We start from the raw sequence: 57,671 nt of genomic DNA, 5'->3' as shown, positions 1-57,671 counted from the left end.
GACGCTGCCGGCGACGCCGTCGGGCGTGAGCACCAGCAGCAGGGCTCCGCCGGTGAGGCTGGCGATGCCGCCGAGGTCGAGCGACACGTCGGATGCCGCGATGCGCACATCCTCGCCGCTCGTCGTCGTGCCGTCGACGGTCGACGTGACGGGAACTTCGTCGAAGGCGAAGTCACCGCTGAGCGTCTGGCCGAGCACGGTCAGTGCGAAGTCGTCGGCCTCGAAGCGCACGTACGGGCCGCCGGGAACATCGACCGTGACATCCTGCCCGCCCACGCTGACCGTTTCGCTGACGGCGGCGGTGCCGGTGTTGATCGCGAGGGTGAGCGCGCTGCTGGCCGTGACACTGGCGGGAAGCGCGACCGTCACGGTGCCGGAGAGGGTTCCGGCGACGCCCGAAGACCCGATCACGAGGACGCCGTGCCCGCCGGAGAGGCCGACGCCGATCGCGCCCGATGTCGGGTCGGTGACGTCGCCGCTGCCGACGCTGACCTTCGCGTTCGACAGGCCGATCGTGGTGACGGCGTTGCCCGCGGCATCCGTCGCCCGTTGAATCGCGACGTCGGCCGTGATCGACTGGCCCAGAACGGTGACGCTCAGCCCGACGGCGTCGACGCGCACGAACGGTCCGGCCGGTACGACGGTGCCACTCGGCAGCGTCACGGTGGCCGCTGTGGTGTTGACCTCGACGGCGAGCTTGCTGGCGTCGAACTGGATGCTCGGGGAGATGCTCACGGCGAAGGTGCCGGTGAGGTGGGCGGCGACGCCTGCCGAGGTGATCGAGATCTCGCCGGATCCGTCGCTCAGCGACGCGACGCCACCGAGTGCGACGCTCGCGTTCTTCACCGAGACGGTCAGCCCGTCGCTCGACGACGTGATCGTGAGGTCGCCGGAGAGCGTCTGGCCCAGCACCGCGATGGTGGCACCGGTTATGGAGACCTGGGTGAGCATCGATCCGTCGGCGAAGGTCACCTGAACCGGATCGGCGGTGCTGCCAGGGATCGTGATGGCCTGGTCGATCGGCAGACCCGTCGTGTTGACGCTCGCCGTCGCCGTGCCCGTGATCGTGACGCCGCTCACGCCGATCAGCGAGATCGTGCCGGTCGCCGAGACCGCGAAGACCTTGGTGCCCTGTGCGTTCTGCCCCTCGACGATGCCGATGGTGGCACCGGTGACGAGCACGCCGACCGCGTTCGGGCTGATCGACCCGTCGTCGAGGAACGCGGGGCCTCGGCCGACGAAGATCTGCAGGCCCTGCCCCGCGACGACCTCAGCGCTCGTGAGGCCAACGACCGTGGCAGTGCCGAACTCGAAGCTGCCCTTGACGGTGACGTCGTCGCTGATCTGCAGCGTCAGGTTGGAGATCGCGAAGTCGAAGACGACCGCACCGGCGGGGTCCGGGAAGCTGATCGGAACGGTGGTGCCGCCGACGACGATGGAGGTGTCTACGGTCTGGAGCGTGGTGTTGACGCGCACGTCGACGGTGCCGCCCGCCGAGACACCGGGTTCCGCGGCCGTCAGTGTGCCGGTGAAGTCGCCGGCGATGCCGCCGCTCGTCGGCGTCGCGCCCGTCGTGGCGGGGATCACGGCGAGCGCGCCGGTGCCGCCCGTGATGATCGTCGTGCCACCCGAGAGCACGGTGAGCCCGCTGAACCCGACCACCACGGTGCCGGTGCTGCTCCGGGTGATCGCGAAGTCCGACTGCAGCTCGAACGATCCGACGGTGAGTTCGCCGCCTGTGACCGAGAGCGAGAACTGACCGTCTGAGAAACCGATCGCGAAGGTGCCGGTGCTGAAGTCGAGCGGTCCCGCGGTGAACTGCACACCGGTGAGCACGAGCGAGCCCGAGTCGCCTGCCGCACCGAGGGTGAGGGTGCCGGTGGCGCCCGCGATCGTGACGATGCCGGCGATGTCGAGCAGCGGGGGCGCCATGCCGCCTGCGGGGGCCGAGGGGTCGGAGACGGTGACGGTCAGCGATCCCGAGGCGTCGGTGATGGAGACATCCGCGGTCAGCTGGAGGCCACCCGCCGTCAGCGTCGCATCGGACACCGAGACGGTGAGGGCAGTGCTGCCGCTCGTGCCCGTCAGGCCGACGGATGCCGCGCCGGAGAGCGTCACCCCTGGCACGTCGAGCGCGACCTGACCGGAGGCCGTGACGCTCTCGACTGATCCGGCGGAGAGCACGACGGTGGCCGACCCGTCGACGACGGTCAGTGCGCCGCCGCCGAGTGCGAGGTCGAGCTTCGAAACGGCGATGGTGGTGGTCGCCGCTCCGCCGGCTCCGGCCGTGCTCTGCGTGATCGAGACGTCGCCGCTGAGCGTTTCGCCGAGAATATCGAGCTGGATACCGGTCCCCGTGATCGCGAGTTTCGTCGTCGCCGCCGAGGTCGTGTTCACGCTGAGGCTGAGCGTGCCGGAGACCGACACCTGCGGAACACCGACGAGAAGCGCGCCCGACAGGGAGCCCGTGATGCCGTCGGATGCCACGACGAGAGTTCCCGCGATGCCCGTGAGCGTGACGGCGGCGGTCGCGAACCCGGCGTTCGCCACCGTGATGGTGAGCTGGCCGTTGCCGGCAGCGTCGAGGCTGTGCTCGACCGAGACGTCGGCCGCGATCGTCTGGCCGGCGATGGTGAGCATCGCTCCGGTGGCGGTGACGGCCAGCTGCTGCTTCGCCGTGTCGACGGTGACGCCGACGGCCCCGGTGAGCCCGAACGATCCGGATGCCGCGGTCGCGCTGATCGTCGCAGCGAAGCTGCCTGAGACCCCGTCCGGTGCAATCGTGAGCCGGCCCGTGCCGCCCGTGAGGCTGAGTCCGCCATCGCTGTCGGCACCGCCGAGGGAGACCTTCGCGCCGCTGATGCCGAGTTCGGTGACGGTGCCGCTCGCCTCGGTTGTGCGCGTGACCGCGATCGTGCCGCTCGCCGTCGCCCCGTCGACGGTCAGCACCGCATCCGTCGCCGTGAACGCGAACGACGGGCTCGTGCCGGTGTCGAAGGCGAGCGAGAAGCCGCCCTGAGCGGTGAGTGTCGCGCCGGGCAGAGTGGCGGTGACGCTACCGGTCAGCGGTGCCGTCGTCGCCGCCCCGGCCGCGGTGAAGGTGACCGACCCGGTGAGCCCGCTCGCCGCGAGCAACGGCGTGCCGCCGACGGCTATCGATCCGGCGAGATTGCTGACGGCGACGGTGAGGGTGCCAGGAGCGCTTGTGACGGTGATGTCGCCGGTGAACGTTGTGCCGAGCAGCGAGAACGTGACCCCGGTGGCGGTCACCGTCGCGCCTGCCGCTCCAGTGAAGTCGAGTGCCTGCGTGCCCGAGCCGAGCGGGAGCTGAAGATGGAGAGCCGAGGAGAACGTGTTGTACCGCACTTCGGCGGTGCCCGACAGCGCTACATCCGGAATGCCGAGCAGGCTGACGGTTCCGCTCGCGTCGATCGCGACCTCGGCGCCGGTCGTGTCGGTCGCGAAGGCGATCGTCGCATTCGTGAGCAGGATGCCGTTCGCCGCGGGGTTGCGGTCGCCGCTGGGCAGGTCGAGCGGTCCGTCGCCGACGAACACGGTGAGACCAGTGCCGGCGAAGACATCCATGCCGTTCTGCACGGTGGTGCTGATCGTGCCCTCGATCGACACCGGGCCGAAGTCGAGCTTGCCCGTGACGACGAGCTGGAACACCGGCGCCGCGAACTCGACCTCGATCGTCTGCCCGCCCACCTGGATGGCTTGGTCGATCCCCGCCGCGATGGTGCTGAACTGCGCGGTCACAGAGGTCGCCGTGCCCGAGACCGTGACCGTACCGGTGAACGTGCCGGCGACGCCGCCTGCGGCGACGACGAGTGCACCGGAGCCGTTCGTGATGCCGTCACCGCCCACGGTGGCGGTGACCTTGGCGAGGCCGAGCACGACGGTGGAGCCCTGCACGTCGACGGCGATGTCGGCGGTGATGCTGTCAGCCGCGGACGTGATGGTCACACCCTCGGCCGTGAAGCCGCTCGCACCGTCGGGCAGGCTGAGCACCACGGGTGTTCCCGTGCCGTCGGTCGTGGTCGGCACCGTGATCGGGGTCGTTTCGAGACCGGTCAGCTCGTTGCGTGTGAAGGTCGCTGTGGCGGGGCCGAACGTCACGTCCTGCACCCCGTTGACCTTGAGGCTCCCGGTGACCTGTACGGCAACGAGCGGGGCGGAAGCGGCATCCGCCTGCCTCACGACGAGCGCCAGCGTGCCACCGGTGATCTCGACGTTCACCCCGGCCGCATCGCCTGCCGTCAGCGTCACGCCCTGTGCGGACACCGTGACCTGGCTGCTGCCGTCGGCGCCGTGCGAGGCGGTGACGGCGACGGCGCCGGTCGTGATGCTCGCCACGCCGGTGAGTTGCAGCGCGAGGCCGGTCGCCCCGATGGTGAAGGTGCCGGCCGTCGCCGCCTGACCCGTCAGGGTGTACGAGAGGGTGGGTCCGGTGATCGTCTCGTTGCTGTCGCCGCCGAACGTGACGCTGTGCGCCGAGATCGTGATGCTGCCGGTGAAGAGCGGCACGCCGGTGGCCATGCTGACGCTCAGGCCGCTGGCCGCGAGGGTCGCATCCGTGAGCTCTATGAGACCCCCGACGCCGAGTTCGGGGTAGCTTTCGGAGAAGTTCGGGACGCTGCCGAAGTTCGCAAGGGCACCCGCGATCGCGGTGAACAGGTCGGTGGCCTTGAGCCCAGCGATGAACTCGCTGAAGTGCGGCAGGGCCGCGGAGACGGTGCCCGGCGCGGTGGTCGACGCGATGCTGACGGGACCGGCGGTCGGGTCGAGGTACCAGATCGTGGCATCCTGCGCGCTTCCACCGGATCCCGGGTCACCGACCCCGATGCTGAGCTGCGGCGCGATGCGGAACTGGGTGATTGGTGCGCCGGTCGCCGCGTCGAAGGCCTGGAACTGGTAGATGTCGCTGAGCGCGAGCACTCCGGCAGAGGTCGCGGGGCGGATCGTGATCAAGATCCACGCGTCCGCGGGCAGTGAGCCGGGTGCGAAGGTGAGGGTGGCGGAGCCGGCCGTCACGGTGCCGCCGGTGGCGGCGGAGATGAGCACCGATCCCGCAGGAGGCTGGAACGCCTGCGACTGGGGAGCGGGGCTGGCCGTCGTCGACGAGGTGACGAGGTTGAGTGCGGTGCTGTCGGGGTTGCTGGATGCCGTGGCTGAGGTCGCGTCAGTACCTGGGGGGCCGCGTCCGGCGTTCACGATGAGCCGGGTGCCGCTCGCGACGCCCGAGCCCGCATAGGCCTGTGTGCCGACGTGCACGATGTTGACGGCGTCGCCCGCATCGCCGGCGGTGTGGCCACCGGCGCTGGACGATCCGGCGGCCGCCGAGGCCGTGAGCGTCGTGGTCGCCGGAACCCCGATCGGCCCGCCGGCGTAGACGAGGATGCCGTCGGGCAACGTGCTGCTCGTCGTGACCGCCGCGACGTCGAGCGCCACCGAACGCACGGGCACCGTGCTGAGCTCGGGCAGCGCGGTGTCGCTACCGCCGCGCGCGGAGGATGCCGCGGCGAGCGAGTCTCCCAGGGCGCGCAGGGCCGCGAGCTCGACCGTTGCCGACACCTCGGGGCTCGTCGCCCATGGCGTCGTCAGCGCGCTGGTGTTCGAGCCACCGGTCGCCGCGACCGTCGCCTGCCCGGCAACGTCGAGACTGCGGTCCGCCGTTGCTGTGGTGGTGTGCGTCGCATCGGTCACCGCGACACGGGAGGCTGTCGTCGCGGCATCCGCCTGCTGAGTCGCCGTCACGTCGAGGCTCGCTGCTCCCGTGGTCGGACCGGTGCCGAGGCGCGCGTTCGTCGAGACCGTCGAGAGGGTGATGGCGCCGCCGGATGCCGAGTCCGTGGCATCCGTGCCCGAGGTCTCGTCCGTCGTCGACGTCACGCCGAGTCCGCCGACCCCCGCGAGCCGGGTGCCGTCGCCGACCGTGCTGCTCGTGGAGTCGTCGACGACGAGGGCGGCGACGGCGGGAGCGGCGCTGCCGGTGGCCGCGGTCACCCCGTTGGTACCGCTCGCTGTAGAAACGACATCCACACGGCCGGACTCGGCGCCGGTCGCTGGGACGAGCACGACGACTCCGTCGAGTTCGCTGCTCGTGGTCGAACGGGTGACCCCTGTCGCGCGTGCTCCGGGTTGCTGCCCCGTTGCGCCGTCGGCTGCGGATGTCGTCGCCGCTGCCGACAGCCCGCCGGTGACAGCGGTGGAGACATCGACTCCTGCCGCCGTGACGGAAGCTCCGCCCAGCGTCGCGAGAGTCTGGCGGTCCAGGCCCGCGCTGGCGTTCACTCCCCCGCCGGCGGAACCCGCCGCATCGGCGCGAGCGGCGGCGTCGTTCGTCGCCTGCACCGTCACTGTGCCGGAGGCATCGACGGTGCTGTTGCCGATGAGCTGGGCGATCGCCGTGCTCACCAGGTCGGCTTCGGCGTTGGCCGGGCCTGCCGAAGATGCGGAGTCCGCCTCGGCGTTCGCCGTCGACGCAGAGAGCAGGCTGATGGCTCCGAGCGCGCGCAGCGCGGAGTCGATGACGTCGACGAGGGCGTGCGACGAGCCCTGCGCCTGGGCTTGTGCCGCGGCGGCGACGATGAGATTCAGCCACGAGTCCGCGGAGAGCACGATGTTGTGCCCGCGCAGGGTCGCTCCCGTCACGCCGACGGACGCGTCCACGTCTGTCGCGCCCGGAGCGCCATGATCGGATGCCGCGAGTTCGAGGTCGCCGTCGCCGAGGTCGATCGTGCTGCCGTCCGCGACGGAGATCGTACGGCCGCGCAGAGTGAGCCCGGTCGAGCCCGACCAGCTCACATCGCCCGAGACCGATACCGAACCCGAGCCGGCGTCGATGACCGCTTCACCCGACGGCGCCGCAATGGTCACCGTGCCGTCGCCGTCGAGCCCGTGCACCGTCACCTCGTCGGTACCCGAGGAATCGAGCGAGACATCCGTACCGCCCGTCGTCACCTCGACCGTTCCCGAGCCGGAGTCCGTGACGTTCTCGACGCCCGTCGCGGTGAGGCTGAGCCCGTCTCGGACGATGTCGAGCGTGTCGTCGAGCTGTGAGAAATCGGTCGTCGCGGCGGGCCCTGCAAGGCTGAGCGTGTCTGCGCCGGCGCCACCGTCGAAGCTGAGCGGAACAGCGGTGGGAGCGCCCGAGATGCTGACGGTCACGTTGTCGTCGCCGTTTCCGCCGCGGATCGCCAGTGCGGTCACACCATCGAGCGACAGGGTCGCGACCTGACCGGATTCCGTTGTGAACGTCACGCTGTTCGACCCGCTCACGTAGCCGAGCGTTCCGACGAGCGGCGAGCCGTCGGAGTTCGCGAGGGTCGCTGTTCCCTCGGCCACGCTCCACTGCGGGGTCGCGACGGCCGGCGCCATCGCGTCGGCGGCGAACCCGCTGAGGTTCGCCTTCGGCGAGGATGCCTCCGCTGGCGCGTTCGTCTGGGTTGGTGTGTTTCCGCCCTGATCGCCCGTCGACGCCGTGTCTGCCGGCGCCGAAGCGGCGCCGGAGTCCGTCGGAGTCGGGGCGGGCGTCGTGGATGCCGGCGATGGCGCAGGCGGCGTGGATGCCGCTGGCGTCGGCGGCGTGGATCCGGCGGGCGCGGGGGCCGGTGGCGCCGGGGCGGGCTGCGCGGGGGCTGGTGTTGCTGGGGCAGGCGGGGCGGGAAGCTCGGGAGCGCTGTCGACGCCCTTGACCTCGCCCGCTGCGAGAGTCTCGGCCATCAGCCCGGTCGCCGTGTGATCCAGTCCGAGCGCATGCCCGAGCTCATGGCGGACGACGGTGACGAGGCTCATGTGCTGCGAGGCGGGATCGGCCGGGTAGTCGACGTCCCAGCCCCAGTCGGCAGCGGTTGGGTCGATGACGATGCTCGTGCCCGTCGTCTGCCCGAGGGTGAGCCCGCCGAGGTCCCCGATCGAGGCGGTGACGCCGCTGGGGTCAGCGCCGACCGACCGCCAGTCGGCCTCGGCTTCTGCGAGCGCTGCGTTGAGCTGGCTCTGCGTGAGAGGCGCGCCCGTGACCGGGGTAGCGGGAGCTGCGGCCGCATCGAGGTTCTGCGGAGTGCCCGTGTCCGATGCGGTGGTGTCCGACCCCGTCCCTGTTCCCGTACCGTCGCTGCTCGTGGTCGTCCCATTGGACGTTCCCGCTGTTCCGGACGAGTCCGGCGTGCCGGAGCCGCCGCTCGTGCCAGCGCCGGAGCCGCCCGTGGTCGAAGCTCCGGTGCCGGTGCCACCCGTGGTCGAGGTCCCGTTACCGGCGCCAGTACCCGTGGTCGAGTTTCCACTGCCGGTGCCGGTTCCCGTGTTCTGGCCACCGGTCGATGTGGTCGTAGGCGTGGTGTCCACCGGGCAGGAGATCGACGCCTGCTGGCCGGCCGTGCCGGCGACGGTGGTGCAGTTGCCGGTGCCGTGCGACAGCGCCTGAGCGAGCTGCTGGAGTGCACTGCTGAGTTCTTGCTGCGCCTGCTGCTGGGCCGCCGCGGCCTGCTGCTGCGCGTCCTGCTGGGCCTGCAGCAGTGCGAGCTGCTGGGGAGTCAGCGTGACGACGGCCTGTTGGGCGGCGAGTGCGGCGCGCTGCTGTTGCAGTTGCTTCGTCTCAGCGGCGAGGAGTTCCTGCAGTCGCGCACTCGCTTCTGCAGGGCTGACGGCGATGACGACGGCGGGCTCGCTTCGCAGTGGCACCTGGGCCGGTAGCTGCTGCTGCGACTGCACCGCGGGGACGGATTGGGGCACCGCCGTTGGTGTGGGTTCCGATGCGGCAGCCGCCATGGTCGGGTAGAGCATCCCGGCCGCGGTCACCCAGGCTGCGAGAGTCGCGACGAGGCCGAGCACAACCGACCTGGTCGGCTGCGCTACGCCACTCGACGCGCTCCACAGACGCAATCCGGACTCCTTGCAGTGATGGCCTCATGCACGTGGCACACGGCCATGAAGGTTCGTCAACGGGGTGAGGGCAGAACCGTGTGGGAGCACGGTTCCGTCGAGCGACACGACGCGGTTAACAGCCGAAATTCTGTCGCTCGGCAGAACGCCGCGTCAAGGAAAAATCGAGGCTTGGTCAGCTCCCCTTCGGGGGGTGCACTGCACGCGGCAAGAACATGCCTGTCGGGGCATATATCGTCCGGATGGCAACTCATCGGGCTCGCAGAGCCAGGACGGCGAACGTCCCCACGTCCGCTCCCATGGCCACCTCCGCCGTGGGGCCCGCCGGACTCAGGCCAGCCGTGGTGCACCGCGGTGTTCAGCGCGATGGTCGCGGCGGCGGTACGTCGGAGTCACCGGCCGTCGTGCCCGAGGCATCGTCGTCAACATGGCGCGGCGCGGCGCCGTTCTCATCCGCCGAGCGCGGGCCTCGGACATCCGGATCGATCTCGTTCGCGCGGCCGAGCTTCTCATCGACCGCGGCACGCGCGTTGCCGGCATCAGCGGCATGCGCCTCGGCGTCCCTGCGACGGCGTTCGGCTTCCACCTCCGCCTGCTTCGCGTCCGCGTCCGCCCGGGATGCCTTCGCTTCCCGCTCGCGTGCGGCGAGGTCGTCGTCCCTTGCCGCGGCACGGAGTTCGTCGGCGCGATGCCTGTCATGTTCCTGCTTGCGTCGGCGTCCGACGGTCAAAGCGATCGCCACGATGATCGCCACCACGACGATCACGATGATGATGATCAGGACGACCCATCCGGTTGTGTTCATGCTCGGACACCGTACGCCCGCCCCGCGCTGCGGGCAGGGGTTGACGGATGCCGACACGGCGGTGCGCGAGGCCGCGGTCACGCGGCCGGCTGAGGCTTGCCGCAGCCAGGAGACGCACCGCGCCGATTTATGTCGAAGGCGGCTGGAGCCTCCGTACGACGTGGGACGCGTCAAGCAACGCGCAGGTCGTCCATTCGATCGCGATCCCAGGCAATGCCGAGGCCCGGCACGTCCGGCGCGTATGCGAACCCGTCCCGGATGTCGATTGACGCCGTCGTGATCGCCCGCAGCTGCGGAATGTGCTCGATGTACCGGCCGTTGGGCACCGCGGCGGCGAGGCTGACGTGCAGCTCCATCAGGAAGTGCGGGCAGACATCCACGTTGAACGCCTCCGCGAGGTGGGCGACTTTCAACCAGGAAGTGATGCCACCGATGCGCGCCACGTCAACCTGGACGACACTTGCAGCACCGCGCTGGAGATACTCTCGAAAATGGCCGACGGAGTACATGGACTCGCCCACCGCGACGGGAATCCTGGTCGCAGCCGCGAGACGCGCGTGACCGTCCACATCTTCAGCAGGAAGCGGCTCTTCGAGCCAAAAGAGGTCTGCCGGCTCGAGAATGCGTGCCCGCCGGATGGCGTCGGCGGCACTCATCGACTGATTCGCGTCCACCATCAGGTGCATGGCGGTGCCTATTTCGTCTCGGATGGCCATCAAGCGTTCGAGGTCCTCGTGCGGGTCCGGCTTCCCGATCTTCACCTTGACGCCGTGCCATCCGGCCTCGCGGGACTTTCGGGCGGAGCGTACGAGGTCGTCCACCGTGAGGTGCAGCCATCCGCCTTCAGTGTCATAGAGCGGCACTTCGCGGCGGTGACCGCCGGCGAGCTTCCAGAGCGGAGCCTGCGCCCGTCGCGCGGCGAGATCCCAGATCGCGGTGTCGACCGCGGCGAGTGCGAGGTTGGTGATGACGCCGACCGTGGTGGCCTTCGTGGAGAGGAAGAGCGCGTTCCAGACGGCCTCTGTAGCACCTGCGTCCATTCCGCGCAGGAGCGGGATGAGGTGCTCCTGCAGCAGTGAGAGCACAGCGCGGCCGCCCGTTCCGATCGTGTAAGAGTATCCAGTGCCGGTCAGCCCGTCGTCGGTATCGATCTCGACGAAGATCGTCTCTTGCTTGGCGAAGGTCTGCAGAGCGTCGGTGCGCACGGTCTCGACATCCACGTCGACCAGGTATGCGCGGGCGGCCGTGATGATGGGCATTGCCGTGCCTCGTTTCTTGAGCGGTACGTCGGACGGGTTCAGCCGCGGGGAAGAGATGGAGCCGGCGTAGTGGCATGTTCCAGGGCGAATCGCTCGCGCAGCACAGCTAAAGCTGCGATCCGATCTGCCGTACCGCCGGACTCGTGCCCCGCGCCTGGCCATTCCCTATACGCGACCGGTGCGGAGTAGGCGGCGGCCGCCGCCGCAGCCGTCTGCGGCGGGCAGATGTCGTCGATCAATCCTGCGCTGATCCAGCCCGGGGCGACGGCGTGCCTCGCCGACGTGACGCCGTCGACGTACGCGAGCGTGCGCATGACGGCATCCGTCTGTTCTGGATGATCGGCGAGAAAGCCGCGAACTTCGGTCCACGGCCCAGACACCGCGTGCTCCAGGGCGAACGGGGCGTCGGTGAGAAACGGAGACTGCGCAAGCACGGCGACGACGTCGGGCACGAGCGCACCCACTCCGAGCGCAATGCCGCCTCCCTGGCTGTTGCCGATCATCGCGACCCGCGACGGGTCCACCTCGGCGAGCTGTCGCACGGCCTCGACCGCCCGTACTGCGTCGACGAACGCTCCGCGGTAGTAGTAGTTGTGCGGGTCGAGGATCCCATCGAGAATGTGCCCCGTGCTGCCGCCACCCTGTTCGTGCGTGTTCACGATCAGGTGCACGTATCCCGCTGCTGACCACACCAGATCGTCGATCGCGTTCAGCCGTCCGGCGCCATATCCATTGGCATGCACGACGGCCGGCAGCGGTCCGGTGCGGTGTCGCGGCAACCGCAGCCATCCTGTCACGCGCCGGCCATCGGCACCGGCGAACGCGAAGTCGCGAACCTCTACGGTGGCGAGCCCCGTGTCGACCGTCTCCCCGCGTATGTCCAGTGGATGGCTGCGCGCGTCAGCAAGGGCGGCATCCCAGAACTCCCAATAGTCGCCGGGGGTATCCAAGGGAGCGGTGTCTCCGATGATCATGTCGTTCTCATGTTCCTGATCGAGCCGGCGGGTCGAGGCGGATGCGTCGACCCGCCGCCAGGTTCAACCCACCGTGTACCGGATCACGTCGGTGCGCATCACGTCGCCTGATGCCTTCACCGCCATGAACGTGTGGGTTCCCTTGTGCAGCCCCGACACCGAGTACGTCAACTGCTGGGTGCGCCTCGACTCGCTGGAGGTGTCGACGCGCTTCACTCGCTTGCCGTCGATGTAGATGTCGACAAGGCCCTGGTCCGGCCCGGTCGCCGTGATCCAGTCGACGCCTGTTCCCTTGAAGGTGTACGAGACGGAGTCGCCGTTGGTGGTGGTTGCGTGCACGTCGTCGTAGGCGTCACCACGGAACGAGACGTCGAGACTGTCGGATCCGATGGGCAGCGTCTTCAGGAACGCACTGGCGAGTGTCACCTTCGAGCCGGACACCGAGTAGTCGGTGCCCTTCTTCAGCGTTGTGCCGTTGTACGCTATGCCGGCCAGCTCGCTAGGGTCACGCAGCAACGTGACGCTGACGTCCGCAGGCGCCTTGTCGTCGAACGACACAGAAGCGGGGTCGATCAGGCCAGGCTGCACGACCTTCAGGCAGTCGAGCAGCATGAACTGCCCGGACCTCATCACCACTTTCAGAGTGTGCTGTCCGTTCGTGAGGCCACTCGTAGAGAACACCGTCTGCTGCGCCACATGCGGATGACTCGCATCGCTTGACGCGCTGATGGTCTTGACGAGACTGCCGTCGATGTAAACGTCGGCGTTGCCCTCCGACTCGTCGAGTTCGGTGAGGTACGAGATACCGGTGCCCGTGAACGTGTACGAGAACGAGTCGCCGACATTCTGAGTCCAATGGACGCCGTCACCGTAGTCACCGAACCCGCGACCGGTGCTGTTGTTCCAACTGCCCGTGTACGTAATGCCTGGGTCGGTGTCGTCGACCGTGGTCGTGAGGTCTGCCCCTGTCGTGCTGGGCGGCGCCGGTGTACCGGTGTCGGTGACCGTCACGCCGAGCGCCTGCGTGGTGGCCGCGACCTCGTTGCCCCCGTTGCGCGTCCAGTCGCCGCCGTAGCCGACGCGTAGTGCATCGTCGTTGACGGCAACATGGTCTCCCGACTTCGGCGTCACCTTGAGCAGCCGGACGCCATGGATCGGGATGTCCGATCCGGTGAACGACGAAGAGAAGGTTCCGAGATTCTTGTGACTCCAGAGGTCGCGGACGCTGGCAGGTCCGCTGAGGCCGATGTCAGACCAGTTGGCCGTGATGTCTTTCTCGGTCTGGCCAAGGTTGAAGAGTGCCACGGTGTAGCTCCCGTCGGGCTCGAGCGTGTACCAGACCTGCTGCTGGGTCGAGGTCGACACCGGGCGGGCCGGTGTAGCCGCCTGGTCGACGGCGATCACCTCAGGATTGGTGAGCAGGCTCAGACCGTACGAGTCGAGTTGCGTGAGGTCATTGCCTGTAGACATCGGCGCGGCCGAGATCGCCCATAGGGTGGCGGCGGACTGCCTCTCATCACGGGTCAGGCCGTCCATCTTGCCGTTGCCGATATCGAGCGAGTCAAGGTCGTTCCATCCCCCGTCACCGGCATCTCGCCACCTCGTGGCCAGGTCGGGGAACAGTCGTGCGATGTTGCTCCACTGAGTGAGCGCCACGCCCTGGCAGTAGCACTCGACATCCCAGTCGATACGCCAGCCGTCGGCCTTCGACTTCCAGTACGAAGCGTAGTTCGGGTCGAGCGCCCATGAGAGCTCGAACCAGATCTTGTGCGCCTTCAGCGCCTTTGACCACGCCGCAACGTCATCACGCGCGTCGATCGAGAGGTCCGTGATCCCCGATCCCGGGGTCACGCTGTCGAATTTGACGAAGTTCACGCCCCACTTGGCGAAGAGATCGACGATCGAGTCGATGTACTTCTGAGAGCAAGGGTTCGAGAAGTCGATCTTGTACCCGATCTTCCAGTAGTCCGACGGCTGCGGTGGCTGCTTCACGATGTCGTGGGTCGTGCATCCAGGTGCATCCGCGATGGGCAGCGCCGCGTTGTAGACGGCGGGCGAGATGCCGGGGATCATGTACACACCGAGCTTCTGGCCGTTGGCGTGCACGTGGTCGATGACAGTCTGAAATCCCTGGGGGTAGAGGGTCTTGCTAGGCACTGGCCGACCGTTGGCGTCGACGCCGTCACTCCAGCCGGCGTCGATGTTGATGTAGTCGTAGCCGAACTTCTGCAGCTTGGCATGCATGGCATCCGACTCGGCCATGATCTGTTTGCCGGTGATCCACTTACTGTTGTCATAGACCTGCATGCTGTAGCTGCTCCACCCCATGTAAGGTTTCACGGCCCAGGGGTCCGCGGTGGATGCCGCCGGCTTTATCGGGGTCGGCACCGGCACGTCTGACGCGGTGGGGCTCGGCTTCGAACCGGTCTTTGCCGATGCTGTGGGCGTCGGGCTCGCCGTGGCGCCTGGAGACGTCCGAGGACTTGCCGTCGGGGTCGCGGTCGATGTCGGGGTAGCGGTCGATGTCGGGTTCGCGGTCGATGTCGGGGGCGGCGTGATGGTGGGAGTGGTGGTCGTCGGAGTCGGTGTCGCGGTGCTGGGTATCGCGCCTGCCGGTGTGGCCGCAGCAGCCATGAGACCGACAGCCACGACGGTGGCGCCGACGATCCCCCAGGATCGCCGCGCCCGGGAATGCCGTGTCATGCGTATTCCTCTCTGGTTTCATCCGAGGCGTCGGTGCCGCGGATCGTTCTCGATGGACCCTCAGCGCTGTTGCGCGTCGTTCCACCGCGTGCCCGTCATGGTTGCCGGGCGACGTCGAAGACCATTGCTTGTTCGGGGTTGAGGGTGGGCAGCGGCACACCCGCGATGGCGAGCACGGAACCGGGCAGCGATGCACCGGCTGGCGTGGACGCCGCCACGACCCATGCCGGGTCGGCGTTCTCGTGGCGGCTGACGTCACCGAGCTCGTCCCGGACCCGAACCACGTACCGCGCATTCGGGTCGAGACCGGGAAGACGAACCCGACCCGACTGCCCGTGCGCACTGGTGGTCAGGCGTGCCCACGTGAAGAGAGCGCGGCTCCCGTCTCGAGCCACGATCCCGCTGAGCATGGCCGTCTCGTCTGCCAGATCGGCGTTCACCACGCGGCCGGAGTGGAGCAGCGGTCGCAACTCACGATAGGTCTGCGCCCACGCTGAGACGCGCTGAAGATCCTCCTCACTCGCGTTCCGTAGATCCCATTCGATGCCGGCGTGCGACGTCAGTGCGATGGCGAGGCGGAAAGAGAGGTCGGTGCGACGGCCCGTGGTGTGCGAACGCTCGGCACCGAGATGGGAGCCGATGAGCTCGGGCGGCACAAGCATCCTCGTCCAGCGTTCGATCTGCAGACGTTCGACGGGGTCGTTACAGTCGGATGGCCACAGCCGGTCTGTGTGATCGAGAATGCCCAGATCTACGCGACCGCCACCGCCAGAGCAGGTCTCGATCTCGAGCCCCGGATGTCTTTGGTGCAGCTCATCGAGCATGCGATAGAGCGCCTGCGACTGCTCGTGGACGACCGGGCGGTCGCCGCACGCCCGCCGGCCGACCGGTTCGGTGAGGTCGCGGTTGTGGTCCCACTTGATGTAGTCGACGCTGTACTCGGTGACGATCGCGCTGATGCGCTCGAGAACGTAGGACCAGGCATCCGCACGCGCGATGTCCAGCACGTACTGGTGCCGCGCCGGCGCGCCCAGGCCTTGCCTCGGTCCGAGCACCCAGTCGGGGTGCTCGTGCGCCAGCTCGGAATCAAGGCTGATCATCTCGGGCTCGAACCAGAGTCCGAACTGCATGCCCCGACCGTGCACCAGGTTGGCGAGAGGGCCGAGGCCGTCGGGCCAGACGTTGCCGTCCACGACCCAGTCCCCGAGCCCGGCTCCGTCATGTCTGCGACCCTGAAACCAGCCGTCGTCGAGCACCACCCGCTCGACCCCTACCCGAACGGCGCGATCAACGAGGTCAGCGAGCCGCTCGAGATCGTGGTCGTAGTACACGGCCTCCCAGGTGTTGAGTACGAGCGGTCTTGGCGAGGACGGATGCCGTGGCCTGGCTCGCAAACGGTCGTGCATGCGCTCCGCCAGCCCGTCCAGACCGCGATCGCTCCAGACGAACAGCGCTGTGGGCGCGTCGTAGCGGTCGCCATTGCCGAGGATGATCTCGCCGCAGCGAAGGTCTTCGCCCACACCCAGCACCGATGAGAAGGTGCCTGCCCCTTCCGGCAGACGTTCGACGAGGTATTCGGCGTCGCCGCTCCATGCCAGGTGCGCCGCCCATGCCTCGCCATGGCGGAACGCGAGGTCAGGGGTGCCGGCGACCACGAGATACGGCGCGTCGTGCCCCGGCTTTCCGCGGTGGGCTCGTCGCACATGGCTTCCGAATCGCATGGCACCGTGCTGCGGCGATCGCTCCCTGCACCACTTGCCAGCGAAGTCGAGAACCTCCGTCGCCCGCTCGGGTACGGGCATCAATGCCCGCAGACCGCCAAGCGTGTAAGGGACGTCTCCCGAGGTGTCGCGCTCGATGCACATGTCGACCGCAAGTACCCCGTACGGATCGAGCTCGAGCGCCAGACAAGACCGCGTGGACGTGACGGCGTCCTCCAGGTGGAAGACTATCCGCCCCCCGCCCGTGCCTCGATCCTCGAATTCGGTGTCGACGAGTTGGGGACGTGGTGTGGTGGCGGTGCCCGCCGCGTGGCCGGTCTGCGCCTGGCTGCCGAGCCATCCCTCGAACTCGGTGGGCCAGAGGCTGAAAATGCGCGGAACATCGGGCGAGTTGTTGAGCACGGCAGGCTCCGCGGTCTCACGCAGTGCCGCTATCGCCACATCGTCAAGGGCTTCGAGCGAGGCACCCCAGTGCAGCACGCGAGGCACATGCCGTGACGCGTCGACGACGAGTGATACGCCGGCGGCGTGCAGGGCGAGAACGGCAGCGGTGCCGTCGGGCATGAAAACTCCCAGGCTCAATTAGTTGACTGTGTCAATAAACCATGGTCAAGTGAGAAGCGCAACCGCGAATCGTAGATTTCTTCACAAGTGAGAGATCAGCGCAAAGCGCTGACCTTCTAGCCCGGAACGCGCGATGATCGAACGGGGATGTGAGTGGCAGCGACGCGCCACTTTAATTGATGTCAAAAACATTCTTGCCCTACGCTGTCTTGAGCTGAGGGCCGATGCACGCACACCTGGTGCCCGGTTCCACCCCACACCCCCGCAGCACGTTGTGATCGCCATACCTTCGACACCCTGAGGACTGCACGTGACGAACTCGACCGCAGGCGCGCCGGTGCGCCTCCGCTGGAACGCTCCTGCTCGGCGCTGGACGGAGGCGACACCCGTCGGCAACGGCTCGATCGGCGCCATGGTCTTCGGTGATGGACGTGGTCGGCTTGCCCTCAACGACTCCTCGGTGTGGTCCGGGACTCCCGACGCACCGCACGCCGCGTTGAACAAAGTCATTGCGACCGGCGCCGGTCCCGAACGCCTGCGGTCGGTGCGGGATGCCGTGGCGAGCGGCGACGACGCCCGCGTCGAAGAGCTGCTGCGCACCTTCGAGGGCCCGTGGAGTCAAGAGTTTCTTCCTCTTGGCGACCTCGACTTGGAGCTGGGCCCGCTCGATGATGCACCGTACGAACGCGTGCTCGATCTCGACGCCGCCGTGGTCACCGAAAGATTCAGATGCCGCGATAGCGCCGTGAAACGACGCACCTGGGCATCCGCGTCCGACGATGCGCTGTTCGTCGAGCTGGTCTCCGAACACCCCATCGACGCCGCCCTCACCTTCCGGTCCGGATTGCGCGTGGTCGAGCGGGCGGTCGATGCCTCCGGCATCAGCATCGTGCTCGAGACTCCCGTCGACGGTGCACCAGCCCACGAGCCGGAGGCCCCGGCGCACCGGTGGCGGGGCGCCACTCTGCCAGCAATCGATTTCGACCCGGTCGCCGCTGTCGCCATCGCGATACGAGCGGACGGCAGCACCGCCGTCGAGGGCGACACGGTTCGCCTCCGACACGTGCGAAGCATCCTTCTCACCGTGACGACCGAGACGAACGCCCGTCGTGCTTGGCAGCGGGTACCTATGTCGAGCCGAGACGACCTGCGCACGACTGCTCGCGGACGGGCTGACGAACTCGTGCAGCACCATCCCGAATCGCTCAGGCACAGCCACATGACGGCATCCTCAGCGGAGCTCGGCAGTTCACGACTCGCGATCGGCGCGCGGCAGGAAGAGCCTGTGGACGTGGTCGCACTGCTCTCGGCGGGCGATCATCGTGCCATCGCCACGGTGATGTATGCGTTCGGTCGCTACCTCCTGTTCTCGTCATCGCGCGCGGGCTCTCCGCCGGCAAATCTGCAGGGCATCTGGAACGACTCGATGCGGCCGCCCTGGTCGTCGAACTACACGATCAACATCAACACCCAGATGAACTACTGGCTCGCGGAGCGAACCGGTCTTGGTGCCCACCACACGCCCTTGCTCGATCTGATCGAGAGACTCTCGCGCAATGGGGAAGCCGTGGCGCGAGAACTCTACGGCGCTCGCGGATGGGTGGCACACCACAACACCGACCCTTGGGGCTACGCGTTGCCTGCCGGGGCTGGTCATGGTGCCGCGTCGTGGGCATTCTGGCCCATGGGCGGCCTCTGGCTGTGCGACCACCTATGGCAGCGCTGGGAGTACGGTCGCGATCGCGACGAGCTGGCCGCGCGAATGCTGCCGATTCTGCGCGGAGCGAGCAGCTTCGCACTCGACTGGCTCGTGCGACTCCCCGACGACTCGCTAGGCACGTCACCGTCCACGTCGCCAGAGAACTCGTTCCGCAGGCCGGATGGCTCCATCGGCAGTGTCTCCACGTCGAGCACGATGGATCTCACGTTGATTCGCACCACCTTCGAGCGAACGCTCGCCGCCGCAGCCGTCGTGGGGGAAGCCCTCGACGACCCCCTGCTGGTGGAGGTGGCCGCCGCACTGCCGCGGCTGCAACGGCCCGAGATCGCGGGCGACGGCTCGCTTCGCGAGTGGGGGGTGGAGGCATCCTCGTCGGACCCGCACCATCGTCACCTCTCCCACCTCATCGGTCTGTTCCCGCTGAACGAGATCGATAGCGAGCGCACGCCTGAACTCGCAGCAGCAGCACGGCGCACCCTCGACCTGCGCGGTCCCGGCGCCATGGGCTGGTCGTGGGCGTGGAAGATCGCGCTGCGGGCCCGCCTCGGCGACGGCGAAACGGCGCTGTCGCTGTTCCGTGAGGCGACTCGCCTCTACGCCGACAACCCCGATGTGGACGCGCCGGTGGACGGATCCGAGTGGGGAGGCCTACTGCCCAACCTCTTCTCGACGCATCCGCCGTTCCAGCTCGATGGCAACTTCGGCTTCACGACCGCGCTCGCGGAGATGCTGGTCGGTTCGGGAACAGGCCAGGACGATGATCCTCTGCGCCTGCTTCCCGCTCTCCCTGCCGAGTGGCCAGAGGGAGAGATCACGGGCATCCGCACACGGGGCGGGTTGGCCGTCGACCTGAGCTGGCTGGACGGGCGTCCCTCAGAGCTCACATTGACGGATGCCACCGGCGCGGCTCGCGACCACATCACCGTCGCGTTCGACGGCAAGCGTGTCGTTCTCCCTGTCAGCGCCGATCCCATCTGTCTCGACGACGTATTCGCAGCGGACCCCGCTTCAGAGGAGTAGTACAGCATCCAGCGGCGCGCCGTTCCTCGCTGGGTGCATCCACGAAGTCGTGGCCGTGCACCTCTATCGGTGCACGGCCACGACTCGCGCTACTTCTTGATCGACTTGTCGTACGCCGTCTGCAAGGTGCTCAGGTAGTCCTTGAGGCCGAGGCCGTCGAAGCCCTTCACGTACGAGTTCCAGTCCGTGTCGAGGCTCTTGGATCCCGTGATGAACGCCAGTGCGTTCTGCGTCACGTAGTTGTCGATATTCGTCTGCTCCGTGGCCACCTGTGTGGCCTTGGCCGGGTCGGGCCAGACCTTCCACGACGGGTAGATCTCGCTCTTGTCTTGGTGACCCACATAGAGCTGGGTGGCATCGAAGAGCCGCCGCTCGTATCCCGACGGGTCGTAGATGTCGGTCGGCTCGGCCTGCGACTCGCGGAAGGCTGCGTTCTGGTTGTAGGTCGACAGAGCCTGCCACGCGTCGGCGTTCAACTGATCAGTGGTCTGCTGCAGGTTGACGAACTGTGCTTTCACCTTCGAGTTGAGCGCTTCGTCGCCCGGCTTGGCCTTCGCCCATCCCTTGCCTTCCGGTCCGAAGTTGCCGTCGAGTTGGCCCTGGTCGGTGAAGAGGTAGTCCATCATCTTTATGGCGGCCACCTGGTCATTCTCCGACGCCTTGTTCGTCAGCATGAACGTGGCGCCAGGGACGCTGCCATACGCGTAGGTCGCATAGTTCGCCCCCTTCGGCCCGGTCAGCGGCGGCACGGCGTCGTAGTCCTTGTCGCGGCCGTCCTTAGCACTTGGGCTCACGAAGATGTACGGGTGCAGGGCAGTTGCGCTGCCAAGCAGCACCGGACCGGAGTTGTTGCCCTCCTGGGCGAGTGCAGCAGGATTCTGGGTGAAGGCACCCTTGTCGATAAGGCCTGCATCCCAGAGTGACTTGATGTACTGGAGGCCTTCGCGCCATCCCTCCTTGTTCGCCTGGATATCGACCTTGCCGTGATTGAGCACGGTCGTCGATTGGATCCCCTTGTCGGGGTTCTGCGGGTCATAGATGAACGCGTTCATGAAGTACGGGATCAGGGTGTCGTGCGAGTCGCCGCTGAGCGGAATCTCGTCATTCTTGCCGTCACCGTTCGGGTCGTCATTCTTAAAGGCGTCGAGCACCTTCATCATGTCTTCGGTGGTCTTCGGCATTTGGAGATTGAGCTTCTTGAGCCATGCCGTGTTGATCCACAGCTTCGAGGGGTATTGGATGTGCAGGGTCTCGGCGAGCTGCGGCAGACCGTAGATCTTCCCATCCGGCGACGTCACCATGGCCTTGTAATCGGGGTTGGTGTCGATCACCTTCTGAATGTGGGGCGCGTACTGCTTGATCAGATCGTTCAATGGCACAGCAACACCCTGCTGCGCAAGCTTCTCGACATCGACCTGGTTGAACTGGTCGACCCAGGGGATAAGCAGGAACATGTCTGGGTAATCACCACTGGCCATCAAGATCTGCCGCTTCTGGGGCGCAACGGAGGAGTCCTGGGTCGTGGTCTGCCACGTGAACTTGATGTTGAACTTCTTCTCGAGCTGCTTGGTGAACTCGTTGGTGGCGAGATCCTGGCCCGTGCCCTGCTGGGCGAACACACTGATGTGCGCCGTGCCGCCGATCTTGTCATCGGAATTGTTCGGCGCGCTGCTGGTGCACGCCGAAATAGCGAGCAGTGCCGCGCTGCTCACACCTACGGTGAGCATGCGTGTCAGCCGGCGCCGACGGCGGCTGCGACTGTCGGTAGCGAGATACATGGGTCTTTCCTCCCTTGGAAATGGACTGCAGTGCGGGATGTGCGGTTGTGTTCGTGGATTCGAGAAAGGCTTCAGCCTTTGACGGATCCGATGAGGACGCCCTTGTTGAAGTAGCGGGCGACGAAGGGGTAGATGACCAGGACCGGCACGCTCGTGATGACGATGAGCGAGTACTTCAGGAGATTGACGAGTTCTTGGTTCTGGGCTTGTGCAGCCAGATCGTTCGTTCCGCCGTTGGTCGCGTTGAGCACGAGGATGTTTCGCAGCACTAATTGGAGCGGAAACAAGTCGGAGCTCTTCAGGTAGAGCATCGCGTCGAAGTAGCCGTTCCACTGACCGATGGCGTACATGAGGGCGATGACCGCGATGAGCGGTTTCGACAGCGGAAGCACGACGCTCCACAGAAAGCGCAGATCGCTCGACCCGTCGAGCGATGCAGCCTCGACGAGTTCCTCAGGGACTGCGGACCTGAAGAATGTGCGCGCGATGATGACCTGCCAGACCGCGATCGCCTGCGGCAGCAGCAGCGACCAGCGGGTATCGAGCATGCCGAGGTGCTGCACCACGAGATACGTCGGGATCAGCCCGCCGCTGAAGAGCATGGTGAAGAGAATCACGGTCATGATGACGTTGCGCCCCATGAATGTGCGCCTCGAGAGCGGCCAAGCGATGCAGATCGTCAGTGTCGTGCTGATGAACGTTCCGGCGACCATGTAGAACAGTGAGTTCGCATATCCAGTCAGCACTTGCGGGTCCGACAAGACCGTCTCGTAGCCCTTGAGCGTGAAGTCGATGGGCCACAGGAAGACCTCTCCTGCCGTCACTGCCTGAGGCGAGGAGAACGAGTTGGCGAGGATATAAAGCATGGGCAAGAGCACGATGAGCACGGCGAACGTGAGACCGAGAAAGATCACGACAAGGAGCGCGCGATCCGTCGGGGACTCGCGGATGTGGCGCTTCTTCGCGCGCAACTTAGACGCGGCCCGACTCACGTCGGCTACACGATCTACCGTCACCACAGCCCACTCCCACTCACTCGACGTGCGACCCAGTTCACAAGCAGGAGCAGCACGAGATTGATCACCGAATTGAAGAGGCCGATGGCTGTAGCCGTTCCGAAGTCAGCGTTGAGGATGCCGAGCTTGTATACGTAGGTCGCGATGATTTCGGATTGCCCGAGGTTCAGCGGGTTCTGCAGCAGATAGACCTTTTCGAAGCCGATGGCCATGATGTTCCCGACGCTCAGGATGAGCACGATCATCGCCGTCGGCATGATTCCCGGAATGTCGACGTGCCAGATCTTGCGCAGCCGCGATGCGCCATCAACCCTTGCCGCTTCATAAAGCGCCGGATCGATGCCGGAGAGCGCCGCCATATAGATGACGGCGGAGTAGCCGGCCGTCTGCCAGACATCCGACCAGACGTAGATGTGCCTGAAGTAGTCGGGGTTGCCCAGAAAGTCGGGCGCAGGAATGCCGAAGAACCCAAACACCTGGCTGACGACGCCTAGTCGTGGCGCCATCATCAGAATCAGCATCGACACGACGACAACCGTTGAGATGAAGTACGGGGCGTAGGTGACCATCTGCACCGTCTTCTTGAACCAACGCAGCCGGACCTCGTTGAGCGCAAGGGCCAGAATGAGCGGAATCGGGAAGCTCGCCAAGATCGCGTAGCCGGACAGAATCAGAGTGTTCGAGATCAACGTCGGGAACACCGGGTTCTGGATCATGGCTTGGAAGTTCGTGATCCCGGACCATGGACTACCCCAGACGCCGAGCACCGGACTGTAGTTCTTGAACGCGATGATGGCGTTGCTAATCGGCACGTACTTGAAAATCACGAAGTACGCGAGCGGCAGGACCGTAAGCAGATAGAGCTGCCAGTGGCGCCGGAGTGAGATCTTCCAGCGCTGCCGAAGGCTACGACGCCGGGGCACCGTGCGGACTGCGGGCGCCTTCCGCGAGGCTCTTGTCGCTGGTGGTGCCGTCGCCGGTGCGCCGGTCATCCGGCTGACCCAGGATGCGCTCGGCGGGCGACGCGCGTTCCGCGCGCCTCCCGTTGTCCAACCTTCGTCATCGAAGACTCCAAACAGATACGGATGCGTGGCGCTGATCCGGGACTCGCGGTCGACAACCCGGCTCGGGATCGTCTCCCCGACAGGGAGCAGCGGCCTCGGGCGGCTCGGATCGTGTACAGCAAAACGTATTTCTTTGCCGTTGTCAATAAATGCGCTCATTTTGCATACTCTGAACGAGCCAGCATGCGACGTCATACCGCAAATCATGCGACTTGTCGGGCCGAGCGCCTTATGACACGGCAGAAAGAAGATCGCCAGATGCGCTACCCTCAGCCTGAGCCGAATCACAGCGTCGGCGCCGTAAAGTAGGGGTCACGGCGACGCCCTGCCACTGACCAGCTAGGTTCACAATGAGCGCAACCATCTCCGAACACGTCGCACGCCGACCCTTCCTGGGTACTGCGACGTCAGCCGAGATCTTCACTCGGATCATCACGCACGGCCCCGTCAGCAGGCTCGACATCGGGCGACTCACCGGACTTTCGCAAGCGAAAGTCACGAAGACGGTCCGTCCGCTCATCGAAGCCGGCTACGTGACGGTTGGCGAACACGCGGAACACTCTTTTCCGGGCCGCCCCGTACGCCCCTTGAGCGTTGTGCCGCGATCCATGATCGCCATCGGAGTCAAGGTCAACGTCGACGAGATCTTCGCGGTCACCATGAGCCTTGGGAACGAGGTGCTCGGGTCGACCCGCAGACGGCTCAAGAACCATGACCCCGACAGCACCGTTGCGGCAATCGTCAAGTCGGTCGAGAGCTTGATCGATCAGCTTGGTGATCTCGCTGCCAGCCTTACGGGTGTTGGCGTCTCGGTTTCTGGCGATGTCGACACGACTTCGGGTATCGTTCGCCACTCACCATTGCTTGGCTGGAGCCACGTGCCCCTCGGCAGTCGGCTCGCAGACCGGCTCGGGCTCCCCATCACAGTGGAGAACGACGTCCATGCGCTGGCAAAGTCGGAGCACTGGTTCGGTGTGGGCACGAACGCCGAGTCCTTCGCCATTGTGACGATCGGTGCAGGCATCGGCTGCGGGATATACGTGAACGATGACGTCGTCGTTGGGGCGCACGGCGTATCCGGCGAGATCGGACATCTCCCCTTGGCGTCGTCTGACGCCGTGTGCGTATGCGGCCGTCGCGGATGCGTCGAAGCGGTCGCATCGTCGAACGCCATTCGTGACGCGGTCCGTCGCGGGCACGATGACCCGGACCTCACCCTGGCCGACGCTGTGCGCCTCGCTCACGAGGCCGACCCGATCGCGGTCGATGCGTTCGAGCGTGCCGGCACGGCCATCGGCACCGCCGTGGCTACCGCGGTGAACCTGTTCGGCCCCGAGGTGGTCGTGATTGCGGGTGAAGGCGTCATGGAATACGACCTCTACGAACGCCGTTTCCGCGAGGAATTCGCCGCACATGCATTCGGCGCCGCCGCGAACTGCCGCCTGGTCGTGCGACGGCACACCTTCGTCGACTGGGCACGCGGAGCTGCGGTCGCCGCGCTGCGCGAGGCGATCACTGTCGCCCCCGCCTCACCCGCCGACTGAAGCGGCGTAAGCGGCTGCGGCTGCTGATGAAAGTGACGCTCATGCGCAGGCCCTGAATAGCGCTCGTACAGACTCGGGGGTTGTGGAACTGTCTGATTAGCGGTGGATCTGGTGAGGCCTGAGTGAGCGGAAGGGCGATGAGTGATGTCATCGACATGATCGATTCTGCGACCGGGGTGACCATGAACGGGGAACGCGACATTCTCGGCATTTGGGCCGACCGGTCGCGGCGCGCTCAGCTTCCGAGAGCGTCGCTTACGCGTTTGGCCGCCGTTTGAATCAGTGGAACTGCGCGTTCACGGAATTGCTCATCAATGCGTCCTTCCGGCCCAGATATCGAGATCGCCGCGGGGACCGGCGCCTCAGGCACGACGACGGCGAAACATCGCACGCCGACTTCCTGTTCACCGTCATCCATCGCGAACCCGCGTGCACGCGTCAATTCGAGTTCGACGAGTAAGTCCCGCATCGTCGAGATGCTCTTAGGGGTGCTTGCTGGCATGCCGGATCGATCGATGATTTCCCTGACGCGTGATTCTGGCAGGCTCGCGAGGATCGCCTTGCCCACTCCGGTGTTGTGTGGATGTACCCGCCTGCCGACCTCGGTGAACATTCGCATCGAGTGCCTCGAAGGGACCTGAGCGACATAGACGATCATGTCAGCGTCGAGAACAGCCATGTTCGCGCTTTCTCCGAGCACTTCAACCAATCGCGACAACTCCGGCCGCGCGACCATCCCCAATTGGGTATGTGCCTTCTCGCCGAGACTGATCAACCGCGGCGCCAAGAGATAGCTCCGGTTGGCGCTTTGGTTGACGTACCCGAGCCCGACCAGAGTCCGGAGCAGGCGGTGGATGGTCGGCGGAGGCATTCCGCTCGCGGCCGATATGGCTTTGAGCGTCGTCTCCCCATCGGAGGAAGCGATCAATTCCAAGATCTCAAACGCTCGCTCGACGGATTGAACTCCACCGCTTCGATTCGCTCGAAAGTCGTCATCCGAGTCGGTGTTCCGGACAGTGTTCGCGTCCGTCACCCCGGGTACCTCCAACAGGCGTCGAGCAGCCCAACCACTTCCTCCTTACCTTAGCGGCCGCCGATCCTGGCGAGTCCACTCCAAGTACCTCGTACCTGCCGGTGATCACCCTTTGAGCCCGCTGCCGAAGCTGCGGATCATGTACCGCTGGAAGATGAAGAACACGATCAGCACAGGCAGACTCGCCATCAGAAGGCCAGCGAAGATTTTCCCCCAGTCTGCGGTGTACTCGCCGACGAACCCGTAGATCTGCACCGGTACTGTCACGTTGGGCGTGCCACCGAGGTAGAGGAGCGGGGTGAAGAATTCGTTCCAGATCGCGATTCCATCGAGGATGATGACGGTACCGGTGACAGGTAAGAGAAGGGGAGCGACAACTCGAAGGAATACCTGGAAGGAGCTAGCCCCGTCTACGCGAGCGGCTTCTTCGTATTCGGCAGGGAGCTGCCGCATGAAGCCGGTGTAGAGGATCACGGTGATCGGTAACTGTACGCCGGCGTTCAGCAGGATCACTGACAGCGGATTGCCGGCCAGGCCCACCTGCGTGAACAGTCGGTACAGGGGTAGCACGCCGATCTGGAAGGGCACCATCATGCCGGCGATGACGAACAAATACCATCGATTGCTCGCCTTGCCGAGGGCGCGAGCGAAGTAGTAGCTGGCACTTGCGCCGACGATGACGAGGATGGTGACGGTCGTCGCCGTGATCAGGATGCTGTTGATGAATGCCGGCCCCAGGCCGCCTGTCTGCCATGCCTGTACGAAGTTGTCCAGATAAAGGCTGGTCGGGGCACCAAGAGGGTTCGCCACGACCTCCGGGGCGGATCTGAAACCCACCGAGATCAGCATCCAGAGCGGGAAGACGAAGATCAGTGCGGCCGCTACCATCACGATCTCGACGATGAAGGTACGCCAGGTGTAGCGCTTCATGACTGGCTCCGATCCCGGAACAGGCGCATCTGAGCGAACGCCACGATTGCGATCAGAATGAACACGATGAGGCCGAGCGCGATGCCGTAGCCGTAGCGGTTGTAGAGAAACGCCTCGTTATAGAGCAAGGTCGAGAGGGTTTGCGTGGAGTACCCCGGGCCGCCTTGCGTGGTGGCGACGACCTGGTCGAACAGTTTCAGAGAGGTGATCAGCGACAGGGTGAGGTTGATCGCGGTTGGTGTGCGGAGCAGTGGCCAGGTTACGTAGATGAACCGCTGGAACGCTCCAGCACCGTCGATCGCCGCCGCTTCGGTGATCTCTTCAGGGATGTTCTGCATCCCGGCGAGAAAGATCACCATGGAGTAGCCGGCATACTGCCAGACCACGACGGAGACCACCCCCCAGATGGCCGTGGACGGGTTGCCAAGCACGTTGAGATTCGAGAACCCAAGCGCTCCAGCCAGCGAGGCGATGGGACCGGACGGCACATACAGGAACTGCCATAGGTACCCCACAATGATCGGCGTCATGACGACGGGAGCGAACAACAGGGTTCGAAGGAGATTGCGGCTTTTGATCCGCGTATTGACCCCGAGCGCGAGCGCAAGGCCAATGACGTTCTGGGCGATGGTGATCGCGGCCGCCATTACCAGGGTGTTGACCAGGGCTCCAGTGGTCTGTGGATCTTTGAACAGGCCCACGAAGTTGTCGATGCCATTGAAGTGGATGGCGCTGCCCAGCCCGCTCCAGTCCGTAAACGCATATAGCACGCCCTGGACGGTTGGGTAGGCGACCATGGCCACGAAGAAGACAAGGCACGGAACGGCGAACCAGAACGATACCGTCACTGCGTGGCTGTGCCGTCGTCGCTTCGTTGTCGCTGCTTGCCGGCGGACGGCTGTTTCGGTACTCATAGTGCTCCCGAAGGGTGTCGATGGAGGTCTCCAGCCCGTGCTCGGGTCGGAGACCTCCATGTGAGAAGAGCTGTCCCGAATCAGGCCCCGGCAAGGACCTTTTGAAGGGCGTCGACGACGCCCTGCACGGTCTGCTTTCCGACAAGCAGGTTCTGACACTCCGCGATGAAGGTCTGCTTGCCTTGGTATCCCGGCCAGAATCCGTTCTCCCACAGCGCCGTCTTCCCGGACAGGTACTGCTTCTGGATGCCCTTCATCTCCGCGGGCACCTTCGTACTCGACGTCGGCGTGTACGGAACACCGAAGTTCGCCTTGGAGGCCGCGGCCATCTGATCCGGCTCACCCATGTAGTTCACGAATGCGACAGCCGCCTTCTGGTTCGAACTGGTCTTGGCGACGGCCCATGCTGCACCGTTGTCGAGCGTGAGGACAGTGTCGGACGCGTTCTGCGTGGCAGGCAGCGAGTACATATCAAACTTCATCGACGGCGCATCCTGCTGCAACGTCGGCAGATTCGAAGCAATGATGTCGACACCGAGCGCCTTGCCCGAGGCGACAAGCTGATCAGCAGCCGTGTCGGAGTATCCGGTCGCGTTGGTCGGGAAGCAGTTCGCCTTCTGCATCTGCTGGTACTCCTCGAGCGCCTTGGTCAGGGAATCCTTCCACAGCTTCGATGTGCTCCACTTCACCTTGCCGCTGGCCAGTTCCTTGGCGAAGTTGGGGTCCTTCGAGTAGACCAGCGTGTTCGCCAACTCCGAGGGCACGACGATCGAGAGATAGCCGGTCTGTGCGCCGATAGCGATCGGGATCACTCCCTTTCCGCTGACGGTCTTACAGAAGTCGAGCATCTGGGAGAAGGTCGTCGGGGGTGAGACCTTGAGCTTCTTCATCAGGTCGACGTTGTATTCGACACCCGTCGGGTTCTGGTAGCTGTTGAGCGCGTAGACCTTCCCGTTGTAACTGACCAGGCTGTTGGCCGTCGTCCCGGTCCGCTTGACCCAGGGACTGCTGCTCAGGTCAGTGAGCTCGTCGGCCTGAGCAAGCGTCTTCGTCGCCATCGCGTTGCCCGATCCACCCCAGACGAACATGATGTCCGGGCCGTGCTTGGCGTCGAGTTGCGCTCGGATCTGGGGCTGATAGGTGTTAGAGACGGCCTGCGTGGTGCGGATTGTGACGCCCGGGTTCTCCTTCTTGAATCCGGCTATCGCATCGTTGATGTAGGCCTGTCCGGACAAGAAGCTGACGGTAAGCGTGCCGGAGAGCTTCGACGCCGCAGCAGTGCTCGAGCCCGATCCCGGCGTGCTGGTGGCCGAGCACGCAGCGAGTGTAGCGACAGCAAGCGCCGCACCCGCCACGACGGTTAGCACTCGCCGCGCGCGCGGTGATCGTTGGGGTGAGTTGAACATCTTCATTGACTCCTTCTCTTGGCGTTCGTGCGATATCGGGATTCAGGACTGGGCCGGCGGCGCCTCTCGCGTTCGACATTCCTCCGTGCCGGCCTGAGACAGAACGAAATAGGGCTGTCCGCAGAGGTCATCGCCAAGATCCGGGTACCGGAGCGGGCCGTGCCCGAGCTCGACGGTCAGGTACCACATGAGTGGGAAACGCGAACGCGTCGCCGCCGCAGGGATCACCGTGTGCATAGTTCCCGACTCGTCTGCACGCGCCTCGACGACATCCCAGGTCGCAGACTGGTCGAGAGCCCGGTAATGCACACGCGCACGCGAGAACGGTGCAAGGTGGGCGACCTCGATCGGGATTCCGGTGCCAGGGTCGTACTCGGTCAGCGTCACAGCCTCGACGCCGACGGCCCCCCTGCTGCGAGGCGCCGGCAGATCGATCATCCGCGCCGAGTCTGCAGTGCCGAGCGTCGACCGCCTCTCGGCGACCTCCTCGAGCTCCGAGTCCAACTGCGCTAGGCGCTCGCGCCAGCTGCCCCGCTCCGTCGGGCGGTCTCCGAACGCCAGGTCGTCGACATAGACCGGAGCAGCTACCTCCACGACCGCCGCGAGCGCCTCACGAGATCGACGCAACGCCACCAGCGCCCGGTCCAGTTGCGCGGGTTCTGACGTGTGCTCGAAGATCGCGACATCCACGCCCGCGCGGATACGCTCGGCGAACATTCGACCAAGACCGGCGAGGATCCGCGCGTCTACGAGCGCCTCGCGCAGGAGCGGCGTCTGAGGCTCGCCCTCAGCGGCGGCGACAGCGGCCTCGGTACGCTTGACGAGCCCGTCGAGCGCTGCGGCCGTGTCGACCGGAGTGTACCGTTCGGAAGCCTCGCCGGCGAGCATGCCGGACACAAAAGCCTCCGTTGTCTCGAACGCCTCGGGGTCGAACGGGCTCGCCGCGGTCCACGTGTATGGAGTGGGGGTGTCGAAGTCGTACGGGCCCGTCTTCTCGTCGTGGAACAGAGGTAGGTTCGTGTAGCCCTCTGGCCAGTAGAAGTTGTTCGACGCGCTGATGCCGAAGGCGACGGTGACGAGGGGAAGGATGCGTCCCGCCGCGCTGAGCGCCTCCTCGACCTTCGCCGCAGCAGCGCCGTATTCGCGTCGGAGGTAGCGTCGCCACTGCTCCGGGTCGCCGTCTGGCTCATACAGCAGGCGACCCCACAGCCGGTAGGCGTACCGGTACTTCTCCCAATCTCGATCCGCCGGACGATGCAGTTCAGGATCCGCGTATAGGTCCCGCGGGCCCTCGCCGGTGCCCTTGCGGCCACGGAACGTCAGAGGCTCACACAGCTCGGCGCCTAGGGCTCCCCCGATGGTGCTCCACCGCCCGTACCCAGCGAAAATGGCCGGATCGGCCCACAGCAGGAATCGCTGAGTGCCCGGCCAGACCCTGAAGATGACATCCTGCTTCCGGTCCACGGCGAGGAAATCTCCATAGCCGTAACGGGTGAAGCGCCGGGTGTTCTGGGTCACACCGGCCAGCGGGTCACCGTTCGCGGGCCGCGCCCGTTCGAGGTCGCGTACCCGCGCCTGGTGGTAAGGGAGACCTTGATGCTCGGCCCAGTACTTGGGAGAAAGGCTCGTACGAGCGCCAGCACTGCGCGCCGCCTCGAGCAACTCGGCATCCACCCCCTTGGAGTGCATGTCGATCTCGACGGGACGATCGACCTCTCGGATCGCCGCCATGACGTGGGACCAGAACACTCCATGATCGCGCTCGGGCACCCCACCCTCATAATGGACGCGAAACGTGACGCCCTCGATCGACGGGCACTCCTCCAGAAGCGCCTTCAACGCCTGGGCCGAGTACTCGGCCACCTGATCGTCATGGAGCCCCACTATCGGGTAGCGAAGCCGCGGGCTCTCCCCGAGCTCAGGACGGACGGCATGATTCCACAGGCCGAGCCGGAAGGAGATACCGCGGCGCCGCGCCTCATCGCTCGCGAAGCGGAGCGCGCTCAGGTTCAGCTGCCGATCGGCTTCATCCACGCCGGTGGCCCGCACGTTCCACCCAGGCAGGTCGAGAAGGAACGGATAGGCGAAACACAGGTAGTTGTCGACTACGTCGACGTCGTGCGAGAAGTTGTACTGCATGCCGAATGCGAGCTGCACGCGGTTGATCCGCTGTGCGGCAAGCTCGTCTAGGTAGCCGGCCCAGAATCCGGGGTCGCGGAACCAGCCGAGATCAAGTACATCGCTGGAGAATGATCGCAACACACCGCGCACCGGGGTCGCAGGTGAATGGGTCTCACTCGTATCGACGACATCCGCTCCCCCGTTCAGCTGGAGCCGATCCGCCAGCTCGGTGATCCCGTAGGCCAGTCCGCGCAGAGCGGGAGCGCTGACGAAGGGTCCGGAATCATCTCGGCCAAGTCGGAACGACTCCGGATCCTCACTGTCCACCTCCGCGAGTTCAACTCGAACCCGGAAAGGGTGATCGACGTGCTCGGTGACCTGCTCCAGACGTGACAGTGCCCAAGGAACCGGGTCTGCAGCGGCCACATCCGGGTCGATCTCGATGTGCACAACGTTGCCCATTCCAGCCCCTTCGCAGATTCCGCTTTGCGGAATGTAAGTTCCGATGAAAGGTCACGTTAGTCCGCCAACCCGTAGGGGTCAACGATTTTGTTCTTAAATCGTCGATATCCGTCGCGATGCGGTTCGGATGTACTCCGATTCGAGTTCGACTCCCCAGCCAGCTGCTTGCGGGGCGACAACTTCGCCACCCACGACGGCTGGAAGTGGGCTGAAGACGCCTTGGGTCCAAGAGGTGGTCTCGATGCTCCACTCCTGCGGTTGAATGCACGCCGGCATGGCAATAGCAAGGTGGAGGCTGAAGACCTGGAGGAGCGAGGAGTTCGCGCAATGCGGCGTACATGGGATCCCCGCCATCTCCGCCAGGACAGCGACCTTCCGGGCTCGCGATACGCCGCCGATGTAGCCGACATCCGGCTGGATGATGTCGACGACGCGTTCGGACACCATGCGGTGGAACTGCGGGAGAGAGGTGTCCTGTTCCCCGCCGGAGACGGCGATATCGAGCGCAGCTGTAACGGCAGCGGTCTCACTAAGCATTGGGAACGGGCAAGGTTCCTCGAAATGTGCATAGCCGTGCTGTTCGAGCAAGCGGCCAACGCGGATCGCCTCTGCGGCCGTGTAACCGCCATTCGCGTCGGCACTCAGCCGGAAGTCGTTTCCGAGGACCTCACGCATGCGAGGAATGATGCTTTCGGTGCGGCCCGGAGACGCGTCACGGTCACGCCCCATTGCGTCGCCAACTCGGATCTTCGCGGCACGGAAGCCGTACTCATCCGCGAGGGCTGCGATCCGCTCGGCCTCCTCGTCGGGGCTGATGGTACGGATCATGCTCGAGGCGTAAACGGGGACCGACGTTCGTGCGGCACCGCCGAGGAGACGCCACACCGGCTCCCCCGCCGCACGAGCCATGATGTCCCAGAGTGCCGTTTCAATGCCTCCCACCGCGCGCAGGAGGAAACTGCTCGGGAACTTATACGTTGCCCGCAGGTACTCATCGACAAGGGCTTCTGCGTCCCATACGTCTCGGCCGAGGAAGAACGGGGCCACGAGATCGTGCAGGACATGCACCGTCGTCTCCGCCTCGTATGGTGCCGCTTGGCCTATCCCGACTGCGCCCTCGTCGGTGCCGACGCGGACCACTGCAAGTGGTCCTCTCTGCAATGTTTCGATCGTGGTGATTCGCATCTTCGACTCCTCTTCGTCGTGATCGCGCGCTATACGATCGCGCCTTGACGGCCCTGCGCGTGGCACCTACCGTAGCGGATTATGGACTCCGAATTCCGTAATGCGACATTGTCGATCCCGATGAGGATGCGCGCCGCCATCCTCGAGAAGGACGCGGCAGAACTCGCCATCTGTCAGATCGCCGTGCCGAGCCCAGAGCCCGGAGAAGCCCTCCTGCGGGTCGAAGCATGCGGGGTGTGCCACACCGATCTTCACGTCATCAAGGGAGACGTCACCTTCCCGCGCCCAGCCGTCCTCGGACACGAGGTGAGCGGCACGATCGTTGCGTTCGGCGAGGGCACCGAGTCGGAGATGACGGTGGGCGATTCAGTCATCGCCGCCTTCATCATGCCGTGCGGCGCATGCCGTCAATGTCAACGCGGACGCGACGACTTGTGTCTGGCGTTCTTCTCCCAGAACCGGCTGCGCGGCACGCTTTACAACGGACGAAGCCGCGTTGCGATGCCGGATGGATCATTCCTCGCGATGTACTCAATGGGCGGACTGGCAGAGTACTGCGTGGTGCCGGTGACCGCGCTCGCTCCGGCTCCGGCTGGCATCGATCTCGCCTCCGTGTGCCTTCTCGGCTGTGCTGGCCTCACCTCTTACAGCGCGGTCTTCCGCGCAGGCTCAGTGTCCGAAGGGGACACGGTCGCAGTGATAGGGGCCGGCGGCATCGGTGGCGCCGTCATCCGCATGGCGATAGCGGCCGGCGCCGGGAGAGTTGTCGCTGTGGACATCTCCGCAGACAAGCTCAACCGCGCCGCCAGCCTGGGCGCGACGGACCTCGTGGACGCGACCGAATCGGATCCCGTCGCGGAGGTCGTCCGTCTGACAGGCGGAGTAGATGTGGCGTTCGAAGCACTCGGTCGATCGGCCACATTCCAACAGGCCACACACATGCTCGGCGACGGCGGACGCATGGTCGCGATCGGGATCGCACGCGGTGCAGAGAGCGCGCCCGTGGAGATCACACCGTTGGTCCGACGCGGACACTCCATCATCGGCTCGTACGGCGGCCGCACGCGAAAAGACCTGCCGAGGGTGGCCGAACTCACTTCAACTGGATTCTTCGACACGAGCTCGATGGTGACCGAACGGTTCGAGTTGGCGGATGCAGGCCGCGCTTTCGGGGCACTCGCTCGAGGCGAGATCGTTGGCCGGGCCATCATTCAGATGAGGTCCTGAACGCCCGCAGTTTCGGACCTGGACTCGCGCGCAAGAAGCCCTCAGAACCTGTGCAATTGGTGCACCGCGCCCGATCCGACCCGCTCGATTGACGCCACCGCTCGCTCATTGCTACCCTCCGAATATCGGTAAACGAAACAACCGTTTCGTAATGCGGAACGATCGGAAGTGTCGATGGGATTTCTGTCCGCCCTGGTCTGCGCGCTGCCGCCTGGCACCGTGCTGACAGGCCCCACGGCCGTCGAGCAGTACCGTCGCGATCGCGCGCAGGCCAAGGATGCCGGCACCCCGATCGCCGTTGTCCGGCCGCGGACGACCGCCGAGGTGCAATTGACCATGAGGTGGGCGGCAGAGCACCACGTTTCCGTGGTTCCCCGCGGCGCAGGAACCGGTCTTTCGGGCGGAGCAACCGCCGTCGAGGGTGGGATCGTGCTGACGACGGAACGGATGCGAGATCTGACAGTCGACGCGGCGACGCGTACGGTAACGACTCAGCCGGGCGTGCTCAACGCCGAGCTCAAAGACGCTGTCGCGGAGAAAGGGCTCTGGTACCCGCCGGACCCCGCATCGTCCGAAATCTGTTCAATCGGCGGCAATATCGCCACCAACGCGGGCGGTCTATGCTGCGTCAAATACGGAGTGACAGTCGACTATGTCCTCGGCCTGCAGGTGGTGCTCGCCGACGGTCGCGTCCTGCGGATCGGTCGTTCCCTCGTGAAGGATGTCGCAGGGCTCTCGCTGCTCAAGCTCTTCGTCGGAAGCGAGGGAACTCTCGGCGTGATCACCGAGGTGACGCTAAGACTCCTTCCCGCACTTCCGCCACAACGCCGAGTGGCCGCATGGTTCCGTAACACGGCAGACGCGGCAGGAGCGGTCGCCGAGCTGGCGGCCACCGTTCGGCCCAGCATGCTCGAGTACATGGACAACCTCGCGATCAACGCGGTTGAGGATCTGAGGGATCTAGGACTCAATCGCGCCGCGGCCGCACTCGTTCTCGCCGGCACCGACGAGCAGCAAGCTGGAGCGCCCGAGCTTGAAACGATTCGCTCCATATGTATGCGCCACAACCCCATCTCGGTATACGAGACCACAGCGGAAGAAGGCGACGCCCTGGCCGCAGCCAGGCGAGCTGCCATCCCTGCGATTGAAGCGCGCGGGCGACTACTTCTCGAAGACGTCGGCGTGCCCATACCGCGCTTCACCGAGCTCATCGATGGCGTTGAAAGGATCGCCGCCCTCAACGAGGTGGAGGTAGCACTGATCGCGCACGCAGGAGACGGGAACACCCACCCCCTCGTGGTCTACGACCCCTCCGATGCGGAATTGGAGGAACGCGCCGAGCGCGCTTATGGCGAGATCATGACGCTCGCCATCACCCTCGGCGGCACGATCACGGGCGAACACGGCGTCGGCCGCCTCAAACGACCATGGCTCGTTGAGCAGATCGGGCCCGACGTCCTCGAGGTAGGACGCCGTATCAAGACTGCCCTCGACCCCGACTTCATTCTCAACCCAGGCGCCATATTCGAGGAGACCTTCACATGAGCCATACGGACCGCGTCCACACTAGCGGGCTGCAGGTGGCGCGCAGCCTGTACGACTTCATGAATTCCGAGGTACTCCCCCACACCGACATCGATCCGCACGACTTCTGGAACGGCGTCGCAGACATCGCCAGCGACCTGATGCCGATCAACCGGGCGCTTCTCAACGAACGCAACCGACTGCAGGCTGACCTCGACGCATGGCATAGCGCGCACCGGACAGGCTGGGACCAATCGGAATATCGCCAGCATCTCGAACGCATCGGCTACCTCCTACCCGAGCCGGAGAACGTCACCGTGACCACCAGCGGTGTCGACCCCGAGATCGCCGAACTCGCCGGCCCCCAATTGGTCGTACCGATCACCAACGCCCGCTACGCCCTCAATGCAGCAAACGCGCGCTGGGGTTCGCTCTACGACGCGTTCTACGGAACGGATGTCTTACCCGGTTCGGCTCGCCCAGGGGGGTACGACCGCGAGCGCGGCGACCAGGTAATCAGCGCAGTACGGGGACTGCTCGACGAGTTCTTTCCACTCCTGGAGGGATCGCACTCCGACGCCAATCGGTACATCGTCAAGAGCGGGCTACTGCTCGTATCGACCGCCTCAGGCTCCACCTCGCTCGCTGACCCCGCCGGGTTCCGCGGCTGGCGAGGAAACCCCGACCATCCCGAAGCGGTATTGCTGCAACGACACGGTATCCATTGGGAGCTGCAATTCGACTCGGCCTCCCCAGTCGGAGCCGCCGACCGAGCCTGTATCAGCGACGTGCTCGTGGAGGCGGCACTTACGACCATCATCGACTTCGAAGACTCCGTCGCCGTCGTGGACGCCGACGACAAAGTCGCCGCGTACCGCAACTGGCTCGGACTCAACCGAGGTGACCTTCAAGCCCAATTCCACAAGAACGGCACGTGGATCACACGGCAGCTTGCCGACGACCGCCGTTACATCGGTATCGACGGCGCCCCCCTCGTCCTCCCCGGCCGCTCGCTGTTGCTCGTCCGAAACGTCGGACACCTCATGACGACAGACGCAATCCTCGACGCAGAAGGACAGGAGATCGGCGAGGGCACCCTCGACGCGATCATCACGACACTGTGCGGACTGCCCAGCATCGACATCCACGCTCCGAAGCCCAACGGCAAACACCACTCGATCTACATCGTCAAGCCGAAGCTTCACGGCCCTGCCGAGGTCGCCCTTACCGTACAGCTCTTCAGCCGCGTGGAACGCCTCCTCAAACTACCTCCGAGGACGATCAAACTGGGCCTCATGGACGAGGAGCGGCGCACGTCCGTGAACCTCAAGGCGTGCATCGCCGAGGCGCAGGACCGACTCTTCTTCATCAACACGGGCTTCCTCGACCGCTCCGGTGATGAAATCCATACCTCGATGCAAGCAGGTCCTGTCGTGCGCAAAGCCGCGTTACGGCGACAGCCGTGGATCCTTGCCTACGAGGGCCAGAACGTCGACATCGGTCTCGAGGCGCACCTGCCGGGGCACGCACAAATCGGCAAAGGAATGTGGACGATGCCGGATCGCATGGCGGCAATGCTCGAGGAGAAAATCGCACACCCCGAGGCGGGCGCCACCACAGCATGGGTCCCATCGCCCACCGCCGCGACACTGCACGCCCTCCACTACGCCCGCGTCGACGTGCGCGGACGACAGCAGGAACTCGCCGGCAACCGGCGTAGCGACCTTGACCAGCTCCTGATAGTACCGATCGGCACCCCCGCCGAATGGAGCGAAGCCGACCGGGCCGAAGAAGTCGACAACAACGTGCAATCCCTTCTCGGTTATGTTGTGCGCTGGATCGACCAGGGCATCGGCTGCTCGAAGGTCCCCGACATACACGACATCGGACTCATGGAAGACCGGGCAACACTACGCATTTCCAGCCAGCTATTGACGAACTGGCTGCATCACCGCATCGTTTCAGAAGCGCAAGTACGCGACTCGCTTGTTCGAATGGCGGCCATCGTTGACCGGCAGAACGTGCACGATTCCCAGTACCATCCGCTCTCGGCTGAAGGAAGCATCGCCTTCCGAGCGGCATGCGACCTCATCTTCGACGGACTCGATCAGCCAAACGGCTACACGGAACCGATCCTGCATCGCCGCAGACGAGAAGCGAAAGCACGGAACCAGAGCCGATGAACACGCCCCGAGACATCGCTCGCGTGCGCCGTTATGTCGAGACCACCTCAGTCAGCCACGAGCTCGCCCTATGCATACTCGAGACCGCGATCGCCGAAGGCGCCGCCGCCGGACTGTCCATCGCGGCTACGATCGTCGATCCAACCATGAATCTGGTCGCGTTCGCGCGCGCCGATGGCACAACACCCCACAGCACGGAAACCAGCCGTCGCAAAGCCCAAACGTCCGCATCCACACGGCGCCCAACCGGCTGGATGAACAGCGAGCTCGCGACCTCCCTGCCACTCGGAACCGGAACTACACTCACCAACATCCTCGGCGGAGTGCCTCTCGTATTCGACGGTAATCACATCGGCGGTCTCGGGATCGCGGGCGGACCACCGGAACAGGACGCGCAGATTGCACAACGCGTACTCGCCGCCATTGGGGCGGACCCCGTAGTGGAGTAGGCCCGGGCCTTTAGACGCTGGTGCGGCCACCATCGATGAGCACGTTGGTGCCCGTGATCATGGCCGCATCCTCACTGGCGAGGTATCCGATCAGCGAGGCGATCTCTCCCGGCTGGGCGAATCTCCCTACCGGAATCTCCGCCTTCGCTCGTTCGCCCTTCTCCCCCGCCCATGCGGCTTTGCCGAGCGGCGTCTCGACGACGGTTGGGGAGATCGCGTTGACGGTGACCCCCAAGGGCGCCCACTCCTTCGACAAGACGCGCGTGAGCCCGATGATCGCCGCCTTGCTGGCGGCATAGGCCGCGTGCTCGTCGAGGCCGATCACCCCCGCCTGAGACGCGAGATTGATGATCCGGCCGTAACCGGCCTCGAGCATGACTCTTCCCGCGGCCTGAGCCATGTAGAAGCTCGCGCTCAGATTGACGTCGAGCGTCGCCTGCCACCGGTTCGGCGGCACGTCGACGGCCTTGTCGAGGAGCGCGATTCCGGCGGAGTTCACCAGAATCGTCGGCGTCCCGGCGAACTCGATCGCTTCGATGATGACCGCTTGGGCTGCCGCCGGTTCGGTGAGGTCGCGCACGATGCCGAGGTGCCCGTCGCCGGGAAGAGCAGACATGAGATCGACGACGGCATCGCTCAGATCGACGCCGATCACCCGAGATCCTCGTGCGGCGAAGTACGAGGCCACCTCATATCCGATGCCGCTGGCCGCACCGGTAATGATGGCGATGTCCCGCCTGGGTGTCTGATTCATCGTCATGTCTCGTCAATCCTCATGATCTGCAGGGGCGGCGCCTACGGCTCTCGGCGGTTGTCGACGTCGAGCCGTACGGGAACGAGCATCGCAGTTCGGGCGCATTCACGGGGCGATCACCTCGTCCAACACCGACCCGACTGCCGCGGGGTCGTGCGCGAACCGACCGAGGAACAGTCCGTCGACGCTGCCGTTCAAACGGGCGAGCAAGCCGGGGCCGGCGCTTCCGCCGTAGATGACCTGCGACGTCGCACCTCGGCTCGCGCGCACGTGGTCGCGCAAGGGGCCGCAGACGGCGCGGATGTGATGGATCGGCGCGGCAGTGGCGGCGCCGATGGCCCAATACGGCTCGTACGCGACCACGATGCGCCCGGGCAGGCCCAGCGCTCGGCTGTCCTGCAACGCGTCGTCGAACTGGCGAATGCACTCCTGCGCGGCCGCTTCGGGATCGCCTTGCAGCTTCTCTCCAACGCACAGCACGGGTGTGAGTCCATGACGCAGCGCGGCAGCGGTCTTCGCGCGCACGACGGCATCGGTCTCACCGAACAATGTACGCCTTTCCGCGTGGCCCACTTCGACGGCCACCGCGCCGAGCTCTGCCAGCTCCGCGCCACTCACCTCGCCGGTGAAAGCGCCCGAATCGTGCTCACTGAGGTTCTGAGCGCCGACACCGACAAGACCGTCGAAGATCTGCACTGTTGCCGGGATGGAGAGGAACGTCGGCAGCACGAGAAGCTCCACCCGGCCGCCGGCAACCGCGGGATGCCTGGCCGCTAGTGCCGCCACCTCCAGACTCCACTGCACTGTTCGGGCGTGGCCGAAGTACATCTTCAGGCTCACCGCCACCAGCTGTGGGCGAGCGCTGCCGGTCGGCACGTCAGTCGCCTTCGTAGCGGCAGATCTCCTGCACCTTCTCGTTGGATGCGCTGTTCGCGTCGAACTCGTACGTGAGCCACTCGCGCACATTACGTCGGGCGAGTTCCAAACCGACCACGCGCTGCCCCATGCAGAGCACCTGCGCGTCGTTGGAGAGCACCGAGCGCTCGACGGAGTAGCTGTCGTGGGCGGTCACCGCCCTGATGCCCTTCACCTTGTTCGCCGCGATCGCCACCCCCAGTCCCGTACCGCAGATGAGCACGGCCCGGTCCGCCTCACCCCGGGCCACCATCTCCGCAGCAGTCGTCGCCATGGTGGGATAGTTCGTGTGGCCGTCCGCGTCCACACCGACGTCCGTCACGGATTCGACGAGCGGATTGCTCCGCAGGTCCTTCTTGATCGCTTCCTTGTAGTCGAAACCAGCGTCGTCCGATCCGACGACCACGCGCCACGCACGCATGCGATTCTCCTTCTCCATGTCGACGAGCCGAAGACCCGTCCTTGTTCTCGACCCTGCGATCCGCGCAGCTTTCGGCCGGGCGGGCGCGGCGATTCAACTGTCAGATCGCCACGACGTCAAAACCTCGCTCACCCTGTTGGCGATCAACGCCATCGAGACTGCACCCGGATCTCGGACCCCCAGTGCCTTCTCACCATGCGACCGCGCCCGACCGATGAGGGGCAGCAGGTCGGCCGTAGCGTCTGCCGCTCGTGTCGCCTCCGACGCTGCCGCGCTCCAGGCGTCGACGAATCCTTCGCCGGCCTCGACGTGCGAGGCGAGCGTGTCAGCGAACGGTACGAGCGCGTCGACGATCGTCTTGTCTCCTACCCCAGCTTTGCCGAATTCCATGACAGCCTGCTTGGCGGCGCTCACTCCCGCTGACACGGACCGCGCATTCGGCGCATCCTCGTCTCCGACGCTGCCGCCTAGGGCCGTGAGGATGATTCCCCACAGGGCTCCAGAGGTGCCCCCCGCTCGATCCGACCAGGCGTTCGCGGCCACGGTGAGCACCTTGCCGCTACCCGCCCCCGCGTCGGCCACCCGCGTCGCCGCGTCGACGGCCGCCCGGGCACCGCGTTGCATGCCGATGCCGTGGTCTCCGTCACCGGCGACTGCGTCGATGCGCCCGAGTTCGTCGGCGTTCTCATCGATCACATCCCGCACGGCCGCGAGGAGAGCTATCACCCGAGCCGCGGCCTCCTTGGACTCAGTTCCGGCTTCCGGGATCTCTTCGACGACTTCGTCGTCAACGTCATCGTCATCGCAGGTGGGGACGATCGTCATGCCTGCGGTGTCGACAGCTCCGGTGCGGAACGCCGGCGTGTCCGCCGGCGCGCTCCACAGGTGTTCGAGTTCCTCGTCGAGCCAGAAGAGCGTCAGCGAGGCGCCTGCCATGTCGAAGCTCGTGCAGAACTCCCCGACCTGTGGGTCGACGATCACGACTCCGGCATCCTCCAGAAGGACGGCGAGCCGGTCGAACACGACGTACAACTCTTCGTTCTTCACGGATCCCAATCCGTTGAGGATCGGGACGACGCGAGCACCCTCGACCTGGACTCCCTCCGGAACCTCGGCGGGATCGAGGAGGCGACTCGCGAACAACTCGGCGAGCCCGTCTGCGCTGGGGATGCCGGTCTCATCGATCCCGGGCTCGCCATGGATGCCCAGCCCGATCGCCATGCGACCTTCCGGGACGGTGAACAACGGCTCTTCGGCTCCTGGCAGTGTGCAGCCGGTGAACGCAACGCCCATCGAACGCGTGCGCTCGTTGGCGAGACGCGCCACGCGTTCAACGTCGTCGAGATCGTATCCGGATGCCGCTGCGCCGCCGGCCGTCTTGAAAACGGTGAGATCGCCTGCGATGCCGCGACGCTTGTTCTTCTCGTCTGGCGGAGCACTGAAGATGTCATCGGTCACGGTGACCGTGCGGCAGTCGATCCCCGTGGACTTCACCGCCTCCTGAGCAGCAGTGAAGTGCAGCACGTCGCCGGCGTAGTTGCCGTAGCTGAGCAGCACGCCGCGGCCTTGTTCGCTGGCGCGGATGACGCCCTCCACCTGGCGAGCCGAGGGCGACGCGAACAGGTTGCCCATGGCAGCGCCGTGCGCCAGCCCTGGCCCGACCAGACCGCCGAACGCCGGGTAGTGTCCGGATCCGCCACCGATAACCACGGCGACCTCCGCGTCGGCCGATCTGGTCGATCGCGAGACGCCGCCGGTGACCTTGCGAACCCAGCGCCCGTTCGCCCGCACGAAGCCGTCGAGCATCTCGTCGGCAAAGTCGGCCGGGTCGTTCCACAGTCTCGTCATCTGATACTTCCATTCCGAATTGCAGAGGCGCGGGTCCGACCCAGGTCTACTGGAATGACACCGCTTTCGCGATACCACCGCTCATTACATAGTGCGGCCCTCGGGGCCGCCGCGGTCCGTGCCCGCAGTGAGCTCAGTGCATATAGAGGCCTCCGTCGACATTGAGAGTGTGACCGGTCACGAAGCCAGCGTCTTCGCTGATGAGATAGGACACCGCCGCCGCCACGTCGAGCGGCTCACCGATCCTGTTCAGCACTCCGTCCGTAGCCATCCTCGCTTTGCGTTCCTCGGTCAGCGGCCCGCCCATGATGTCGGTGTTGATCGGACCGGGCGCGATCGCGTTGACCGTGACGCCGTACTGGCCCAGCTCACGTGCCGCCGCACGGGTGAGGCCGATGACACCGGCCTTCGCCGCCGAGTACGCCGCCTTGCTGTACGTGCCGCCGCCCCGCTGTGCCGACACCGAGGAGAGGCTCACAATCCGCCCGAGCTCGTTCTTGACCATCGTCTGCGCTGCGCGGCGAGTCACGTGATGCACTCCCGTGAGGTTGATACGGATGACCCGATCCCACTCCTCGGAACTGACCTCGAGGTAGGCGTCCGGTGAGGAGATGCCTGCCAGGTTGACCAGTGCGACGAGCTGTGGAAGCTCGGCCTCGAGCGTGTCGAACGCCACGTCGACCGCGGCCTCATCGGCGACGTCGGCACCGACGCCGACGGCCTTTACCCCGTATCGCTCGGCGATGCTCTGGGCAACAGCCTTGGACTCCGAGTCATCGAGATCGACCACCCCGATGTTCCATCCGCGCTCGGCGAGGTAGTTCGCTGTCGCCTGGCCGATACCTCTGGGTGAAGCCGCCCCCGTGAGTATTGCGGTGCGCGCCTGCGGAAACCGAGGAGTCATGAACGGGTGTTCCTTTCCAAATACTGATGTGTGGTGCTTGAACTCGCGGTGCGTGCCGCAGATCGAAAGCGACGGGAGAGATCAGGGCATAGACCGGTCGAACAAGGACCGGAGCCGACACCGATCGCCTTCCCCTGGGCGGGCTATCGGATCTGGCTGATCTCGAAGGTGTCCGGGTCTCCCCCGATGCGCTCTCCGGTGTCGAGAGCATCGATGCGGCGCATGTCCTCGTCGCTCAACTCAAACCCGACGATGTCGAGATTGGCGATCATCCGGGCACGCGACGACGTCTTCGGAATGGCGATGTATCCGTGCTGCAAATGCCAGCGCAGGATGACCTGCGCCGGCGACCGGTCGACCGTCGCCCCGATCTCAGCGATCACCGGGTCGGCGAGGTCCCTGCCCTGCCCGATGGGGCTGTAGGCCTCCACTGCCACCCCGCGATCGTTGAGAACGCGGGTCAATTCGGGCTGGCTGAAATACGGATGCAACTCGATCTGATCGACAACCGGAGTCACCCCGGTCTCGGCGATGATGCGATCCAGATGATGCGGCAGGAAGTTGGACACGCCGATCGCCGTCACGAGTCCGGCATCCTTGGCCTCGATCAAGGCACGCCAGCTGTCGACGTAGGCATCTCTCGCCGGTGACGGCCAATGGATGAGGTAGAGATCCACGTGGTCGAGACCGAGGCGGTCCAGGCTGCTTCGCAGCGCGTCGCCTGCGGATGCCCGCCCCTGTTCGCCATTCCGCAGCTTGGTGGTGATGAAGACATCGTCCCTGGACAGGCCGGACGCGGCGAGCGCGCGGCCGACACCCTGCTCGTTGTTGTACGCGGCTGCCGTGTCGATGTGGCGATATCCCGCCTCCAACGCCTCTTCGACGCGGGCCTGGACCTCATCTGGAGAGATCTGGAACACGCCGAACCCGAGTTGCGGAATCGCGATACCGTCGCTGAGTTGCACCGACGGCGACGTACGGCCGGAGATGGCGCTCACGAGGCTGCCGACCGCTTGAGCACGAGCAGCGAGACGGAGTGCAGCGGAAGGCTCAGAGCGATCTCGCTCGTTCCCCCGGTCGCCTCGATCTTGTGCGTCGGCTCGTACTCTTCAAGACCCATCTTGCTGTGCATGATCTCGATCTCCTCCGTTGTCGGCAGCTGCGGGCTACCCAGCTGCCGCCACACGGTGTGCGCGTTGCTGTGCTGCTCGTCGATGCGGTAGTGCTCCAGCGTGTATGAACCAGACCTTAAGCCGTTCAGCTTCACCGCGACCTCGGCCGCTGTGTCGTCAACGCTGTATTGGTCGTCCGTGCGGCGGTAGACGAGGATCGCGAGGTCCCCGTCATCCGTCCGGGTGGCGAGGGCGTCGACTTCCTCCGGCGGCAACGCTGGAGCGATGGCGTCGAGCTCCGAGACCTTCCAGGTGCTGTCCGAGACGGCCGGGATGCGAGTGGTACCGAGCTTCCCGAACATGCGGTAGGCGTTGAGCAGCGGCTTCTCCACTCCGTTCGCCGTCGCGAAGGAACGGGTGCCTTCGAACATCCGCTCGCCCTCGAAGTAGAAGCTCCAGGTCGTGGCCTCACGCACCTGAGCTTCCTCGAGCGCGTTCACGTCGAGGATCTTCTTGATCAGGTTGGCCTGGAACACGGGGTAGTACTCGGTGTTCTGGAAGCGGAAGTTCGAGTTGTCGTAGACACCCCAATGAGCCGGCACGCCGGCGTCGCACTCGTCGACGATCGCCGGCAGCTTCGCGAACTGCGGGAACTCCGCCATCACGCGGAGCAGCCTGCGGATCTCGTAGAGCATCTTGGTGGTCTGCGGGGACTGCTTCTCGGGAGCCTCAGCACCGGTCGGCCCATAGGTGCGCCAAGGCACGAACCGAGATCCCTTGGTGTGGAACGAGACGAAGTCAAGCGGCAGGTTCTCGTCGGCGGCGAACTGCAGGAACTGCCTGAGGAAGCCGGCGCCGTTCGGACCGCCTGTGACGGTGGGACCGCCGACCGAGGCGCTCGGCAGCACGCTGCGCACCGCACGAGCCGTCGTCGCGTAAAGCTCGTTGAACTCTTGGCGGGTCCCGCGCCAGTAGTAGATGTCCGGCTCGTTCCACAGCTCCCAGAGCCACTCCGAGACCTCCTCCTCGCCGTAGCGTTCAACGCAGTGCTGCGCGAGCGCGGCAACAAGGGCGCCCCACTTCGCATAGTCCTTCGGAGGAAAGCTCCAGTGCCCGGCCTCGTACGCGCTGTACACGGTCGGGCTGTCGATAAGCGGGTACTCCTCGTATGCGCGGTCCGGAACGAGGTCACGGGGAGTGAAGCCGAGTTCGACAAGCACGTGGTGTCCGGCGTTCACGATGGCGTCGTACGCCTGATCCACGATCGTGAAGTCATAGAACGGCACGCCGTCACGCTCGTGGTAGACGTTCCCGCTCCCCTGGTGCGGAAGGCCGAATCCGGTGCCGCTCACGAACACGTAGTGCGGGCGAACATGGAACGGCGTCGCTGAGGTCTTTCCGATGGTCTCCAGCAGTTCGCGACCGGTGGCGGTGTATGTCCAGTTGATCTCGTCGTATCCGAGGCTCGCCCAGATGGGCTCGATGCGCTGGCCGGGAGCGGCGGCATCCACCTCGATCGTTGCGGCGCGCACGTGCGTCGCGTTCGGGTCGTGGGGTGCCGCATCCGGGAAGAGCGCGGTCGATTCCATACCGGGATTCTTGTCGCGGAGCGTGGCGGTCTCGGTGATCACGCCGATCCTTTCGTTGATGGATGGTTGGTTGTCGTCGACGACGAAGCTGCGGCGACCGATGTCATTTGAGCGACCCGACGGCGAGCCCACCGCGCCAGTAACGCTGAAGGCTGAGGAACGCCACGATCAGGGGCACGATCGACACGAGGGAGCCAAGGACGATAAGGCTCCACAACGACGTGGTACCTGTGCCGCTGGCCGAGTTCGCCAAGCCGTCCCATAGGCCGAGTCCGACCGTGACAGGGAACAGATTGTCGGAGGAGAGAACGGCCAGCGGAAGGAAGTAGTTGTTCCAGGTACCGACCACCGACAACAGCAGCACGGTGACCGCCGCAGGACGCAGCAGGGGCAACGCCACAGTGAGAAAGGTGCGGAACTCTCCCGCACCATCCACCCTGGCGGCGTCCAGTAGCTCGTCCGGGATCGCGTCGGTCGCGTACACCATCATCAGGTAGACGCCGAAAGGGTTGAGCAAAGACGGCAGGATGACGGCCCAGATCGTGTTCGTCATGCCGGCTTGGGAGAGCATGGCGAACGTCGGGATCACGAGCGCGGTCAGCGGAACCATCACTGACCCGAGTAGAAGCGCGAGGCTCAGGCGTCTGCCGGGAAAGGCGAACTTCGCGAATCCGTAGCCGGCGAGGATCGCCAAAGCGGTAGCGCCCACGCCGCCGCTCACCGCATAGAGCAGCGAGTTGCCGAGCCAGCGCAAATAGATGCCGCCGTTGTACGTGAACAACAGGCCGAGGTTATCGAACAGCGCGAAGGTCTTGTCGAACCAGAGCGCGCCGCCGCTGCCGGAGAAGAGGCCGTGGGCATCCTTCGTGCTGGCCACGATGAGCCACCAGAGCGGGAGCAGGAAGTAGATGACCAGCACGACGAGGAAGGCATGCGCCCCGATTCGCGGTTTGGCGCGACCCCGCCCTGACTGCGCAACTCGCTGCGCCGTCTTGATTCCGATGACCGTCATCAGACGATCCGTCCCTTCTTCCGGGTGGCGAAAAGGAAGATGTAGACCCCGACGAACACGACGAGTCCGAGCGCGAACGAGATCGCCGACGCATAGTTGATCTGCGAGTTCGAGAACGCCAGGTTGTAGGCGTACATGTTGGGCGTGAACGACGGCGTGATCGCACCGTTCGACGATGGCGCGAGCACCTGCGGCTCGGTGAAGAACTGCAATGTGCCGATCAGGGCGAATACGAGGATCAGCACGAGCGCGGATGCCACGAGCGGAACCTTGATCCGTAACGCGATCTGCCACTGGTTGGCGCCATCGATGCGTGCCGCCTCGTAAAGCGAGCTGTCGATGCCCTGGAGTGCGGCGTAGATGATGATCATGTAATAGCCGCTCCACTGCCACGTCACGACGTTCAACAGCGCGCCGAATACCTCATGGGCGCCCAGGAGGTTGGGGGCGGACGCGTGGAACAGCGCGAAAAGCTGGGCGAGCGGACCGAAGCCCGGGCTGTAGAGAAAGCCCCACATGAGCGCGCCGATCACAGCGGGTATCGCGTATGGCACGAAGATCATCAACCTGGAGAACCGGGCGAGCCTTGTCGTCACCGTGTCGAGCACCAGCGCCGCCGCGAGGGAGACGAGCATCTGCAGCGGGATCAGTACCACGGAGAACGCGACGACGAAGAGCAGGCCTCCGAGGAACTCCGGATCGCTGAACGCCTTGACGTAGTTCCCGATCCCGCTGAACGTCGTTCCGGTGGCGAGGCCTTTGGAGAAGAGGCTCAACCAGAACGCGTATACGAGCGGTGCGACGAGAAAGACGAGGAAGACCAGGCCGAACGGCGCGACGAAGAGCCAGCCGATGACTTTGGGCCGAGCGGATCTGCCGCGCGCGGCCGTCGTCATTCTGCGGGACGACGGCCGGGCGAAGGCGTACGAGCCGGTTCCGGTCATCACTTGGTCTTCACCGTGAAGCCTTGCGCCTTGGCGTAGGACGCAATGGTTGACTGCAGCTTGGAGAGCCCGGAGGCGGCACTCTCTGAGCCACTCGTGGTCTTGGTCAGCATCGCCGTTATCTGCTGGTAGTAGTAGTCCTGGAACGGGCTATAGCTCTGCCCCTTGTACGCGCCCGCGGTCGGGATCCAGATCTCCTTGTTGGCCTTCTGGCCGCCGAAGAAGGGATCGGCTGCATTCACGAACCACGAGGCCTTCTGGGCTTTGAGGTGCTGCGGGAAGTGGGCGCCGAGCGTTTGCTGGTTCTCGTTTCCGAAGAGGTTCAGTGCCACCTCCGCGGCGGCATGTGGAACCTTCGACTGCCTGGTCACCGCGTAGGTCGAGCCGCCCCAGTTCACTTGCACCGGGGACTTCGCGTCCCACTGCGGCAGCATCGCCACACGCCACGGGCTATCGGCCCCACGAGGGAAACCGGCTCCGGTGAGGTGACCCGGCTCCCAGGATGCAGCGATGAAAGTGGCGATCTTGCCCGAGGCGAGCTGGCTGACGAAGTCCGTCGAGGATTGACCTGTCGTGACCACCTCGCCCTTCTGCACGAGAGTGTCCCAGAAGTCGAGTACTTTTCTACTCGCCGCGTTGTCAATGTCGACGCCGAGACTCGTCTTCTTGTCGATGCTGTAGTCGAACGTGTCAGCGCCGGCCTGAGCGAACAGGGCCTGAGCGTAAGCCGGAGTGTCATTCGGCCAGTCAGCAATCGCCGGGCCGCCTGCCGCCTTCAGCTTTGCAGCGTCGGCCGCATACTCGGCCCAGGTTTTCGGTGGGGTGAGTCCGTACTTGTCGAAGATGTCCTTCCGGTACATCATCGCGACCGGACCGCCGTCATCCGGGATGGCGTAAATGCCGCCATTGCTCGAGATGTCTTTCAGCGTGCCCGCGGAGAAGTCGTTCTTCCACTTGTCGGCGCCGTAATCACTGAGGTTCACGAGCGCATCCTTGATCAGGAAGCTATTGAGGTGGTCCGTCTCCAACATGACGACATCGGGCGCGCCTTTGCCTGCGGCGATGGCTGTGGAGAACTTCTGGTATTCGGCGCTACCTGCGCCGGCGTTCGTCCAGCAGATCTGCACATCCTTATGCGCCTTGTCGAACGCATCCACCGCGACTGGCAGGGTGGGTGACCAGCCCCAGAGCGAGACGCGGGTCGCGGCCGGGTACGGGATCTTGTTGTCGCAATTCGACGGCTTGTCGGCCTGAGACTGGGGTTTGTCCGTCGGGGCTGCCGTCGGCCCGGCAGAAGCACCGGTCGACGAACAGGCGGCCAACAGAGACACGACGGCCACGCCCATCAGGGCGGCGAGTGCCTTCTTCTTCACGCGAAACTCCTTTGTTCGAGACCGAGCCGCACTGCAAACGAACACGGCCGGTGACGCGTCTAGTGGGCGATCGATCGCCCGCGAAGTGTTGTGTGGATATCCTGCCGGTCCCTTTGCAGACTGTCAACGGTAAATTGTTTACAATCATCAGGACGCTTTTATGGGAAGGTTTTCGGCATGACAGTATCCGGCCTCGAGGTCACCCCAGTCGTGCAGCCTGCCCTCTCGCACAACGTGCTTGACGCGTTGCGTGTGATGATCAGCACGGGCCGCCTTCAACAGGGCGAGCATCTCAAGGAAGCCGAAATCGCTCAGGCTCTCGGGGTGAGCAGGGGCCCGGTCCGGGAGGCGTTGAACCAGCTCGCCAACGAAGGGTTCGTTGAACTGAGACGACATCGTGGCGCGTTCGTGGTCGAGCTGACGCGAGCCGACATCATCGAGGTCTATACCCTGCGCCTGGCTCTTGAGCGGCTCGCCGTCGAGCGCACCGCCGAGCGCATGACGCCGCAACTGCTAGCCCAGATGGATGCAGTGCTTGAGCGAATGCAACGCGTGAACGATGGGTACGAGGCTCAAGCCGTGACTCGACTCGATCTCGAGTTCCACGATCTGCTCTACAAGGCCGCCGACCACCGGCGACTCGAAAACTCGTGGGAGCACATTCGCAGCCAGGTGGAGTTCTTCCTCAATGCCCGCAACGACTCGTTCCGAGACTTCCTCCAAGTCGGGTATGCCGAACACGCCGAACTCCGGGACGTCCTCGCCCAGCGCGACCCGCAACTGGCAGCCAAGGCCATCCAAACCCACCTCGAAGGCGCCTACCACCGGCTCCTCACGACCCATCCGCAGGACTAGCGCGAACACCCGCGCAGCCACTCCACGACCACAACAGGGAATCGAACGACATGCCCACCACTTTCACCGCCGAAACCTGGCCGATCGCTGTCTGCCTGCACGGCTTCCCACCCATGGACCAGAACAGCGTCGCGATGCACGATGCCCCCGCCGAGGTGTGGGATGACATGCTCGATGAGATCGAGAACGTCGGCTTCTCTCTGATTGAGCTCGCCGACAGCCACATACGCCCAGCGGATCTCGAGCCGTCGCGCCGGGCCGAGTTCCTGGCGATCGCGCGGTCGCACGGCATCGGCGTTCCCTCCGTACACCTCCAGCGTCAAAGCGTGATCATGCCGGGCCATGAGGAGCGCAATCTCGAGTACGCACACCGCACCATCGATGCGGCGGCGGAGTGGGGCATGCAGGTCTTCTCGACGGGTCTGCATCAACCGTTCACGCCCGCCCAACGGGAGGCCCTCTGGTTCTGGACCGCACAGGGCCCTCGGGATCCGGATGACCCCGAGGTGTGGGAACGGGCCGTGTCTCGGATCCGCGAGCTCGGCAAGCACGCAGCGGACGTGGGGCTTCGGATGGCTTTGGAATTGTATGAGGACACCTACCTCGGCACCGCCGACAGCGCGGTGCGGTTCGTCGAGGAGGTGGGACTCGACAACGTGGGCCTCAACCCTGACGTGGCAAACCTCATCCGCCTCCACCGTCGGGTGGAGGACTGGCGTGAGCTCTACGCGAAGACCCTCCCCTACGCAAACTATTGGCACGTCAAGAACTACACGCGCGACGAAGCCGCCGACGGCAGCTGGGCGACCTCGGTGCCGTCCACCATGGAGACCGGGCTGATCAATTACCGCCAGATCTTCAAAGAGGCCGTCGCCGTCGGGTTCGACGGCATCATCCTGTGCGAGCAATACGGTGGCGACAGCCTCGGCGTCTGCGCCACGAACCAGAACTACATCCGCTCGCTTCTCCCCCGCGGCTGAGGCGATCCACGGTAACCACCCAAGCCGAACAGAAGGACATCCATGACACACCGCATCGTCGCCATCGTCGGATCCGGATACATGGGGGGAGGCATCGCGCAGGTTCTCGCGCTCGCGGGCGATACCGTTCGCATCAGCGATGTCTCGGAAGACGTGGCGAAGGCGAATTACGAACGGCTGCTCGCCGAGGCGGAGGAGTTCGCCGCCGCCGGCCTCTTCCCGCCCGATGCCCCCCAGCGCCTCGCGTCGCACCTGCAGCCGGCCGTCTCGATCGAGGCTGCGGTGGCCGATGTGGACTTCATCGAGGAAGCCGTACCCGAGAAGGCCGAGATCAAGCAGGAGACGCTTCGGCGCATCAGCGCGGCCGCTCCACCCGACGCGGTGATCGGCTCCAACACTTCGACCATTGCGATCGGCACCCTGGCGAGCGCGGTCGAGCGTCCGGAGCGCTTCCTCGGCGTCCACTTCTCCAACCCGGCACCCTTCATCCCCGGCGTGGAGCTCATCCCGCACCAGGGCACATCGGAGGCTGCGATCACCTTTGCTCAGGACGTCGTGGCTCGAGCCGGCAAGGAATCGGCACGCGTCAAGGACTCGACCGGCTTCGTCCTCAACCGCCTTCAGTACGCGCTGTTCCACGAGGCCACACAGATCGTGGAAGAAGGCATCGCCACCGCCGCTGAAGTGGACACCCTCGTGCGAACGACGTTCGGGTTCCGCCTTCCGTTCTTCGGACCCTTCGCCATCGCTGACATGGCGGGCCTCGACGTCTATGCGTTCTGCTACGAGTCCCTGCAGACGAGGTGGCCCGAGCGATTCGCCACACCGGAGTCGCTTCAGCGGCTGGTGGATGCCGGCAATCTGGGAACGAAGACCGGTTCCGGTTACCTGGATCTCCCTGCCGAGCGCACCGCGGAACTCATCGCATACCGGAACCGGGCCTATGTCGCGATGGCCAAGCTCCTGGAGGAACTCGGCCCGGCGCCGACCCAAGATCAGCCGCGCTGACCGAGCGTCGCCCCCCGGGGCGGCGACGCATCCGTCAGTGACCAAGCGGCCCGATGTGCGTTTTCAGGCTCGCCTGGGCTTTATCACAGTGGGTTCGACGATCTTCTTCCGGATGTGCTCATAGATGACCGACGTGTGCACGTCGGAGAGTTCCGGTCGGCTCGTCAGCTTGTCGATGACGAACGCGTAGAGCGCTTCATTGTCGCGCACGGCGACGTGGACGAGAAAGTCGTGGTCGCCCGTTGTGACGAACACCGCGATCGTTTCCGGGAGTGCCGTCACCCAATCGCGGAAGTCCTCGATTGCAGCTCGTGACGGCGGGCGCACCCGCACCGAGATCAACGCTTGAACCCCGCGTCCGAGTTGCGTCAGGTCGACGTCGAGCGTTGTCCCTTGGATCAGCCCTTTGTCTCGCAGCGCTCGCGTGCGTTCGAGGGCGGTCGTCGGTGAGACCCCCGTCCTGGACGCGACTTCACGATTGCTCGTGCGTGCATCGTTCTGCAGAATCGCCAGGATCGCTGCGTCGAGCTCATCAATGACCACCATTTCGCGCTAATGATGCCATGAAGTTCGGAGGATTTGCGAACCGGTAGGACATCAGTCTGACTAGTGGGATGATTCAGCAAACTATCGGATTCGATTCCCATGAAGTCGATCCCTGGGTCTCGACCCGTGAAGCTCGATTGAAGTGGGTCATCGTCATCGACACCGCGCTCTCGCCCGGGCGTGCCGCGAACGCCGCCGTCTGCGTTGCCGCGGCGACTGCCGCGCTGGTGCCGGGGCTGGCGGGTCCCGACGCCGTCGACGCCTCGGAATCCGTACATCCGGGACTGCCTTGGGCAGGGTGCACGATCCTGGCCGCCACAGCCGAGACGCTTCGCGACCTGCGTGCGACGGCTGCAAAGGGGAAAGACATTTTCATCGCCGACATGCCGCAAGAGGCTCAGCGGACCCGCCTCTACGGCGAGTATCTCGATCAGGTGGCGGGTAGTCATCCGAATGCATTGGAGTATCTGGCCGTGAGCATCGTTGGCCCGAGGAATCGAGTCAGCCGCATGGTTGGACAGTTGCCGCTGCTGAAGTGAGACGAATCCGTCCGTTGCGGCTGCCAAGGGCGGGCGCGGCCGTTGAGCCGGTGCGAGTGGGCACGGTGGTCGGTCAACCGGGTTAGGCGTTGTCGTCTCGCGACGGCATGGCGACGGCTGTCACGCGGATCATGGTCAGTCTCGCACCTCGCCTTCCGCCTCGATCAGAGTCAGCAGCACGTGCGGGAGCGCTAATCCCGCGTTCTGCCGAATCGCGGTCAGCGCCTCGCGCTCTGTCGCCGGAACTGCGCCGGCGTGACGCCGAGTGCACCGCGAAACGCTCTCGAGAACGCTGATTCCGATGAGTACCCGACGGCCGCGGCCACCTGGGCGACCGGAGGACCACCGATCACGAGTTGTTCGGTCGCCGACATCAGACGGCTTCGCGTGACGAACGATGCCACCGACATGCCGGTGTCACGCGAGAAGCGGCGGATGAACGTCGAACGGGACATGCGAGCCGTTCGTGCGAGAACGTCGATCGACCACGCGCGACCGGGGTCGGCATGAACCGCGTCGATGGCGGAGGCGATGCTCGGATCGGAGGCGGCCGTCCATAGCCGCGCTGAGGTGGATGCGCCGGCCGATGTGCGCAACACCATGGCCAATAGGGCTGTGCAAAGCGCGCTGAGGATGACCGCCGTGCCCTGCCCCTCGCGCTCGGCTTCGCCGCGCATGAGCTCGCTCAGCTGTCGGAGCACCCGGTCGGTGTCTTCCGACCGGCCGAACGAGACGTGAATCGGATCGGGAATGCTCTCGAACAGCAACGCGCCCGCACCCGGGCCGACCGAGAAATGACCACAGAAGAGGTCGACCACAGGGTCGCCGACGTTCTCGCTACGTGTCGTGAGGAACGCGGGCCCGGCCTGCTCGGTGACGCCGGCGGCTCGTCCCGGCCCTTCCACTGTGATCCGATGTGGCCGCCCGCTGGGAACGAGAACCACGTCGCCGGGCGCCATATCGAACGACTGTCGGGCCGTGTGGAATCGGCACCGGCCTGCCATCAACACGTGGAACGGCACCTGTCCGTTCGGGTACCCGTTCACCGGCATGTCTGTCGACCTGCCCAGCAGACATCGCCGTTCGAGGGATGCTTCGAGCTGCGCTCGGCGAAGAAGTGCACTGATCGTGTCCACATTGACACGATAGGGCAGATTTCTGGCTCCAAGCAGGCTGTTCGGTGCAGTCGAACGGTCGCAGAGTGTCGGTATGGGAATCGGAACTCACCTCACCGTCGACGTTCTGGTCGTCGGCTTCGGAAAGGGCGGCAAGACTGCCGCACACGTCCTGGCGGAAGCTGGCAGACGCGTCATCCTCGTCGAGCAAGACGAGAACATGTATGGCGGGACCTGCCCGAACGTCGGCTGCGTGCCCTCCAAGATGCTCGTGCACTACTCGAACGCTCGTCGTCTCGAAGACGACGCGCAGGAGTTCTTCGCGCACTCGGTTGCGGGCGTCAAGGCTCTCACCGACGCATTCCGCGCCGGGAACTTCGAGAGCCTCAACGGAAAGCCCGGCGCGATGGTTCTCACCGGACGCGCGCGCTTCGTCGACGAGCACACGGTCTCGGTCGGCGCGGGGGACGATCAGATCACGGTCAGCGCTCCCACGATCCTGATCAACACCGGCTCAGAGCCCATTCTCCCCGACATCCCGGGCCTTGCCGAGAGCGCCCATCGGGTCAGCAGCACCGACCTGATCCGCAAGGACAGGCTCCCAGCCCACCTGACGGTGATCGGCGGCGGCTACCTGGGGCTTGAGTTTGCCGGGATCTATCGGCATTTCGGCGCCGACGTCACGGTGCTCGAGTCGGCCCCCCGTTTTCTTCCCCGCGAAGACGACGACGTTGCCGAGGCCGTGACAGCAATCCTCAGCGGTGACGGCGTGAAGCTCGTCACCGGTGCCGATGTGCTGGAAGTTCGCGACGAGGCCGGGTCAGCCGTCATCGTGTACCGCACCGAAGACGGCACCACGGAGCTGCGAACCGATGCCGTACTGCCCGCGACCGGACGCAGACCGGCGACATCCGCCCTCGATCTGAACGCCGCGGGCGTGGCGGTCGACGCCAGAGGCGCCGTCGTGGTCGACGAACGGCTGCGTACGAGCAGACCGCACATCTTCGCCCTCGGTGACGTGAACGGAGGTCCGCAGTTCACGTACGTCTCCCTCGACGACGCACGAATCGTGCTCGACCAATTGCTGGGAGACAGCAAGCGCTCCACCGCGGACCGGGTCGCGGTTCCGCACGTGCTCTTCACCACTCCTCCCCTCGCCACCGTCGGAATGACGGAACGAGAAGCGCGAGCGAGCGGGATGCACGTCAGGGTGTCGCGTGAGAACGTCGCAGACATCGTCGCCATGCCCCGGGCATACACCGTCGAAGAGACGCGCGGCTTGATGAAGTTCATTGTCGACGCCGATACCGACCTCGTTCTAGGCGCGGCCCTCCTCAGCATCGACTCGCAGGAGATCATCAACCTCGTGAGCCTCGCCATGCGACACGGCATCACGGCGACCCAGCTGAGCACGTCGATCTACACGCATCCCAGCTCCACGGAAGCGCTGAACGAGGTGTTCACCAAGGTCGTGGGCTGACGTGTCCCGGGGCGCACGAGTCCCTCCGGCCGGCTCGGGCGATCACCGCCAGCGACGAACGCGGAGCGGGAGGACATGCCTACCTCTACCGCAACCTAAGTTCCGCTGTCGTCCAACATCTGCCCACCGACGTCTTTCAGCGCACGATGATTCGTTCATCTGTACTCACTGAACTGGAGGATTGGAAGAGTCGCGTACAAGGGAACATCGACGAGATGATTCAGCATGTCAAGCCGTATACGCAAATGGGGCCGTGATGCTTGAACTGTTGATGAAGATCCCGTCGGCTTCAAGGAGCTCGCACCGAGTGAGCATGTGGCCGTGCGCCGCCTGAGGGACCTCGGACTTATACAGGAGCGCGACAGCGAGTATGAATCGCCCTGGGTTTTGTTCCTAGGGTTTTGCGTGGCTGACGGTTGTCGGCACGGGTGATTCGTGGTCAGCGTAGTAGGTGGCCTCGACCTCGGCGGGTGTACGCAGGCCGAGTTCGCCGTGTAGACGGGAGTTGTTCCACCACCACACGTATTCCAGGGTCGCGAGCTCGACTTGTTCGACGGTGCGCCAGGGTCCTTGGCGTCGGATCAGTTCGGTCTTGTAGAGCCCGTTCACGGCCTCGGCGAGGGCGTTGTCGTAACTGTCGCCGATGGTCCCCGTCGATGGTTTCGCGCCGAGCTCGATGATCCGGTCGGTGTAGACCAATGACATGTAGTTCGACCCGTGGTCCGAGTGATGCGTCAGCCCCTCCAGCCTGCCTCCTGCAGCCCACGCCGCCATGTTCAGGGCTTGAAGGGGCAGGATGTCGGCCTTCAGCGTCGCGGCAACGTTCCAGCCCACGATGCGCCGTGAGTACACGTCGGTGACGAACGCGACGTACGCGAACCCGGACCATGTCGCCACATACGTAATGTCCGCCACCCACAATCGCTCTGGCCGGTCTGTGGCGAACCGGCGCTGCACGAGATCCGTCGGTCGCTGCTGCGCGGGGTCAGGCCGAGTGGTGAACACCTTCTTCGACCGTCTCACACCGTGCACGGCGGCGGCCCGCATCAGCCGCCCGGTCTGGTCTCGACCGATCTCCCACCCCTGCCGACGCATCAGCGCGTGCATCTTCCGCACCCCGTAGACGCCGTAGTTCTCACCGTGCAGACGGGCCACCTCGGGAACGAGGAGATCGTCTCTCAGCTGCCTGGCTGACGGGGCGCGAGTCATCGCTGCCCGGTAACCGCGAGCGGTGATGAACCCACACTCTGTCGCACCGATCGTGCGGCAGATGGCCTCGACCCCGAAACGATCCTTGAACATGATGATGAACCGGATCATCTCGTCGTGGGGCGGTCGAGTTCCGCGGCGAAAAACGCCGACGCAGCCCTCAGGATCTCGTTCGCACGGCGCAACTCGGCGTTCTCCCGCTTCAATCGTTTGATCTCCGCGAGCTCATCACTGGTCACACCGGGACGGGTGCCGGCATCGATCTCGGCGCGGCGACGCCACTTACGCAGCGTCTCCGGCCCGACACCCAGCTTGGCACCCACATGACGGATCGCCGCGTACTCGGTCTCGTGATCAGGCAACGCCTCCTCGAGCATCCTGAGTGCTCGCAGCCGGAACTCCGGCGGAAACTGACGGGGCATGACTCCATCCTCCTAAAAGAACCGGAACCAAACCCAGGGCGATTCGAGTATCAAGCAAGTGTCATCCTGGAACTCGTGTGAGCGACGCCGGGGACTGCTGCACGGAGAGGTGACACCTGATCTGTGGTGCCGAAGGGTGCCGCTGGGAGGATGTCATCAT

40 protein-coding genes (1 of these 40 running past the window's edge) are annotated in these 57,671 nt (G+C 65.2%); 11 read left to right on the top strand and 29 right to left on the bottom strand.

Going from position 1 to position 57,671, the window contains the following annotated elements:
• The 7 genes from ACYVI5_RS00200 to ACYVI5_RS00170 all read right to left on the bottom strand — a co-directional run.
• Window positions 1-8,883 carry the 5' end (the start) of a beta strand repeat-containing protein gene (locus tag ACYVI5_RS00200; RefSeq protein WP_460578484.1) on the bottom strand. 29,283 nt of this gene lie to the left of the window's left edge, so 8,883 of the gene's 38,166 nt are visible here — the first part of the coding sequence; the start codon lies at window positions 8,881-8,883; its stop codon lies beyond the left edge, outside the window.
• A 358-nt stretch (window positions 8,884-9,241) separates the two neighbouring features.
• Window positions 9,242-9,688, bottom strand: a complete 447-nt coding sequence (locus tag ACYVI5_RS00195; RefSeq protein WP_460578483.1) for a hypothetical protein — start codon at window positions 9,686-9,688, stop codon at window positions 9,242-9,244.
• A gap of 170 nt (window positions 9,689-9,858) precedes the next feature.
• On the bottom strand, window positions 9,859-10,947 hold the full coding sequence (locus ACYVI5_RS00190; protein ID WP_460578482.1) for a mandelate racemase/muconate lactonizing enzyme family protein: 1,089 nt from the start codon (window positions 10,945-10,947) through the stop codon (window positions 9,859-9,861).
• 38 nt (window positions 10,948-10,985) lie between these two features.
• A complete protein-coding gene (locus ACYVI5_RS00185; protein WP_460578481.1) occupies window positions 10,986-11,921 on the bottom strand; it encodes an acetylxylan esterase in 936 nt (311 codons plus the stop codon).
• A 63-nt stretch (window positions 11,922-11,984) separates the two neighbouring features.
• A complete protein-coding gene (locus ACYVI5_RS00180; RefSeq protein ID WP_460578480.1) occupies window positions 11,985-14,228 on the bottom strand; it encodes a X2-like carbohydrate binding domain-containing protein in 2,244 nt (747 codons plus the stop codon).
• Window positions 14,215-14,646 carry a hypothetical protein gene (locus tag ACYVI5_RS00175; protein WP_460578479.1) on the bottom strand — a complete coding sequence of 144 codons (432 nt, stop codon included), beginning with the start codon at window positions 14,644-14,646 and terminating at the stop codon, window positions 14,215-14,217. Before ACYVI5_RS00175 ends, ACYVI5_RS00180 begins: the two co-directional genes overlap by 14 nt.
• Before the next feature lie 73 nt (window positions 14,647-14,719).
• On the bottom strand, window positions 14,720-16,909 hold the full coding sequence (locus tag ACYVI5_RS00170; RefSeq protein WP_460578478.1) for an alpha-galactosidase: 2,190 nt from the start codon (window positions 16,907-16,909) through the stop codon (window positions 14,720-14,722).
• A 310-nt stretch (window positions 16,910-17,219) separates the two neighbouring features.
• Here ACYVI5_RS00170 and ACYVI5_RS00165 point away from each other — a divergent pair, with 310 nt between their 5' ends.
• Window positions 17,220-19,649 (top strand): glycosyl hydrolase family 95 catalytic domain-containing protein, encoded by a 2,430-nt coding sequence (locus tag ACYVI5_RS00165; RefSeq protein ID WP_460578477.1) that lies wholly within the window; start codon window positions 17,220-17,222, stop codon window positions 19,647-19,649.
• An 89-nt stretch (window positions 19,650-19,738) separates the two neighbouring features.
• Here the strand turns inward: ACYVI5_RS00165 and ACYVI5_RS00160 are convergent, their stop codons facing one another.
• The 3 genes from ACYVI5_RS00160 to ACYVI5_RS00150 form a co-directional block, all read right to left on the bottom strand.
• Complete coding sequence (locus tag ACYVI5_RS00160; protein ID WP_460578476.1) at window positions 19,739-21,427, bottom strand: type 2 periplasmic-binding domain-containing protein; 1,689 nt, start codon at window positions 21,425-21,427, stop codon at window positions 19,739-19,741.
• A gap of 71 nt (window positions 21,428-21,498) precedes the next feature.
• Window positions 21,499-22,419, bottom strand: a complete 921-nt coding sequence (locus tag ACYVI5_RS00155) for a carbohydrate ABC transporter permease (RefSeq protein WP_460578475.1) — start codon at window positions 22,417-22,419, stop codon at window positions 21,499-21,501.
• A 20-nt stretch (window positions 22,420-22,439) separates the two neighbouring features.
• Complete coding sequence (locus ACYVI5_RS00150; protein ID WP_460578474.1) at window positions 22,440-23,702, bottom strand: ABC transporter permease; 1,263 nt, start codon at window positions 23,700-23,702, stop codon at window positions 22,440-22,442.
• A 155-nt stretch (window positions 23,703-23,857) separates the two neighbouring features.
• Between ACYVI5_RS00150 and ACYVI5_RS00145 the strand changes: the two genes are divergently transcribed.
• The gene (locus tag ACYVI5_RS00145) at window positions 23,858-25,051 is read left to right on the top strand and encodes an ROK family protein (RefSeq protein ID WP_460578473.1); all 1,194 of its coding nucleotides are present in this window, start codon (window positions 23,858-23,860) and stop codon (window positions 25,049-25,051) included.
• 235 nt (window positions 25,052-25,286) lie between these two features.
• Here ACYVI5_RS00145 and ACYVI5_RS00140 read toward each other — a convergent pair whose 3' ends face one another.
• From ACYVI5_RS00140 to ACYVI5_RS00115, 6 genes are all read right to left on the bottom strand, one after another.
• Window positions 25,287-26,084 (bottom strand): IclR family transcriptional regulator, encoded by a 798-nt coding sequence (locus tag ACYVI5_RS00140; protein ID WP_460578472.1) that lies wholly within the window; start codon window positions 26,082-26,084, stop codon window positions 25,287-25,289.
• A 105-nt stretch (window positions 26,085-26,189) separates the two neighbouring features.
• Complete coding sequence (locus ACYVI5_RS00135) at window positions 26,190-27,014, bottom strand: carbohydrate ABC transporter permease (protein ID WP_460578471.1); 825 nt, start codon at window positions 27,012-27,014, stop codon at window positions 26,190-26,192.
• Window positions 27,011-27,928 carry a carbohydrate ABC transporter permease gene (locus tag ACYVI5_RS00130; protein WP_460578470.1) on the bottom strand — a complete coding sequence of 306 codons (918 nt, stop codon included), beginning with the start codon at window positions 27,926-27,928 and terminating at the stop codon, window positions 27,011-27,013. Before ACYVI5_RS00130 ends, ACYVI5_RS00135 begins: the two co-directional genes overlap by 4 nt.
• A gap of 80 nt (window positions 27,929-28,008) precedes the next feature.
• The gene (locus ACYVI5_RS00125) at window positions 28,009-29,163 is read right to left on the bottom strand and encodes an ABC transporter substrate-binding protein (RefSeq protein ID WP_460578469.1); all 1,155 of its coding nucleotides are present in this window, start codon (window positions 29,161-29,163) and stop codon (window positions 28,009-28,011) included.
• Between the two features lie 213 nt (window positions 29,164-29,376).
• Window positions 29,377-31,917 (bottom strand): serine/threonine-protein kinase, encoded by a 2,541-nt coding sequence (locus ACYVI5_RS00120; protein ID WP_460578468.1) that lies wholly within the window; start codon window positions 31,915-31,917, stop codon window positions 29,377-29,379.
• A gap of 93 nt (window positions 31,918-32,010) precedes the next feature.
• A complete protein-coding gene (locus ACYVI5_RS00115; RefSeq protein WP_460578467.1) occupies window positions 32,011-33,102 on the bottom strand; it encodes a mandelate racemase/muconate lactonizing enzyme family protein in 1,092 nt (363 codons plus the stop codon).
• Between the two features lie 81 nt (window positions 33,103-33,183).
• Between ACYVI5_RS00115 and ACYVI5_RS00110 the strand changes: the two genes are divergently transcribed.
• From ACYVI5_RS00110 to ACYVI5_RS00095, 4 genes are all read left to right on the top strand, one after another.
• A complete protein-coding gene (locus ACYVI5_RS00110) occupies window positions 33,184-34,329 on the top strand; it encodes an MDR/zinc-dependent alcohol dehydrogenase-like family protein (protein WP_460578466.1) in 1,146 nt (381 codons plus the stop codon).
• Between the two features lie 174 nt (window positions 34,330-34,503).
• Entirely contained in the window at window positions 34,504-35,874 is a 1,371-nt protein-coding gene (locus ACYVI5_RS00105; protein ID WP_460578465.1) for an FAD-binding oxidoreductase, read from the top strand.
• Window positions 35,871-38,036 (top strand): malate synthase G, encoded by a 2,166-nt coding sequence (locus ACYVI5_RS00100; protein WP_460578464.1) that lies wholly within the window; start codon window positions 35,871-35,873, stop codon window positions 38,034-38,036. Before ACYVI5_RS00105 ends, ACYVI5_RS00100 begins: the two co-directional genes overlap by 4 nt.
• Entirely contained in the window at window positions 38,033-38,485 is a 453-nt protein-coding gene (locus tag ACYVI5_RS00095) for a GlcG/HbpS family heme-binding protein (protein WP_460578463.1), read from the top strand. Before ACYVI5_RS00100 ends, ACYVI5_RS00095 begins: the two co-directional genes overlap by 4 nt.
• 10 nt (window positions 38,486-38,495) lie before the next feature.
• Here ACYVI5_RS00095 and ACYVI5_RS00090 read toward each other — a convergent pair whose 3' ends face one another.
• From ACYVI5_RS00090 to ACYVI5_RS00045, 10 genes are all read right to left on the bottom strand, one after another.
• Window positions 38,496-39,245, bottom strand: coding sequence for a GolD/DthD family dehydrogenase (locus ACYVI5_RS00090; protein ID WP_460578462.1), 750 nt, complete (start codon window positions 39,243-39,245; stop codon window positions 38,496-38,498).
• Between the two features lie 99 nt (window positions 39,246-39,344).
• Window positions 39,345-40,115 (bottom strand): triose-phosphate isomerase family protein, encoded by a 771-nt coding sequence (locus tag ACYVI5_RS00085; RefSeq protein ID WP_460578461.1) that lies wholly within the window; start codon window positions 40,113-40,115, stop codon window positions 39,345-39,347.
• 1 nt (window position 40,116) lies between these two features.
• On the bottom strand, window positions 40,117-40,575 hold the full coding sequence (locus ACYVI5_RS00080) for an RpiB/LacA/LacB family sugar-phosphate isomerase (RefSeq protein WP_460578460.1): 459 nt from the start codon (window positions 40,573-40,575) through the stop codon (window positions 40,117-40,119).
• A gap of 93 nt (window positions 40,576-40,668) precedes the next feature.
• Window positions 40,669-42,423: a dihydroxyacetone kinase family protein gene (locus ACYVI5_RS00075; protein ID WP_460578459.1), complete on the bottom strand. Its 1,755-nt coding sequence runs from the start codon at window positions 42,421-42,423 to the stop codon at window positions 40,669-40,671.
• 133 nt (window positions 42,424-42,556) lie between these two features.
• Window positions 42,557-43,327 carry an SDR family NAD(P)-dependent oxidoreductase gene (locus tag ACYVI5_RS00070; protein ID WP_460533195.1) on the bottom strand — a complete coding sequence of 257 codons (771 nt, stop codon included), beginning with the start codon at window positions 43,325-43,327 and terminating at the stop codon, window positions 42,557-42,559.
• 143 nt (window positions 43,328-43,470) lie between these two features.
• Complete coding sequence (locus tag ACYVI5_RS00065) at window positions 43,471-44,325, bottom strand: aldo/keto reductase (protein ID WP_460578458.1); 855 nt, start codon at window positions 44,323-44,325, stop codon at window positions 43,471-43,473.
• Window positions 44,322-46,070, bottom strand: a complete 1,749-nt coding sequence (locus ACYVI5_RS00060) for a GH39 family glycosyl hydrolase (protein ID WP_460578457.1) — start codon at window positions 46,068-46,070, stop codon at window positions 44,322-44,324. Before ACYVI5_RS00060 ends, ACYVI5_RS00065 begins: the two co-directional genes overlap by 4 nt.
• A 61-nt stretch (window positions 46,071-46,131) precedes the next feature.
• Window positions 46,132-47,040: a carbohydrate ABC transporter permease gene (locus tag ACYVI5_RS00055; protein ID WP_460578456.1), complete on the bottom strand. Its 909-nt coding sequence runs from the start codon at window positions 47,038-47,040 to the stop codon at window positions 46,132-46,134.
• Window positions 47,040-47,984 (bottom strand): carbohydrate ABC transporter permease, encoded by a 945-nt coding sequence (locus ACYVI5_RS00050; RefSeq protein ID WP_460578455.1) that lies wholly within the window; start codon window positions 47,982-47,984, stop codon window positions 47,040-47,042. The genes ACYVI5_RS00055 and ACYVI5_RS00050 overlap by 1 nt, the downstream gene beginning before the upstream one ends.
• Window positions 47,984-49,357, bottom strand: coding sequence for an ABC transporter substrate-binding protein (locus ACYVI5_RS00045; protein ID WP_460578454.1), 1,374 nt, complete (start codon window positions 49,355-49,357; stop codon window positions 47,984-47,986). The genes ACYVI5_RS00050 and ACYVI5_RS00045 overlap by 1 nt, the downstream gene beginning before the upstream one ends.
• Window positions 49,358-49,567: 210 nt before the next feature.
• Between ACYVI5_RS00045 and ACYVI5_RS00040 the strand changes: the two genes are divergently transcribed.
• The 3 genes from ACYVI5_RS00040 to ACYVI5_RS00030 are packed head-to-tail and all read left to right on the top strand — an operon-like array spanning window position 49,568 to window position 52,200.
• Window positions 49,568-50,212, top strand: a complete 645-nt coding sequence (locus ACYVI5_RS00040; RefSeq protein ID WP_460578453.1) for a GntR family transcriptional regulator — start codon at window positions 49,568-49,570, stop codon at window positions 50,210-50,212.
• 50 nt (window positions 50,213-50,262) lie between these two features.
• Complete coding sequence (locus ACYVI5_RS00035) at window positions 50,263-51,192, top strand: sugar phosphate isomerase/epimerase family protein (protein ID WP_460578452.1); 930 nt, start codon at window positions 50,263-50,265, stop codon at window positions 51,190-51,192.
• Window positions 51,193-51,234: 42 nt separating this feature from the next.
• Complete coding sequence (locus tag ACYVI5_RS00030) at window positions 51,235-52,200, top strand: 3-hydroxyacyl-CoA dehydrogenase family protein (RefSeq protein WP_460578451.1); 966 nt, start codon at window positions 51,235-51,237, stop codon at window positions 52,198-52,200.
• A 63-nt stretch (window positions 52,201-52,263) separates the two neighbouring features.
• On the opposite strand, the gene ACYVI5_RS00025 is transcribed toward ACYVI5_RS00030, so the two are convergent.
• Window positions 52,264-52,746, bottom strand: a complete 483-nt coding sequence (locus tag ACYVI5_RS00025) for an Lrp/AsnC family transcriptional regulator (RefSeq protein WP_460578450.1) — start codon at window positions 52,744-52,746, stop codon at window positions 52,264-52,266.
• Window positions 52,747-52,814: 68 nt separating this feature from the next.
• Between ACYVI5_RS00025 and ACYVI5_RS00020 the strand changes: the two genes are divergently transcribed.
• Complete coding sequence (locus tag ACYVI5_RS00020) at window positions 52,815-53,285, top strand: DUF2000 domain-containing protein (RefSeq protein ID WP_460578449.1); 471 nt, start codon at window positions 52,815-52,817, stop codon at window positions 53,283-53,285.
• 218 nt (window positions 53,286-53,503) lie between these two features.
• Here ACYVI5_RS00020 and ACYVI5_RS00015 read toward each other — a convergent pair whose 3' ends face one another.
• Window positions 53,504-54,421, bottom strand: a complete 918-nt coding sequence (locus ACYVI5_RS00015) for a cupin domain-containing protein (RefSeq protein ID WP_460578448.1) — start codon at window positions 54,419-54,421, stop codon at window positions 53,504-53,506.
• 73 nt (window positions 54,422-54,494) lie between these two features.
• On the opposite strand from ACYVI5_RS00015, the gene ACYVI5_RS00010 reads away from it, so the two are divergent.
• A complete protein-coding gene (locus tag ACYVI5_RS00010) occupies window positions 54,495-55,880 on the top strand; it encodes an FAD-dependent oxidoreductase (RefSeq protein WP_460578447.1) in 1,386 nt (461 codons plus the stop codon).
• A gap of 393 nt (window positions 55,881-56,273) precedes the next feature.
• Here ACYVI5_RS00010 and ACYVI5_RS00005 read toward each other — a convergent pair.
• Window positions 56,274-57,511, bottom strand: a protein-coding gene (locus tag ACYVI5_RS00005; RefSeq protein WP_460578446.1) for an IS3 family transposase whose coding sequence is annotated in 2 segments (ribosomal slippage) — window positions 56,274-57,232 and window positions 57,232-57,511 — 1,239 coding nt in all. Because the reading frame shifts where the segments join, the coding sequence is not laid out codon by codon here.
• Window positions 57,512-57,671: the final 160 nt, after the last annotated feature.

This window comes from Humibacter ginsengisoli (assembly GCF_054780095.1).
The sequence above is the reverse complement of the archived record's forward strand: the minus strand, read 5'-3'. Positions and strand labels throughout refer to the sequence as shown.

What these genes read in the sequence shown, in the direction of transcription:
- ACYVI5_RS00030 (WP_460578451.1), top strand. Translation starts at nt 51,235, where the DNA reads ATGACACACCGCATCGTCGCCATCGTCGGATCCGGATACATGGGGGGA.
- ACYVI5_RS00185 (WP_460578481.1), bottom strand. Translation starts at nt 11,921, where the DNA reads ATGATCATCGGAGACACCGCTCCCTTGGATACCCCCGGCGACTATTGG.
- ACYVI5_RS00090 (WP_460578462.1), bottom strand. Translation starts at nt 39,245, where the DNA reads ATGACGATGAATCAGACACCCAGGCGGGACATCGCCATCATTACCGGT.
- ACYVI5_RS00135 (WP_460578471.1), bottom strand. Translation starts at nt 27,014, where the DNA reads ATGAAGCGCTACACCTGGCGTACCTTCATCGTCGAGATCGTGATGGTA.
- ACYVI5_RS00160 (WP_460578476.1), bottom strand. Translation starts at nt 21,427, where the DNA reads ATGTATCTCGCTACCGACAGTCGCAGCCGCCGTCGGCGCCGGCTGACA.
- ACYVI5_RS00180 (WP_460578480.1), bottom strand. Translation starts at nt 14,228, where the DNA reads ATGCAGGTCTATGACAACAGTAAGTGGATCACCGGCAAACAGATCATG.
- ACYVI5_RS00080 (WP_460578460.1), bottom strand. Translation starts at nt 40,575, where the DNA reads ATGCGTGCGTGGCGCGTGGTCGTCGGATCGGACGACGCTGGTTTCGAC.
- ACYVI5_RS00055 (WP_460578456.1), bottom strand. Translation starts at nt 47,040, where the DNA reads ATGACGGTCATCGGAATCAAGACGGCGCAGCGAGTTGCGCAGTCAGGG.
- ACYVI5_RS00100 (WP_460578464.1), top strand. Translation starts at nt 35,871, where the DNA reads ATGAGCCATACGGACCGCGTCCACACTAGCGGGCTGCAGGTGGCGCGC.
- ACYVI5_RS00025 (WP_460578450.1), bottom strand. Translation starts at nt 52,746, where the DNA reads ATGGTGGTCATTGATGAGCTCGACGCAGCGATCCTGGCGATTCTGCAG.
- ACYVI5_RS00195 (WP_460578483.1), bottom strand. Translation starts at nt 9,688, where the DNA reads ATGAACACAACCGGATGGGTCGTCCTGATCATCATCATCGTGATCGTC.
- ACYVI5_RS00170 (WP_460578478.1), bottom strand. Translation starts at nt 16,909, where the DNA reads ATGCCCGACGGCACCGCTGCCGTTCTCGCCCTGCACGCCGCCGGCGTA.
- ACYVI5_RS00075 (WP_460578459.1), bottom strand. Translation starts at nt 42,423, where the DNA reads ATGACGAGACTGTGGAACGACCCGGCCGACTTTGCCGACGAGATGCTC.
- ACYVI5_RS00035 (WP_460578452.1), top strand. Translation starts at nt 50,263, where the DNA reads ATGCCCACCACTTTCACCGCCGAAACCTGGCCGATCGCTGTCTGCCTG.
- ACYVI5_RS00095 (WP_460578463.1), top strand. Translation starts at nt 38,033, where the DNA reads ATGAACACGCCCCGAGACATCGCTCGCGTGCGCCGTTATGTCGAGACC.
- ACYVI5_RS00050 (WP_460578455.1), bottom strand. Translation starts at nt 47,984, where the DNA reads ATGACCGGAACCGGCTCGTACGCCTTCGCCCGGCCGTCGTCCCGCAGA.
- ACYVI5_RS00105 (WP_460578465.1), top strand. Translation starts at nt 34,504, where the DNA reads ATGGGATTTCTGTCCGCCCTGGTCTGCGCGCTGCCGCCTGGCACCGTG.
- ACYVI5_RS00120 (WP_460578468.1), bottom strand. Translation starts at nt 31,917, where the DNA reads ATGGGCAACGTTGTGCACATCGAGATCGACCCGGATGTGGCCGCTGCA.
- ACYVI5_RS00145 (WP_460578473.1), top strand. Translation starts at nt 23,858, where the DNA reads ATGAGCGCAACCATCTCCGAACACGTCGCACGCCGACCCTTCCTGGGT.
- ACYVI5_RS00110 (WP_460578466.1), top strand. Translation starts at nt 33,184, where the DNA reads ATGGACTCCGAATTCCGTAATGCGACATTGTCGATCCCGATGAGGATG.
- ACYVI5_RS00175 (WP_460578479.1), bottom strand. Translation starts at nt 14,646, where the DNA reads ATGAAACCAGAGAGGAATACGCATGACACGGCATTCCCGGGCGCGGCG.
- ACYVI5_RS00070 (WP_460533195.1), bottom strand. Translation starts at nt 43,327, where the DNA reads ATGACTCCTCGGTTTCCGCAGGCGCGCACCGCAATACTCACGGGGGCG.
- ACYVI5_RS00115 (WP_460578467.1), bottom strand. Translation starts at nt 33,102, where the DNA reads ATGCGAATCACCACGATCGAAACATTGCAGAGAGGACCACTTGCAGTG.
- ACYVI5_RS00130 (WP_460578470.1), bottom strand. Translation starts at nt 27,928, where the DNA reads ATGAGTACCGAAACAGCCGTCCGCCGGCAAGCAGCGACAACGAAGCGA.
- ACYVI5_RS00190 (WP_460578482.1), bottom strand. Translation starts at nt 10,947, where the DNA reads ATGCCCATCATCACGGCCGCCCGCGCATACCTGGTCGACGTGGATGTC.
- ACYVI5_RS00150 (WP_460578474.1), bottom strand. Translation starts at nt 23,702, where the DNA reads ATGACGTCGCATGCTGGCTCGTTCAGAGTATGCAAAATGAGCGCATTT.
- ACYVI5_RS00010 (WP_460578447.1), top strand. Translation starts at nt 54,495, where the DNA reads ATGGGAATCGGAACTCACCTCACCGTCGACGTTCTGGTCGTCGGCTTC.
- ACYVI5_RS00020 (WP_460578449.1), top strand. Translation starts at nt 52,815, where the DNA reads ATGATTCAGCAAACTATCGGATTCGATTCCCATGAAGTCGATCCCTGG.